Source organism: uncultured Sphingomonas sp. (genome assembly GCF_913062585.1).
In the GTDB taxonomy this organism is placed as follows: domain Bacteria; phylum Pseudomonadota; class Alphaproteobacteria; order Sphingomonadales; family Sphingomonadaceae; genus Sphingomonas.
The window spans coordinates 115,344-167,407 of the sequence record NZ_CAJXWX010000005.1 but is presented as its reverse complement, the minus strand read 5'-3'; the positions used below and the strand labels follow the sequence as shown (position 1 = coordinate 167,407).

Sequence of the window (52,064 nt, the reverse complement as noted above, 5' to 3'; positions counted from 1 at the left end):
GCGCGACGCTGACCAGCACCGGCGGCACCGCGCCGTACCGCTACAGCGCCACGGGCCTGCCCGCCGGCGTCACGCTGGCCGCCAACGGTACCCTGTCGGGTACGCCGACCACCGCCGGCAGCTACACCGTCATCGTCACGGTTACCGACGCGCATGGTGCTACCGGCACCGCAACCTATACGCTGACCGTTAACCCGCCGCCGCCGCCGGTCGTTGCCGATCCGGTGACGACTTCGGTCGCGGCCAATACCAAGACCGAGGCCGGCAAAAGTGTCAGCCTCAACCTGTCGAGCCTGGTCACCGGTCAGTTCGATGATATCCGCATCGTCACCCAGCCCGCGCATGGCACGGTCACGATCACGCGGACGCTTGCGATGCGCGGAATTGGTGGATCGCCGCTGATGGCGATGGCCATCGCCATGTCCTCGGTATCGGTGCCGGGTCAGATCATTGCGGTCTATACACCGGAAGCGGGATACCAGGGGACGGACACCTTCCAATATGTCGCGGTCGGACCGGGCGGCACTTCGGCACCGGCAACCGCCACCATTCAGGTGGTCGGCACGGCACCCACCGCCCAGGCGATCACCGCATCCGCGACCGATGGCCAGTCCATTTCGGTGGATATCACCGCAAACGCTGCGGGTGGTCCGTTCACGGCCGCCACGGTGACCAGCGTATCGCCTGCGGATCAGGCGACCGCGACGATCGTCTCCAACGGCACGGCCGAGGCGCGGACCTTCCGCCTGCAAGTGACGCCCAAGGCTCGCTTCAACGGGACGATCGAGGTCGGGTACACGCTCGCCAACGTGTTCGGTACATCGGCGCCGGCCGTGGTGACGATCAACGTCACGGCACGCCCCGACCCGTCGCAGGATGCCAAGGTACGCGCGATGAGCGATGCGCAGGCGGAGGCGGCACGCCGCTTCTCACGGGCGCAGGTCGCCAACTTCATGAGCCACGCCGAAGCACTGCACGGAGCGGAATGCGGTCGTTCGATCAATGGCCTGCGCCTGGGGTCGACGGACATGCCGGGCAGCTCGCACATGCCGGGGCAGCCGATCGAGCGTAGCTTGTCCGAACGTGACCGTCGTGGCGCACGCACCGGCGATCCGTCGGAGCAGGACGAACGCCGAGATGAAGGTCGGGACGTCGCGCCCGCCGGATGCGGTGGACGGGTCGGGCTGTGGTCCGGCGGTACCATCGACATCGGTACGCGCGATGCGATCACCGGTCGGTCGAAGGTCACTGCCACGACTTCGGGCGTGAGTGCAGGTGTCGATCTCCACATCGCCAAGGGGATTACCCTCGGCATCGGCGGCGGGCTTGGCCATGATCGCAGCACGATTGCTGGTGGCGCCGGTCAGGTTAACAGCGACAGCCAGGTGGTGACCATCTACGGCAGCGCGGCGCCGCTGCAGGGCTGGTTCGTTGACGGCATGGTCGCACATGGTTGGCTTGATTACTCGATGCGACGGCTTGACGAGGGTGCGGGAGCGTTGGCGACCGCGGACCGGTCGGGCCGCTTCACGACCGGTGCGCTGTCGTCGGGGATCGACCGTACCACCGGCGCGCTGCGCTGGTCGGTCTATGGCCGGGCAGAATATCTGAACGGTCGCCTGAACCGCTACATCGAGGAAGGTGCCGGCATCTACAATCTGCGCTTCGATGATCGCGACCTGCAATCCGTAACCGGTGCGCTCGGCGTTCGCCTTGCGTGGCAGCGGCCCGTGCCCTTCGGGGTATTGACCGGACGGTTGCGGACCGAGTGGCTGCACGAGTTCACCGGTGGCACCCGCCAAGGGCTGGACTATGCCGATGTTGCCGGGCCGTCCTATTACAGCCTGCTCGCGTCCGGGTGGTCGCGCGAACAATTCATGTTCGCACCCGGCATCGGCCTGACGCTACCGTCGGGGTGGGATGTCGGGCTGGATGTGGGCGTTCGGGTCGCCAACGGCGAACGCGCCGCAACCACCGGGGTACAAGTTCGGAAGCAGTTCTGATGCGGAAAGGGCGGTCAGTTGTACGTCGAGCATCGACCCGCCTTTTCCGTCCTGGCACTTCGTAAATGCTGTCGATAGTCTCAGTACCGATCCGCCCATCCTGTCGGGCAAAATCGCAGAGCAGCTTTCTTATTGCCTTCCGAATATGGTTTTAGAGCAGATCAACCAAATCTCATTTCTCGATCCCTCTGGGGACGGTCGCAACCAGCGCGCTTCGACTGGCTCAGTCGTTAACGTATAGGCGACCACTACGCCTTCCGGAACGCGGGCTCGCCCGTGTGGAGGACCGGACGCAAATGTGTCCCGCATCCCGCAAAAGGGTGGACTTCCCACCCTTTTGCGCTTTTGCGCCTCCAGCTTTCTCTCTTGTCCTTCTCCTATTCTTGCCCGGGCTCTTTTTGTGCTTTCCTACCCTCCAGCGGCATAGCCGCCGGTTGTTCGTAGCCGCCGTGCGGCCGGGCTATGACCCGCAGATCATCGACCCGCGCAGCCGTGTCGTGACGTCGCGGCGGGTGACGATCAGCGCCGCATCGGTCGTGACCGTTTCGTAGCCCATGGACCTGATGCGCGCGGTATCTACGACCCGGATGGTCAGGTCGCCGGACCGCCAGGCGTCATGGGTGAACGGGAACAAGGGCTTCGCGTCGTGTCGCGGTTTGAGGATGACGATGCGACCGCCAACCTTGGTCATCGCCTTGTCCCCAGCAGCGACGAAGTGGATCGGTCCGCCCCGGCGGGGCGACCAGTAGCAGCCGGTACCGTCAAGGCCAGCCGCCCGCCAATCCGCCCTCGTCGTTGCCTCCAGCACCGCAGGGCGAGGTGCCGCATCCACTGTGGCGATGGACGTCAGCACCGGCACCAGCGCCGCGACGATCCGAAGCGTCAGCGGCCCCCTCATGCATCGAGCTCGATGACGCTGCGCTCGCCCAAAATCCGGTGCGAGCGGGCGACCTGCGCGCCCAGCGCCCGCTGCACCAGCCAGAAGAACCCGGCGGTTGCTGCCTGCGGCCATTCCCCCGCCAGCCAACGGTCGATACGGAACCCGGCAGCAACGAGACCGAGGACGAAAGCGATGCCGGCCCACCACATCGCTAGCCGCGCGGCGAGATAGACGCCGTCGACGATCCATAGCCGGAGGCGCGACGTCGCCGGATGCCAGATTGCCCAGCCGAACAAGGTCAGCGGCGCAGCCACGGCAGCGCCATAGGCCATCGCAGGGTCGAGGTTCGTCGCAACCAGACGATAGGCGAGGAACCCGACCGCGCCCAACAGCAGCGCTGCGCCCGCCGCGCGGAAGAACCCGATCCGCCCGAGCACATCGCCCAGGATCATGCCGATGAGGTAGGGCATATACCGCTCCTGTCAGAAGGATTTGCCGACCGTGCCGAGCCGGGCGCTTACCGCCCGGTCGACCAGTGCGCGCGCGTCGCGGTCTGCAGCGCTACCGGGCAGCAGCATCAGGTGCATGCCGGTCGAGTCGACTTCGAGCGACATGGTCGCGCCGTCCTTGCCTTGCGGAGCGATCAGAACCCCTTGGCGTGGGCCATAGATCGACGGGCCATAGCGGGCGATGACCTCGGCACGGATCTGGGCATAGCTGCGACCAGCTTCCGGCGCGCGGTACCCCACCACGCCGACCCGCCCACCGTCCGGCGTGGGGACGATATTGACCCGGACAGTCTCTTCGCCCTTAACCCCGTTGTAATTGTAAACGCCGGAACGGGCGGACGTCGGCGGTATTTGATTGCGCCGTCTGGCAACCGCTTCCTCCACGACTTCTGCCCAGCTGTTGCCGGGATCAGCAGTCACCGTCCAACCGGTCCTCCGCAAAATCGCCACCGCGTCGGCCGCCTTCATGCCGGGACGGATGCCGGCAATGTCGAGCAGTTTGGTCGGTTTGGGTGCCGTCTTCACCGACTGTGCTTCGCATGGTGCGCTGGCCGTGCCGCTTACCGCCAGCAGCAGCATGGCGGGGATCGTCGTTATCTTGATCATCTTGCGTCTTCCTGTTTCGCGGACACGCGACATCGTTCGCCGGGGAGTCATCCCGGCGTCGCAGTCCTGACTGTCATGGGTGTTCCCGCTGGCTGGCGGCGTCAGCCCGGAGGCGGTGCGCGGGCGGCGAGGTGACGGGTCACCGCAACACCAGCGTGACGAAGCCCGCGATGTCGGTCGCACCCGCGACATGGCCCGCATCGAAGGCTTGGGCGATGCCGACGCGGAGCGATGACATTGGCGACAGTGCCGCCGACCAGCCCAGTTCGACATCAAGTTCACGCGCTTTCGGGACCAGATTGACCACCGCCATCCGCGTTGCCATTGCCCCCGACATCAGGTCGTAGGTGACTGGCAGCACCATGGTGGCCCGCGCACGCTCGACGCGGAGCGGCGAGGACAGGCCAAGCGTCGCGACGCCGCCAAGCAGGCCGCGTGCACCCTCGACCGCGTAAGCGGTGCCGAGCACCGGCTGGTCGAAGCGCATCAGTTCGGACCCACCGCGCACGCGGGTGTTGGCAGCTGTCGCCCGCGCGGACAGCATCAGCCCGGCGACGGTCCGCCGCATCGTCAGCGTCGCCATCGTGGTGGAGGCCCCCTCCAACCCGAGGTCAGGACCGCCGCTCAGCCCCAGCACGCGGCCATGCTCGGCGACGTCGGTTAGCTCCAGCCCGATTCCCAGCGGCGTTGTTATTGCGACGGTGCGCTGTCCGATCCCACGATCAGGCAACGTGCCGGAGGCGAACGACGCCGACCAGCCCGAGCCGCTCCAGCTCGACGTCATTCCGACCGGTGTCGCGCCGATCCCGCGCAACGGCGTTCCGGTAAGGCTAGCACCTCCGTCAATCGCGACGTTCGCGCCCAGCGTGACCGTCTGCCCCCGTGCCGGGGAGAAGGACATAAATGCCGGGCGGTTCGATCGCGCCCCTTGCCAATAACCCGTCGTCGTAGCGGACGAAGCAAAGCCGAAGCGCGTATCAGCGGCGCTTGCCACCATCCATGGCAGATCAAGCGGTGTCAGCATTGCGCTCGCCAGCAGACCTGATCCCCGCGACGAGCTGCCTGCAGCTCGGGTCATGCGGAAGTCGCGGCCATAGCGGTCGACTACGGTCATGCTGCCGATCTTGTCGGCGACGGTCACGGCCCCACCAAAGGGGGCCGACATGGCCAGCGAAGAGAAGCGCGCCAACGCTGTCTGCGCCCCAGCGAACGCGCTGGCAGGTGCCTGCGCTTGCATAGCTTTCTCAACATTGAGCAGGCCAGCACCGAATTTTTCGTCGACACCTGCCGCACCAAGGTCGGTAGCGGTGTCGAGCAGGATGCGGCTGATTACCTTGCCGCCGAGCTGCGGCCAGTACTGCTTGAGCAGGGCTGCCGCGCCGGCGATCGCAGGTGCCGCGAAGCTGTTGCCGGTGACGGTCGTGAGGGTACCGTCCTTGCCCACGACGTCGATGTTCGACGCGATGACCGCGAGAGTACGGTCCGCCAGCGCGCCGGGGGTGCCGTTGCCGCTGGGGGCCTGCAGGTTCCGGTCAACGCGGATGCCGAACAGGAACCAGTCCTTATTCGTCATGTCGGTGCCGACCATGGTCTCGGTGACCTGACCCGAGAAGCTGTCCTGGCCGACGTCGTTCGAGACGGATTGGACGAAAAGACGGTCGCTGGTGCGCACCAGATCCATCGCCTTTCGCTGCTCGACGGCGATCTGGCCGCCCGCGAACCCGTTCAGGCTCATGCTGATGACGAACGCGCCCTTCTCGACCGCGTAGGTGATTGCGGGAGCGATCAGCGCCGAGTTCGGGCCATCGCCTTCGGGCACCGGGCCGGACGTCGGACTGACGTTCGACATGTCCGGGCCTGCAATCTTGAGTGCGAGCAGCGTCGCCTCCGGCGCCACACCTTGAATGCCCTTGGCGTCACGGGCCGCCAGCGCGACCGATGCGGTCCCGCTGCCGTGTCCGTTGTTGTCCTTCAGGTCGTAGCGTACGATCTCCGCGTCGCAAGTACGGCAACGGGCGATCTTCTGGTCGAACGAGGTGCTGTCCGCCGACATTCGGCCTTTGAACTCCGGCTCGTCGACGTTGATCCCGGTGTCGATGACGGCGATGGTGACGCCCTTGCCGGTGATGCCGCGATCATAAGCATAGGCTGCCTTCAATCCGGCCACGGCACCCGACGCCTTGTACTCCGCACTGTCGGCTGCCGTCGGCGGCGGAGTGGGTGTCGGCGACGGTGTTGGACTGGGTGCCGGGATCGACCCGGACGAATTGATCCCACCGCCTCCACCGCATGCGGCAAGAAGCACCGCCACGGAAGCGGCCATCGAATTCTTGATGATGGCAAGCCGTCTATTGCGGCTTCTAATAAGTGCACCCACGCCCGAACCCCCGTCCGCGTGGTGCCGATCGGCTTCCCCAGCCGGCGGCACCGCCCTGTAGAAACGAGGCGGTGCCGGCCCGTGAGCCGGAAGTTGGAAACTCGCTATTAGACGAGCGCGGACGCCTTTAGGCCCGAAAGCCCTGGACATACGCGTCCGCCTCCCGGCCGAAACTGGTTCGGGCCGGGCCACGGCTACTAATAGCGAGGTTTCCACGCCTCGGTCCGCCTGCTGGCGAACGCGTCGACTCTACGCCGGATGAGTTAACAATCTCAAGCGACGATCAGGCGATTTCCGGCATCGCCGATCCCGCCTGCCGCTCGAACAGCCGACGATAATGGCCACGCTCGACTGTCAGCAAATCATCATGCGTACCGTCCTCGACAATCCGCCCCGCCGAGAACACCAGAATGCGATCCAGCGCTCGTACGGTCGAAAGCCGATGCGCGATGACGATGGCGGTGCGGCCGACCATCAGCCGCTCCATCGCCTGCTGGATCGCGGCCTCGCTTTCGGAATCGAGGCTGGACGTCGCCTCGTCGAGGATCAAGATCGGGGCATCCGCGAGGAACGCGCGCGCGATCGCCACGCGTTGGCGCTCGCCGCCCGACAGCTTCACCCCCCGCTCCCCGACCAGCGTACGATAGCCCTTGGACAGCGCAATGATGAAGTCATGGGCGTTGGCAAGCCGCGCGGCCTGTTCGATCTCATCCTGGCTGGCGTCGGGGCGGCCATAGCCGATATTCTCGGCCAGGGTGCGGTGGAACAGCACCGGCTCCTGCGGCACGATCGCGACCTGCTGGCGCAGCGATCGTTGCGTCGTCAGCGCCACGTCCTGCCCGTCGATCGTCACCCGGCCGCCATCGACGTCGTAGAGCCGCTGGATCAGCTTCACGAAGCTGGTCTTGCCCGATCCCGACGGTCCCACCAGACCGACACGCTGCCCCGCCGGGATCGTGACGCTCAGATGCTCGTAGAGCGGGCGATCCTGCCCAGCATAACGGAAGGTCACGTCCTCGAACCGGATCGCACCTGCCTCGATCGCAATCGGACCGGCGTCAGGGCTATCGGCGACGCCCAGTGGCTCGTCGTGAAGCGCAACCAATTCCTCCATCTCGTTCACCGAGCGCTGGAGCTGATGGACATATTGCCCGATGTCGCGAAGATAGCCGTTGAGCACGAGATAGCTGGTGATGACATAGGCCATGTCCCCCGCGCTCGCCTGCCCCCGCGACCACAGCCACAATGCCGCCCCGGTGGCGACGATGCGGATGAGCCACAGCAGGGCGAGCTGGCCGGACCCGGCCCAGGTGAATGCCATCCAGGTCCGGCGCGTACGCCGGTGCCACTTGGCGACGGTCCGGGCGAGCAGCGCTTCTTCCTGCGCTTCGCCGCCGAATGCCTTCACCACCGCGTTCGTGCCGATCGCATCGGCCAGCACGCCGCCCAGCTTCGTGTCCCACTGGTTCGACAGCCGCGCGATCGGGGCGAGCACGCGCGTCGCCAAGCCGACGGTCAGCACGATATAGGCGAGCGCCCCCACCCCCATCACCAGTCCAAGCAACGGCCAGTGTGCGGCAAGCAGGACCACCGTCCCGACCAATACCGTCAGCGACGGCAACAGCGAGAGCAGCAGTACGTCGTTGAGCGTATCGAGCGCCCACATGCCGCGCGTGATCCGCCGCACGGTCGAACCGGAAAAAGCGTTGGCATGCCAGTCGGACGACAGCCGCTGGACGCGCGCGAACGCCTCCTGCGTCACGTCGCGCATCATCCCGAGCGTCAGCGGCGTGATCGCCCACCAGCCGAGATGGCGGAACACCACCATGGCCGCCCCGAGAACAGCGATCACGCCGAACGCCAGCCATGCCGCTCCGGCAGCACCGCCGCCGACAGCGTCGATCATCCGGCCGGCATAGAGGGGCACGAACACCTCGGTCAGCGTCGACAGCAGCATCGCTGCGGCGCAGGCGGCCGCCAGCAGCGGCGTCCGGTGCCACAGGCGGAAGGTGAAGTACAGAACCTTGCGCAGCACGGATGCACGCGGGAACAGGTCTTCGTCGTCGTCGGTCATGAAAAAGTCACCGCACCAGTCGGCGCGGCCCTCATGTCAGCGATGGGGGGAGCGGCTATCGGGGAAAGCCGCGCAGGTCAGTGGCGGAGCAGGCCGCCGATGCGCTGCATCCCACGGACGGGCGTGATCTGATCGGTCATGGTCGCCCTCCTTCCTTGAATCGCTGGACGGCGATGCTGATAGCAGAAGATGCATTCCATCGCCATACCGGCGAGCGCGACATGGATTCGCCGTCAATGCGCCAGCCGGTCGGCGAGGAAGTCGACAAAGGCCCTGACGCGCGCCGGTACGGTCGAGCCGCCCACGAATACCGCATGGATCAGCTCGACGTCGCCGGGATTATAGTCTTCCAAGAGCGGCACGAGCCGCCCCTCTGCGATCGCATCCACCACACTGAACCGGCCGACACGGGTGATGCCGACGCCCGCCGCGGCAAGTTGCCCCAACGTCTCGCCGTTGTTCGCCTCGATATTGCCCTTCACGGTCAGCGACATATCCCGACCGTCGCGGCGGAACGGCCAGCTCGGCTCTGCCCGGCGGAAATTGAAGTTCAGGCAGTTATGGCCGTGTAGATCCTCCGGCACCACCGGCACCCCGTGACAGGCGAGATAGTCGGGTGCGGCGACGATCACCCGCCGGCTCTCACCCAGCTTGCGCGCGGTCAGACTACTGTCCGCCAGCGGCCCGAACCGGATCGCCACATCGGCTTGGCCTCCGGCCACGTCGACGAGCGTGTCGGTCAGCGCGATGTCGATTAGGATATGCGGATAGAGGCGCGCGAAATCCTTGAGCAGCGGCACCACGCACAACCGCCCATGCGACAGCGCCGCGCTGACCCGCAGCCGACCGCGCGGCGCGCCTTGGTCGGCGATCTGCTGCTCGGCATCGTCGAGGTCGGACAGGATCCGCCGCGCGGTTTGCAGATAGGCTTGGCCCTCGGCGGTCAGCGTCAACATGCGGGTCGAGCGCAGCAACAGCCGCACGCCCAACCGCGCCTCGATCCGGTCAATCGCACGCGCGACCGCCGAAGCGGTCAGGCCGACCGCTCGGCCGGCGGCGGAGAAACTTCCCTGCTCCACCACCGCAGTGAACAGCGCCAGTGAACGCGCTCGGTCGGTGCCCCCAATCAGCTTTGCATCCAACGCACAGCTCCTTCGCATTTCCGCCGGGTTATGCGCCGGCAACCGTCCCGCCATCTATGCACCTGATGGAAAACACGGAAGGGCGGCAAATGGAATATCGGCAACTGGGCGCATCGGGACTCCGGGTACCCGCGCTGTCGTTCGGCACCGGCACGTTCGGCGGCACCGGGCAGCTGTTCGGCGCATGGGGACAAAGCGATGCGGCCGAGGCGCGGCGGCTGGTCGACATCTGCCTCGACGCCGGGGTCACGCTATTCGACACTGCCGATGTCTATTCCAACGGTGCGTCGGAGGAGGTGCTGGGCGCGGCGATCAAAGGGCGGCGCGACGCAGTGCTGCTGTCGACCAAGACCGGCTTGCCGATCGGCGACGGGCCGCAGGACTGGGGCGTCTCGCGCGCACGGCTGATCGGGACGGTCGAGGCATCGCTGCGCCGGCTCGGCACCGACCATATCGACCTGCTCCAGCTCCACGCCTTCGACGCCTCCACGCCGACCGAGGAGCTGATGGCCACACTCGACCGGCTGATCGCGTCGGGCAAGGTCCGCTATGCCGGCGTCTCAAACTATCCCGGCTGGCAATTGATGAAGGCGCAGGGCCTGGCGCATCGGCACGGTTGGCCCCGGCTCGTCGCCCATCAGGTCTACTATTCGCTGATCGGTCGCGCCTATGAGGCGGACCTGATGCCGCTCGGCCGTGACCAAGGCGTCGGCGCGCTGGTCTGGAGCCCGCTCGGCTGGGGCCGGTTGACCGGCAGGATCGGGCGCGACCGTCCGATCCCCGCAGGCAGCCGCCTGCACGATACCGAACAGTTCGCGCCGCCGGTCGAGGCCGAGCATCTCTACCGCGTGATCGATGCGCTGGAGGCGGTCGCGGCCGAGGCGGGCAAGAGCGTGCCGCAGATCGCGATCAACTGGTTGTTGCAGCGGCCGACCGTCGCCTCGGTCATCATCGGGGCGCGCAACGAAGCGCAGTTGCGCGAAAATCTCGGCGCGGTCGGCTGGTCGTTGACGGCGGAGCAGATGACCGCGCTGGATGCGGCGAGCGCCGTGCTGCCGCCGTACCCGCACACCCCGTACGTGCAGCAGGAGGACTTCGCCCGCCTGAACCCGCCACTCGTCTGACGAAAGGGAGCCATTCGATGAAACTGAATTTCCCCCTTCTCGCGCTCGCCATGGGCGCGTTCGGCATCGGTGTGACCGAGTTCGCGCCGATGGGCATGCTGCCAGGCATCGCATCCGATCTCGGCGTGTCGATCCCGGCGGCGGGGCTACTGGTCAGCGCCTATGCGATGGGCGTGCTGATCGGCGCGCCGCTGATGACCCTGACGACCGGCCGCGTGAACCGGCGAACACTGCTGATCGGGCTGATGGCCATCTTCACGATCGGCAACGCATTGTCCGCGATCGCCGATGGCTATTGGATGCTGATGGCGGCACGGATCGTCACCTCGTTCAATCACGGCGCCTTTTTCGGCGTCGGCTCGGTGGTCGCCGCCAGCCTCGTGCCGCCCGACCGGCGCGCGGGCGCGGTCGCCGCGATGTTAACCGGGCTGACGGTGGCGACGATCGGCGGCGTGCCGCTCGCGACCTGGGCCGGCGAGGTGCTGGGCTGGCGCACGGCGTTCGCGGGCATTGCCGGCGTCGGTGCCGTGGCGATCGTGGCACTGCGCTTTGCCCTGCCCTCGCTCCCGGCATCGACGGAGGGCGACATGGCGGCGGAACTCCGCGTCCTGACCCGCGGACCGGTGCTGGCGGCACTGGCGCTGACCGTGGTCGGTGCCAGCGCGATGTTCACCGTCTTCACCTACATCGTCCCGATCCTGCGCGAGGAAACCCACGCCTCGACCGGGTTCGTGACGGCGATGCTGGTGCTGTACGGGATCGGGCTGACGATCGGGAACACGCTCGGCGGTCGCCTTGCCGACCGGTCGATCGAGCGGACGCTGATCGGCAGCTTCGCCTTCCTCGCGGCGGTGCTGATCGTGTTCGCGGGCGTCATGCAATGGCCATGGGCCGCCGCCGCCGCTATCCTCATCTGGGGCATCGCCAGCTTCGCCATCGTACCGCCGTTGCAAATGCGGGTAATGGTGGCGGCAGCCGATGCGCCGAACCTTGCCTCGGCGATGAACATCGGCGCCTTCAACCTTGGCAATGCGATCGGCGCGGCGCTCGGCGGAGGGGTGATCGGTGCGAATCTGGGCCTGCCCGCCGTCGCGGTCGCCGGTGCAGGCATGGCGGCCATGGCGCTGGTGATCCTGCTGCTCGTTCAACGCCGGCAAACTGCAGCGATATGCCCGGCCTGACGCATCGCCATTCCGTTCCCCACGTGATGGGCTAACAGACGGGTGTCAGGCGCCTGTTTCCTCCCTGTCGCGATCCTTGCCCCGCGTCGGCCTTGGCTGACGCAATCCCACCGGCAAGAGGTTGATCTTGCTCTGATCCGGGAGATGCCCCGTGACCACGGGGATCTTCTCGACCACCGACTTCAGCTTCTGGAGCGAGGCCGCTGCGGGATAGCGCGTCTCGCCCTCGCCGCCCTTGCCACGGTGCCCGAGATGATCGTTGCGGAATTCGAGGAAGACTTCCTGATCCTTCAGTTCGTCCGACACCATGTGCCGCGCCGAATGCATCGCCTGTCCACGCTTCAGGTCGGGCACCATCGGCGCGATGTACATCCACCACAGTTTGTAGAAGACATCGCCGAGCTTCCGCTTGGTAGTGCCGCCGGGCACCAGTTCCGGGAACAGCAGGCGTTCGCCGGCCGCTCGCATCGCCTCGACGTAGCGCAGAAAGCCGAGGCGGACGAGTTCGTCCGCAATGACGACGACCCGGCGGGCCGACTTGTTCTTGACGCGCCCCGTCTCAGTCGCACGGATCAGCAGATAGTGGATGCCGTGCCGATGCTCGACATCGTCCAGCATCAGCTTGCACAGTTCCTCCCGGCGGGCACCGGTATACCAGACCAGCAGCAGCACGAAAAACAGACCATCGTGGATGACGGTCTTGCCCGCCTCCAGCCGCTCGCCGGTCCCCTCGCATCCGGTCCAGGGTGGCAGCTTGAACAACGCTTCGCCCTGTTCCCGCGTGTAGCGCTTTCGGGCTTCGCGTTCGTCCGCGTCAATCGCAACGGTGAACAGCGCGAAGTCGATGACCGGCGCCGCATCGACATGGGTGCGCATAAAGGCATGGATTTGCGCCAGCTTGTTGAAGTGCTTGTTGGTCGTGCCAGTGGAAAACCCGATATCGTCCATGTTCAGCTTGCCGTCGGCGACATCCTCCGCCGCCAGCGCGACGGCTTCGTCGAGCGTCTGCTCCAATACGCGATCGCGTGGCGACTTGCCGTAGTGGATCGGCAGATTGTCGAAATGGCCGTCCAACGCAAGAATGTCCGCCTTGGTCACCTTCCAGAGCGGCGTCCCCGCTGGCAGTGATTTCTGCAGCAGGGTCGCCGCCCAGCGGATCTGCCGAAGCGTCTGCTCGCCGACGCTATCCTTCGCGCGCTTGCCGTCGCGCCGATGCTCGAGAAGCCTTGGCGTTTCCGCAATCATCCGCTCCGCCGCCTCGACAGGGCCGCAGTGCATCCAGTCGTCCGGAATACCGGAAACGCCGGCTGACACCTGTGGCGATATGTCGTCGGCCGGCGCATGGACAGATTGTGGTGGTGGCCGAGACGCCGTCGCGACGACGGGCTGCACTAATGTCCGCAATTGCTGTTCGGCATCGGCATAGACGTCGCGATAGGTCGGATAGAGGGCGAGCTCGACCAGCCACCGCAGCCGGTCGTCGATCGCGAAGCCCGCAGCCGCAAGGTGCCGGTCGATTTCGTCCCGGCGGATCGGACTGACGCCCTTGTTCTCCCGTAAGGCGATGATCGTTTGCAGATCGGCGATGCGCTGCGCATCCCAACCCTCCGCCTCCAGCTTGCGCTGTTCGTCGGGCAGGAACGACATATGCCCGCCCTGCAGCGTCAGGCGCCGGAAATAGTCGACGAAGGCGCGGTTCGTAGTTGAATGATGCTCGGCGTCATAGGGCGTGGCGCGCTGCTCGGTACAGACCTCGGCAAGGCGTTCCTCATACATCGCCTTGGCGATCGCCTGAAGTTCGCGCTCGGTCAGCTCGCGATTAGCGCGAACATGTTCGTTCAGCATGGTCACCACCCGATCATAGGACGCGGTCAACACCGCGCCCCGGTTCCGCGCCTGCAGCCGGTCGGGGGTCCCGAGCGACAGGCGAACGTCAATGGGTGCATTATGGAACGAAGAATGAACCCTGCGCCACCAGAAAATGTGGCCGCGGCGATAGACATGCTGGAGCGAGGCCAAGGACGTTGATCTCCCCGCAAACCCCATTGGCACAGTCGACTGTACATACTGGGGCATCCGGACCGGGGTTAGCCAGTTCGATCAATCACTTAGCTGTAAATTGGCTGGGGCGGCAGGATTCGAACCTGCGTATGACGGTACCAAAAACCGTTGCCTTACCGCTTGGCGACGCCCCAGTGGAGAGGCGCGCCTTATAACCGGCGCGCCGCTGTTGAAAAGCCCTTATCGGCGCGAAATCATCCGCCCAGGCGGCGCATCCAGCCATGCGGGTCGGGGGCCTGGCCGCGCTGGATCGCGACCAGCTGTTCACGAAGCCGCGTGGTCAGCTGGCCGGGGCCGCCGCTACCGATGGTGAAGCGGCCAGCCGGCTCCGCCACGCTGCCGATCGGGGTGACGACCGCGGCGGTACCGCAGGCAAAGGCCTCGACCAGGCGACCGCTGGCGGCGTCGGCGCGCCATTGATCGATGGCATAGGGCTCCTCGCGCACGGTCAGACCTTGCGCGCGGGCGATGGTCAGGATCGAATCGCGGGTGATGCCGGGCAGGATGGTGCCGGTCAGCGGCGGCGTCACCAGGCTGCCGTCGTCGAACACGAAGAAGACGTTCATGCCGCCCAGCTCCTCGACCCAGCGGCGCTCGACCGCGTCGAGGAAGACCACCTGGTCGCAACCATTGGCGATCGCTTCCTTCTGCGCCAGCAGGCTGGCGGCATAATTGCCACCGCACTTGGCGGCGCCCGTGCCGCCCGGCGCGGCGCGGGTATAGCCCTGGCTCACCCAGATCGAGACGGCGGGCGCGCCGCCCTTGAAATAGGCGCCGACCGAGGACGCGATCACCATGTAGAGATATTCGGCCGAGGGCTTCACGCCCAGGAACACCTCGCTGGCGAACATGAAGGGACGCAGATAGAGTGCGCCGCCATCCTGCTCGGGAATCCAGTCGCGCTCGATCTCGACCAGTCGCTCGACGGATTCGAGGAACATATGCTCAGGCAGCTCCGGCATCGCCATGCGGCGCGCCGAGTCCTGGAAACGCCGCGCATTGGCTTCGGGCCGGAACAGCGCGGTGCCGCCATCGGCCAAGCGGTACGCCTTCATCCCTTCGAAGATTTCCTGCGCATAATGCAGGACCGACGCGGCCGGATCGACCTGAAGCGGCACGCGCGCGGTGATCTGCGCATCGTGCCAGCCCTTGTCGTCGCTATAGCGGATCAGGGCCATGTGATCGGTGAAAACGCGCCCGAAGCCGGGATCGACCAGACGCGCGGACCGCTCGCTCGCCGCGACCGGGGCCTGGCAAAGATCGAACCGAAACGTAAGGGATTGATGCGCTTCCATGACCATCTCTCTGTTTTGGGTTGCCGTGGCCTAGGACGTGTGAGTAGACGGGTCAACATGGCTGCCTCGAACCAGTCCGCATCGGCACAGTTTCTCCGCGAACCGGAACTCCGTAGGGGGATGGAATTGCTGTATTTCGGCAATAGCCACCTCGTGCGCTCGATTGATCGCGGCCTCGCCGCGCAAGGGTTGGGCCGCGCCCATCACCGCGCGCTCTATTTCATGGCGCGCAAGCCCGACATGACGGTCAGCGAGCTGCTGTCCCTGCTGGCGATCACCAAACAGTCGCTGGGCCGCGTGCTCAACGAGCTGGCGGTGCGCGACCTGGTCGAGACGCGACCGGGCGACCGCGACCGGCGGCAGCGGCTGTTGCGGCTGACGCCTGCCGGAGCGGCGATGGAAGCGGAGTTGTTCGACGCGTTGCGCGAAAAACTGTCCAAGGCCTATGCGCGAGCGGGGCAGCAGGCTGTTACCGGCTTCTGGACGGTGCTCGAGGGTTTCATTCCCGAAAGCGAGCGGGCGCGGATCGAGGATTTGCGGTCGAACGACGGCTGACCTTTCTTCGCGCGGAGGCGCGGAGAACGCGGAGGTGTCTCGCGTGGCGCTCCGCCAGGCCTTCCACCGCAAGTGGATGAAAGAGTGAGATTGCCATAAGCAATCCACCTTCGCGGCTTCGCCTGAACCAAAAGTCAGCCCCGCGCGGCAGCCGCCATTTCACGATTGCGCCGTTCCGACGCCGCCAGCGTGTCGGCCATCAGCCGCTTGAGCGCATCCCCGGCATCCAGCACATTGAGCCCTTCGCGGGTCGAACCACCGGGGCTGGCCACCCGGTCGGCAAGGACGGCGGGTGACGCATCCGCGCCGATCGCCATGGCCCCTGCCCCGTCGACGGTCGCCAGCGCGAGCTGCCGGGCCAGTTCGGGATCGAGCCCCAGCGCTACACCCGCCTGCGCAACGGCGTCGATGAAGCGAAAGACGAAGGCCGGGCCGCATCCGGCAAGCGCGGTGACCGCGTCGAACTGCGCCTCGTCCTCGATCCATGGCGCAAGTCCCAGCGGCCGGGCCAGCGCCTCGGCCGCTTCACGGACCGCTTGGTCGGTCGAGCGCGTATAGAGCGCGGTCACCCCCTGCCCGATCGCGACGGGCAGGTTGGGCATCATTCGCACCACCGCGCCGGCCGGGATCCGGCTGGCCAGCGCCGCTGCCTCGACACCTGCCAGGATCGACAACAGGATCGCGGGGTTCAGATGCACCAGGGTGGGCGCGATAGCGTCGAGTTGTTGCGGCTTGAACCCCAGCATCAGCACTGCCGGGCTTTCGTCGACCGGCAAGGCGGTCAGCGACCGAACACCCTCGGGCGCGCGAGTGCCGCTGCGGGTGATGACGGTGACCTGGGCTGGGTCGAGCCCCTCGGCCAGCCAGCGATGCAGCATCGCGCCGGCCATGTTGCCGCATCCGACCAGCCAGATGGGTCCGACCGGAAAGCCGCCATCCGCCATGTCAGGCCTCGCCCTGGGTCTCGATCAGCGCGGCGGCCAGCGCCTCGCGGGGCGTCTTTCCGCCCCATAGCACGAACTGGAACACCGGATAGAAGCGCTCGCACTCCTCGATCGCCGATTCAACGAGCAGCTCGGTGGCGGACAGGGAGATGGTGCCCTCCTCGCCGCCATCGACCATCGTGGCATGGCGATACAGCAGGATGCCGCTGTTCGACCAGAGTTCGAAATGACCGATCCACAGCTGCTCGTTGACCAACGCCAGTGTCTCATAGATACCGGCGCGGCGATCCTCGGTCACCTTGATGTCGGGGAAAGCCAGGAATTGCAGGACGCTATCATCGTCGCGCCACAGGGCGCGAAGCTCATAGGTCGCCCAGCTGCCCTTGACGGTCGCGACGATCTCTTCGTCGTGACGCTCATGCTCCCACCCATGGGCGGCGAAATACGCCTCCAGCATGTCGATGGGGGCCGATTCATCGGCTTCATGATCGGTCGATTCAAGCATCACTGGCCCTTGCGAACAAACCCAGACCGACGCAGGTTGCACCGCTCAGGGGTCCGCTGCAAGCGGCCGATGACCGATTTCTGTGGATAGCTGTCGGCCGCGATCGGCCGGTCCGCCATCCCTGGCCCGGGATTTCGGTCAGGATTCGGCCCCGGTCGTCGCACCAGCGAGCCGGGCTTCCAGTGCGTCCAGGCGCGCCTTCAGCGCATCGGCTTCGTCACGCGCGGCGACCGCCATCGCCTTGGCAACCTCGAACTCCTCGCGGCTGACGAAGTCCAGCCCGCCGATCCACTCGCGCGCGCGCGAACGGGCGCTCGCCTCGGCCTCGCGCCCCATGCCCGCCACGGTCCCGGCCAGGCCGTTCATCACCTTGGCGAAATCGTCGAACAGCTTGTTGTCGGCCTGCATGTCAAATTCCCAAAAATCGTTTCAAAGCATTTGGGAGGTCTGGGCCCCCGGCACAAGCCTTTCCGCACCCGGATTCAGCTGGTCGATCCGCCAGTTGAGGACACCCGCAAAGGACAGCCACACCAGATAGGGGACCATCAACCAGGCCGCGCCCTTGCGGATGCGCGCGAAAGCGGCGGTGGTCGCAATCGACAGCAGCAGGATGGCGATGATGACGAACAGCGCCGTTCCGACCTTGTGCGCGCCGAAGAAAAGCGGCGTCCAGGACAGGTTGAGCAGGAACTGGATCACGAACAGCCCGATCGCAACGCCCCGCCCCTTTGCACCGCGCGCATGAACGATCATCGACAAGGCCAGGCCGATCAGGATGTAGAGCGTCGTCCACATGATCGGAAACACCCAGCCCGGTGGGTTCAGCTCGGACTTGGTCAGCGCGACATACCAGCTATTCTCGCTGCCCGAGGGCACCACGCGGCCCGACGCGAAGCCCAGCAGCAGGATCAGTGGCACGATGACGATCGCCCAGCGCAGGAACGACATCCGCAACTGCCCTTTTGATGCGATCGTACCCACTCGTCTCTCTTTCGCCATGATAGCCGCCGATCTGCCCCAGCGACCGGGTGCCGTAAATGGATAAGGTGAACGTAATAGACCCCGTCCCGTTCAATTTCGGGATGCGGCCACCAAAAACTCGATATTGCCCTCTGGACCGGTGATCGGGCTCTGTACGACTCCTGCCACCGCCCAGCCGATGTCCGTCAGCCAGGCGACGACCTGATCGCAGACCCGCTGATGGACCGCCGGGTCGCGGACCACGCCGCCCTTGCCCACTTCTTCGCGCCCCGCCTCGAATTGCGGCTTGATCAGCGCCAGCAGCCGTGCGCCGGGTCTGGCGAAGCCCAAAGGCCGTTCGAGCACCTTCGCCAGGCCGATAAAGCTGGCGTCGCACACGATCATGTCGACGGGCTCGGGAATATGCGCCTCGGTCAGGATGCGCGCGCTCGTCTGTTCATGGACGATCACGCGCGGGTCCTGGCGGAGCGACCAGGCGAGCTGGTTGGTCCCGCTGTCGACCGCATAGACACGCGCGGCGCCCTTTTGCAGCAGCACGTCGGTAAAGCCGCCGGTCGAGCTGCCGACGTCGATCGCAACCGCTCCGGTCACGTCCCAGCCGAAATGCTCCAGTCCATGGGCCAGCTTGATGCCGCCGCGCGAGACCCAGGGATGGTCGCGCCCGCGCACCTCCAGGCCCGCATCCTCGGCCAGTTGCTGGCCGGGCTTGGCGATCTTCGTTTCGCCCGAAAAGACGAGGCCCGCCATCACCAGCGCCTGCGCGCGCGAACGGGACTCCACGAGTCCGCGGTCCACGAGCATCTGGTCGACACGCAGCTTGGCCATGCCCGCCCCTACCGCCGGGCTCGGTCCGTCGCAAGCCGTCATCCACTGGGCGCGATGCCTATTGCCTATCTTTTTAGTGGGAATATCTTCCCTCACAGGATCGGGAGTCGTCCCGGCCCTATCGAGGAGATGCCATATGGGTTCGTTCGCATCCTATGAGGCCCGCAAACCAACGGTCCTCACCGTACCGGGACTTGGCGGCTCGGGCCGCTCGCACTGGCAAAGCCTGTGGGAAGAGGCGCGACCCGACACAATCCGGGTCGAACTGGGCATGTGGTCGACGCCGCACCGCAATGCCTGGGTCACGCGGCTGGACCAGGCGATCCGGCAGGCGCAGGCGCCCGTGATCCTGGCAGCCCATTCGCTGGGCTGCCTGGCGGTCGCCTGGTGGGCGGAGCTGTCGCCGCAACCCTATGGCTGGCCCGTCGCGGGCGCCTTGCTGGTCGCGCCCGCCGATGTCGATCGGGCCGATGCGCCGGAGGCGTTGAAGGGCTTCGCGCCCAGCCCCCGCACGCCGCTCCCCTTCCCCTCGATTCTGGTCGCGAGCCAGGACGATCCCTGGATCTCGATCGAACGCGCGCACAGCCTGGCGGTCGATTGGGGCAGCCACTTCGTCGATGCCGGGCATCAGGGGCATATCAATGCCGCGAGTGGGCTCGGCTGGTGGCAGGAGGGGCAGGAATTGCTCGGCCGGGTGATCGCGGCCAGCGGAATGGACAGGCCGACGCCCTCCGGCCCGTTATCGCCCAGCGAGGCGCGTGCGGTTCTGGCGGTGAACGCGACCGATGCGGCGCAGGCGCATTATCTGGGGCGGTGAATCGGTGCCGAAGCCGGATTCTCGGCGGATGTCGGGGCCTGCGCTTCGACTTCGCTCAGCGCGAACGGTGGTCGAGGAGCACCCAAACACCGTTCAGCCTGAGCGGAGTCGAAGGCCAAGGGCGAGCCCCACCACTTCGCGTTCCCCGGCGGAGGCCGGGGCCCAGTTTCTGTGAGGCCGAGAGGGGTAGAGACGGCGAGTGGGAGGCCATGGCGATCGGTGGCAGTCGCCTCCCACGCAGGTTCACCGCGCCATCTCATCCGGGCAGCAACTGGGCCCCGGCCTTCGCCGGGGAACGCCGAGTGGTGAGGGTTTCCATTGGCCTTCGACTTCGCTCAGGCTGAACGGAGGTCGGAACTGCCGTCGTTTTCGCGCTCTTCCCGCGCCGCCTCGGCCTTTGCCGCGGCCGTGGTGGCCTTCATCCGCCGCCACATGCGGACATTCACCCCGACCATCATGACCACCGCCAGCGTCGTGAAGACGATGACGGCGGTCCAGCCCCGGATCATGCGCGGGCGCCCTCGGGCACGTTCGCGCTATTATGGCGCAGCGCCTTCAACACCGTCTCGACGATCGCATCGGCGTCGAGACCGGCCTGGGCGTACTGCACCTCGGGCTTGTCCTGATCCTGGAAGATGTCGGGCAGGCGCATCGTGCGCAGCTTCAGCCCACCGTCGATCAGCCCTTCGTCCGACGCCATAGTCAGGACATGCGCGCCGAAGCCCCCGATCGCATTCTCCTCGATCGTCACCGCCACCTCATGCGTGGTCAGCATCCGGCGGATCAGCGCCTCGTCGAGCGGCTTGGCGAAGCGCAGGTCGGCGACCGAGGTCGACAGCCCCTTGGCCTCCAGCGTGTCGGCGGCGCGGAGCGCCTCGGCCAGGCGGGTGCCGAGCGACAGGATCGCGACCTTCTTGCCCTCGCGCACGACCCGGCCCTTGCCGATCTCCAGCAGCTGCGGCGTCTCGGGCAGCGCGACGCCGACGCCGTTCCCGCGCGGATAGCGGACCGCGATCGGGCTGCTATCGTGGTTGACGCAGGTATGGACCATATGGACCAGCTCCGCCTCGTCGGCGGCGGCCATCACCACCATATTGGGCAGGCTGGCCAGATAGGTGACGTCGAACGAGCCCGCATGGGTCGCACCGTCCGCACCGACCAGCCCCGCACGGTCGATCGCGAAGCGGACCGGCAGGTTCTGGATCGCCACGTCATGGACCACCTGGTCATAGGCGCGCTGCAGGAAGGTCGAATAGATGGCGCAGAAGGGCCGCATTCCCTGCGCCGCCAGACCCGCCGCGAAGGTTACGGCATGTTGCTCGGCGATACCGACGTCGAAGAAGCGATCGGGATGCGCGTTGGCGAACCTGTCGAGGCCGGTGCCCGAGGGCATCGCCGCCGTGATCGCACAGATGCGCGGATCGCTCTCCGCTTCCTTCGCCAGCGTCTCGCCAAAGACGTTCTGGTAGGCCGGCGGGCCCGGCGGCGCCTTGGCCTGGGCGCCGGTGATGACGTCGAACTTCTGGACGCCGTGATATTTGTCCGCCGCCGCCTCGGCCGGGGCATAGCCCTTGCCCTTCTTGGTGACGACATGGATCAGGATCGGCCCCTGCTCGGCGTCGCGGACATTCTCCAGCACTGGGATCAGATGGTCGAGATTGTGACCGTCGATCGGGCCGACATAATAAAAACCCAGCTCCTCGAACAGCGTGCCGCCCATGGTCATGCCGCGCGCGAACTCGTCGGTCTTCTGCGCCGCCTTCTGGATCGGACGCGGGAAACGCCTGGCGAGCTTCTTGAGCACGTCGCGCACGCCAAGGAATTCGCGGCTCGACACCATGCGCGACAGGTACGCTGACAGGCCCCCGACCGGCGGAGCGATCGACATGTCGTTGTCGTTCAGGATGACGACCAGGCGATTGCCCGCCTGTTCGGCATTGTTCATCGCCTCATAGGCCATGCCCGCCGACATCGCGCCGTCGCCGATCACCGCGATGCCCTTGCCGGGCGTCCCCGCGAGCTTGTTGGCCACCGCAAAGCCGAGCGCGGCCGAGATCGAGGTCGAGCTGTGCGCCGCGCCGAACGGGTCGTATTCGCTTTCCGATCGCTTGGTGAAGCCCGACAGGCCGCCGCCCTGGCGGATGGTGCGGATACGGTCGCGCCGTCCGGTCAGGATCTTGTGCGGATAGCATTGATGGCCGACGTCCCAGATCAGCCGGTCGTCGGGGGTATTGAAGACATAGTGGAGCGCGACCGTCAGCTCGACGACACCCAGCCCGGAGCCGAGATGGCCGCCGGTGGTGCCCACCGCCGAGATCGTCTCGGTCCGCAATTCGTCGGCGAGTTGCCGCAGCTGTTCGGGGGCCAGCCGACGCAGGTCGTCGGGAGTGTGGACCGTGTCGAGCAGCGGGGTTTGAGGAATGTCTGCCATCTGACCGGCTTATCCCAGCTTGTGACTGGTGTCGATTGTCACCGTTCACCATATCTTCATTGACGGATCGGGAAATTTGTCCCGAACAAGAGACATGTTTTCCTTTCGCTGGGCCGAGACCTCCGACATTCCCGCCATCGCAGCGCTGATGGAACGCGCCATCGCCGTGCTTCAGCAAGACTTTCTCACGCCCGCCCAAATCACCGCCAGCCGGTCTGTCATGGGACTGGATACACAATTGATCGCCGACGGTACCTATCTGCTTGCCGAGAAGAATGGGCGGCTGGCAGCCTGCGGCGGCTGGAGCGCGCGGGCGACGCTTTATGGCGGCGATCATAGCCAGAAGCTGCGCGACGCGACCATGCTCGATCCCGCCCGCGACCCGGCGCGCATCCGGGCGATGTATGTCGATCCCGATTTCGCGCGACGGGGCCTGGGCCGCGCGATCCTGGCGCGGTGCGAGGCGGCCGCACAGGATGCGGGCTTCCACTCGGCCGAGATGATGGCCACGCTGGCGGGCGAGCCGCTCTACCGCGCCTGTGGCTATGAAACGATCGAGCCCGTCCTGTCCGCTCCGGTCGACGGAGTCCGCGTGCCGCTGATCCGCATGGGCAAGCGCCTTTAGGCCGAAGGCTGCGCGCGGAGCATCGGGAAGACGTCCTCGATCGGCTTGGTATCCGGCAGGACATAGACATAGCCGCCCTTCTTGCGGAAGGTCGGTCGCAGCTGCTTGGCATAGAAGGCCTGCGGCACGTTGATGCAGCCGAAGGTGATCCGATTGTCGTCCGGCGTGGGCGACAGCATCCGCTCGCGCCGCTTTTCCCTGGCGCCCGCATCCTTGGGGATCGGATGCAGCGCGACCGAGGTCGCATAATCGACCCACAGGACGCGCTCGCCCGCCACCGGCAGGCCGAACTTGGCCAGATACCGCCCGGCAGGCGTCGTCTTTTCGGCCGGGCCGAGCGAGGCCAGCGTCTTGGTGCCGACGCCGGGGTTGGCATCGTCGCCCGGCATGATGCCGATCAGGACCGGCACCGCGGCCATCCGCGTACCGTCGGGCGCGAACAGGAACAGGGTCGCATTGACCTTGTCGACCACCGCCCAGGGCAATCCGCGATTATCCTTCGCGCGGCCGACCCATGCGATCACGCGCTGGGCCTCCGGTGACGGGGTGAGCATGGGAGCCGGCTCGGCCGGAGCCTTGGGGCGCGTCTGGCGCGCGGCCACCTTGGGCGGCTCGACCCGGCGCGCGTCGCCGATCGCCGGAAGGAACAGGGCCAGCCCGGCCAGCGGCACCATCAGGAATTTCATCGGGGCAGAGGACTCACGCAAAAGGCCGGTCCTTCCCCGGTTCAAAGGGGAAGGACCGGCACGTCATGGGGTCAAGCTGTCGCTTGGACCGAAAGGATCAATGGCGCGGGCGACGCGCGGGCTTCTGTTCCTGCGCGGTCATGCGCTGGTCGAGGCCGTCGACACGGCCGCCCAGCTGGTCCAGCCGCTGGCCATTGGCCTGGGCCTGGCCCGACGCGGCCTGCGCCTCGGCCAGCGCCGCCTTGGCGGTGCCGTCGGTCTGCTGGAGCCGCTGTTCGAGCGAGTCGACGCGTTGGCTGACGGGCGCGATCTGTTCCCGAACGAAGGATTTGGTGGCGCACCCGCCGAGGCTGACGGCACCCGCCAACGACACCAGCGCGATCAGGGATTTGGACGCATAAGCAGACATAAGCTGTTCTTCCACTCGTTAAGCAACCGCAACAACGAAGCTGAGCGGAAAAAGTTCGACAATCCCCATTCTGTTCAGCCGTGCCAGTTCCCCGACCAATGGTTATCTGTTAAAAGCTCACGACCACGCTGATCTATGTAATCTTATTAATCCTGCGTTCAGCTATTGTCACTTTCGACGCGACTTCTTCGAAAATGGGTCGCGCGGGATACCGTCAAGCGCAGCGTCATCACGCGAAGCCTTGGCGGGAGCGGCGGTTTGCGCCGTGACGCAATCGCGCAACGCCGCGATCGCCGCGCCGCTGCCGTCCAGCATCAGGCGCTCGACCGGCACATCGCCGCGCGCAATGTCCAGCCGCTGCGACTTGGCGAAATAGGTTGGAAAGGCGCTCTCGAAACTGGTCACGAAGCCCCGCTTTCCGTCCAAGGCCAGGCCGACCGCGAAATGCTTCGGATAGCCGCCGCTGGTCAGCCGGAAGTCGAGCGACAGGCGCTCCTTGGGCTTGATCGACCAATTGTCGTTAAGCACGGTCAGGTGGTTCGACCCGTCGCGGTCCAGCCCCAGGAGCAAGGTCGTGCCCCCTAGCCGCTTATAGACGCGGGTGAGGAAACACCCCTGCCCGTCCTCGCTGGGCGCCAGCGTCCAGTCGCCCAGATCGCGCGGCGCGGCATCGACGGCACGCGCCATAGTGCCGCCAAAGGACAAGGCGGCGAGCAACAACGACGAAAGGGCGAGACGGCGGCGTGGCATGGTCATGATCGTAATCCTCCGCCACCGTTCCTATCCGCCCGTGCAGCCTTTGGCCAAGCTTTGGGACGGGTCGATATTCTGTAAGCCTTTCCGCCCCTCGCCCCTTAAAAAGATGCGAGGGATTTAAGAAAACGCCATGCATCCCAGAGCCGATCGGCATTCAGTTCGCGCATTCTTTCCCTCTCCCCTGGACAGGGGAGAGGGTTAGCGGAGCTAGCCAGCGTGCTGGCTAGCGCAGTTTGGGTGAGGGGTTGAGCGAGCCTTCGGCTCGCGCGCTTCGCGCGCCCACCCCTCACCCAGCTCCGACTAAGTCTTTGCTATGCAAAGACCAAGTCTGCGCAACCCTCTCCCCTCAGAGAGGGGCTAGGGAAGGACGCTACGTCGGAAGTCGCCCCGCTCTAAACCATCCGTTCGCGCACCACCCGCTCCAGCACGTCGAGCGGCATCGCGCCCAGCGTCAGGACATGGTGGAAGACCTTGGGATCCCAGCGCGCCCCTGCCTTCGCTTTCGCCTCGTCGCGCAACCGCGTCCAGACGGTATGCCCGATCTTGTAGCTGCACGCCTGGCCCGGCCAGACGGTGTAGCGGTCGATCTCGCCCTGGCTGCGTCCGCGCGCGATGCCGGTGGTGGCGATCAGATAGTTGGTCGCCTTCTCGCGGCTCCAGCGCTTGGCGTGCATCCCCGAATCCACGACCAGCCGGGTCGCGCGGAACAGCAGGGATTGCAGATAGCCGACCTGGCCGAGCGGATTGCCTTCATACATCCCCATCTCGTCGGCCAGCTGTTCGGAATAGAGTGCCCATCCTTCCGAATAGCCCGAATAGAAACCGCGACGGCGGATCAGCGGAATGTCCTGGCTCTCCAGCGCCGACATGACCTGCAGGTGATGGCCCGGCACCGCCTCGTGATAGGTGAGCGTCGCCAACCCGAATTTGGGCCGGTCGAACGTATCGCGCAGGTTGATGAAATAGATGGCGGGCCGTGTCCCGTCGAGCGAGGCGGACTGGTAATAGCCACCCGGCGCCCCCGCCTGGATCGCCTCCGGCACGCGGCGGATCTCGACCGGCGCCTTGGGCAGGACCGCAAATTGTTCGGGCAGACGGCGGGTCATCGCCGCCAGCTGCGACCGCAATTGTTCGAGCAGCGCCTCGCACCCCGGATCGGTGTTCGGATAGAGCTGGTCCGGCCGCTTGTTGAGCGCGACCAGCCGTTCGCCGACGCTGCCCTGGCGCAACCCTTGCGCCTTCAGGATGGTGTCGATCCGGCCGCCGATCTCGGCCACCTGGGCTAGGCCGAGCCGGTGGATCTCGTCGCCCGACATCTCGGTGGTGGTCGCCGCCGCCACCGCGGCGCTATAATAGGCCGCGCCATCGGGCAGCCGCCAGACGCCCGCATCATGCACCGCCCGGCCGCGCAATTCGGTGACGAGCGCCCGTTGCCGGTCAAGCGCGGGGAAGACCCGCTCGGCCATCACCTTCGCCACCATCCCGGCCCGGTCGGGCGGCAGATTGGCGGCCTTCAGCTTGGCGGCGAGGTCCATAGCCGGGCCGGTCGCCTCGGGCGCCTTGTCGCGGACCGCCCCCAGCTGTTTGAGCGTCGTGTCGAGGATATAGTCCGGTGCGAACACGCCCCTGGCCGCGTCCTCCCGCTGTCTCGCAGTTTCCGCGTCGATCGCGCCTGCCAGCGCCTCCACGCGCGCGACATAGGCGTCGGCATCGGCGGCGTTCGTCACCCGGTGCTGGCCCGACAGGAAATCGGGCACGTCGCGATAGGCGCCCGACAACTGGCTCAGCACATAAGGCGCATAGCGGCCCGCGCTCGCCCCGTAGCCGAAGCGCTCGCCCGCAACGACCCGGTCCAGGCCATAGCCGACAATGTCATAGTCCAGCCGTGCCGCCTCCCCCAGCGCGTCACGGGGAATGCTCCGCAGTTGCGCCAGCTCCTGCCGGGCGCGGGCGAACTGCCGCGCCTCGCCAGCGCGCGAGACATCGTCGAGCTTGGCCTTCAGATAAGCGCGCGGCCCGGTGTCGAGCCCCAGCGAGGTCGCCTGTTCGGGACTGTCCTCCAGCCGCGCATAGAAAAAGCGATCGAGCATCGCCCGCAGCTCCGCATCCCGCGCCCCCCCGGCCGCCTGCGCAAGGCGCGGCAAGGCGGCGGTGACGGCGGCAAGACTGGCGGAGGCGAGGAACTGGCGACGCTGCATGAAGATATCCCGGTCATTCGTGCGGAAGGCCAAGGCTAAGCCCTTGGGACTGGGCTGCAAAGCCCTTTATCGCCGCGTCCGGCGAAGCGCCCTCTGCACCGTTTCTGCACATGATCCACACAGGATGAACGACGCGCCGACCGGCCGCCCTCCATATCCCGGGCGGCATAACTGGTCCCGACAAGGGAGTTCGGCATGACCGTCATCACATCCAGACGCTTCACCTTCGGGATCAAACTGATCGGCGCGGCTGCGCTGGTCGGGCTGGCGCATCTGTTCTTCTATGGCGAGGAGCCCGGCTGGACGCTGGGCGGCTTCGCATTGGCTTGGACCGTCCTGTTGCTGCTCCTGCGCCCCGATGTCCGCGCCAGCCGGTTGGCGCGGGTCGCGGTCGCGATGGCGACGCTGTTCGGGGTGATGCTGGTCGACAATCCGGGGCCGCTCAAATGGCTGTTGTTCGGCGTGTCGATCGGCATGGCGACGCTGCTGCCGTTGCGCCAGTTCGACGACGCGATGCACTGGGCGGGACGGTTGTTCGCCCATGGCCTAGGCAGCTTGGTCGCACCCTTTCGTGACGCCGCGCGGATCGCCCGCGCGCGCCGCCGTCGGCCGGGGCGCCGAGCGATCGCGGTAGCGGCAATGCTGGTCGTGCCGGTGCTGGGCAGCGCGTTGTTCCTGACCCTGTTCGCCCAGGCCAATCCGCTGATCGAACAGGCCTTCGCCTCGGTGCGCCTTCCCGGCCTGTCCGATCTGACGGCGCGCATATTGTTCTCGCTTCTCTTCCTGGTGATGATCTGGTCGAGCCTGCGCCCGCGCCGGACGCTGCTGCCGCAGGGATTCATCGCCCGGCCCGGCCCGGCGTCGCTGCCGCCGATCGGGCGTGCGACGCTGATCCTGTCGCTGGCGACGTTCAACCTGATCTTCGCCGTGCAGAACGCGCTCGACCTCGCCTTTCTGTGGAGCGGTGCCCCCCTGCCCCATGGCGTCACGCTCGCCGATTATGCGCATCGCGGTGCCTATCCGCTGATCGTGACCGCCTTGCTGGCGGGCGGGTTCGTGCTGGTCGCCGGGCGGTCGCGGGACCGGCTGGTCCGCCGCCTGATCGTGCTGTGGGTCGCGCAGAACATTCTCCTGGTCGCCTCCAGCATCCTGCGGACGGTCGATTATATCGCGGCCTTCGGGCTCAGCGGATGGCGGATCGCGGCGCTCGCCTGGATGGGGCTGGTCGCGCTGGGGCTGGCGCTGATCGTCTGGCGGATGCTGCGCGGGCGCTCGGCGCGGTGGCTGGTCAACGCCAATGCGCTGGCCGCCGGGGTCGTGCTGACCGCCGGATGCGCCAGCGACCTGGGCGCGATCGCCGCCAGCTGGAACGTGGCGCATGCCCGCAGCGCAGCGGATATCGACCTATGCTATCTGGACGGCCTGGGGCCATCGGCGCTTCTGCCCCTGATCGCTCTGGAGCGGCGCGCGGCAGGACCGATCCTGCGCGACCGCACCCGCATTTTGATCGCCAGCACGCTCGCACAGCTCGAAAGCGAACAAGCCGACTGGCATAGCTGGACCTGGCGCAATGCGCGGCGGCTATCGGCCGCAAGGACACTGGTGGGACGACGCCCCAAGCCCCCCGGTCTCCAGTCCTGTGGCCAGTTGGTGCCGGTCCCGGAGGATGTATTGACGGAGCCGCACCAGTCATGATCCTGTGCCCCATGCCCCGCACGATCCTGGTCGCCGACGACGATCCCAATATCCGCCAGTTGCTGGTCTTCGCACTCGGCAAGGCGGGACTCGACACAATCGAGGCGGCGGACGGCGAGGCGGCGCTGGCCGAGGTGGCGCAGCATCGGCCGGACCTGGTCGTCCTGGACATCAACATGCCGCGCATGGACGGGCTGGAGGTCTGTCGGCGGCTGCGGAGCGGCGGCGAGACGCCGATCCTGTTCCTGTCGTCGCGCGACGACGAGATCGACCGCGTGCTGGGGATCGAGCTGGGCGCGGACGATTATGTCGTCAAACCCTTTTCCCCGCGCGAGGTGGTGGCGCGGGTCATGGCGATCCTGCGCCGCACCCATGCGCATCCGCCGCAGGTGGAGACGGCGGGCACAGTCATCGGCCATGGCCGCCTGACCCTGGACATCGAGGGGTGGCAGGCACGCTGGGCGGGGGTGGAAGTGCCGCTGACCGTCACCGAATTCTCGATCCTGCGCACGCTCGCCGTCATGCCCGCCAAGGTGTTCAGCCGGGAGGCGATCATTGACCGGCTCCACGGGCCGGGCTTCGCCGTCACCGACCGGACGATCGACAGCCATATCCGCAACCTGCGCGCCAAATTCGCCGAGCGGGGCGGCACCGACCTGATCGAGACGCGCGCCGGGATCGGATACCGGCTGGGAGCGTGCGGCGGCGCGACGGCGTGATCTCCCACGCCAAGAATTGGGCGAAGCGCCACTGGCCGCGCCTGTCCCTGCGCACCTATCTGTTCGCCAGCTTCTTCCTGGTAGCCGCCCTGCCCGGTGTCGGTGCGGTCGCCCTGCGCGTCTATGAAAATACGCTGGTCCGCCAGACCGAGGCCGAACTGGAGGCGCAAGGGGCCGTGCTCGCCGCCAGTGCCGCGATTCTCTGGCCCGATGCGCCGCCGGGGCGCCCCGTCACCCGCTTCGCCCCCAGGACGATCGGTCCTTATGGCGGCGCGGTCGATACGGCCGTCGATCTCAGCGCGACACCGATCCTGCCCGAGCGCCCCAAGCCCCGGCCGAGCGGCGCGCCCAGCCCGGACGCCCGATCGGCCGCCGAGCGCCTGCTGCCGGTACTGGCGGCGACGCGGAACGCCACGCTCGCCTCGATCATCCTGCTCGACCGGGATGGGCGGATCGTCACCGGCTCACCGGATCGCGGCAGCTATGCCGATCTGCCCGAGGTCGCCGCCGCGCTGGCCGGAGCACCGCGCACCGTGCTGCGGCGCAATTCGGACTATCGGGCGGTCTTCCGCTTCGACTGGCTGTCACGCGCCGCCGCCACACGGGTCCATTATGCGCGGCCGATCCTGGTCGGCGACCGGGTCGTCGGGGTGGTGCTGGTCTCCCGATCCGCGCGTTCGCTTTTCGTCGGCCTGTATCAGGACTGGGGCAAGATCGTCATCGGTATCGCCGCGATCCTCGCCGCCCTGATCCTGCTGTCGGGCCTGCTCTCACGCGGTATCGCCCGGCCGATCGAGGAATTGCAGGATGCCGCGCGCGACGTGGCGGCGGGGCGCGGCACGGTGCCCGCCATTCCGGCGACCGCTGCGACCGAGATCCAGGACCTATATCGCGACTTCACCGTCATGGCGGAGGCGATCGAGGCGCGATCGCTCTATCTGCGCAACTTCGCCCATGCGGTCAGCCATGAGTTCAAAACGCCGCTGACCGGCATTCGCGGGGCGATCGAACTGCTGCAGGATCACGGCGCCACCATGTCCGATGCCGAGCGCAGGCGTTTCCTGGCCAATGCCGATGCCGATGCGGGGCGGCTCACCCTGCTCGTCTCGCGCCTGCTCGACCTGGCGCGCGCGGACATGACCAGCGCGGCGGACGGCGAGAGCGATGTCGTCGGCGTCGCCCTGAAGCTGGCCGATGCGCATCGCAGGAACGGGATCTCGATCGCGGTCGAGGCTGACGCCCCCCAGGTCCGGGTCGTCATCGCCCCGGAACCGCTGGAGGCGGTCCTCACCACCCTGATCGAAAATGGCCTTCAGGCCGGGGCGGACCGGATCACGATCCGGGTCGAAGCCACTGCCCCCGTGGTCGTCCATGTCATCGACAATGGCGCCGGCATCCCGCCCGGCGACCGGGATCGCATCTTCGAGCCCTTCTTCACCTCACGCCGGACAAGCGGCGGCACCGGGCTGGGCCTGTCGATCGCGCGGGCGCTGCTCGCCGGGTCGGGCGGCACACTCGACCTTGCCGAGGCCGAGCGCGGCACGACCATGCGCCTCACCCTGCCCGCGCGTCAGCGATAGCGACCCATCACGACCTTCAGCACCACCGGCCGGTCGATAATATTGATGCCGTAATCGGTCTGGTCGCCATTCCAGATGCGATCCATCACCCAATGCCCTTCGGCGAAATGCCCCTCCTCGACCCGGACGATCATCGCCCTGGGGTCCGGCGTCGCGGGCTCGAAGCGGGCTCGGACATGGTCGCCCACCATCAGGAATTCGTCGCGCGACAGCTGGACCACCGCCATGCCGCCGACCGGCTCGGCCTTCCAAGGCGCGGGCTCGGATTTCAGCCAGGTCCAGCTCTTCTCGCCGAACTGCCACTGGCCGAATTCCGCCCGGATGCGCCAGTCGCCCAGCACCGTCTCTCGGTCGCCGCCGTCATCGGGTCTGGCCGCGCCCCAGCTCGGATGCGCGAACGCCGCCTGCGCCCAGTCGCGCATCACCCCCGCCACCGCGCCATAAGGCCCGGCAAAGGCGTCGAGCGTCGCGGTATCCAGGGCCTTGGCGCCCAGCGGATAGTTGAAGAAGCCGGTATCATCCATGCCGAACGGCGCAAAGCCGATCGCCCCGCGCCCCAGCGCTTCGTAGACATAGCGGGCAAATGCCCGGTCATTGCCGATCTCGGGCACCAGCAGCGGATTATCGGGCCGTGCATAGGCGTCGAGATAGAGACCGACATTGCGGCTGTCCCGGTCATAAATGTCGGGCGCCTCGGCGTCGATCGCGGGGGCGGCGACCTTCCAGATGTCGAGCACGTCCTGCTGCGGCCCGCCGCTCGCTACGCCGTCCGGATCGGGCACGTTGGACGGCCCCGCCAGCGCGGCGTTGACGTACATGGGCAGCGGCTTCACCGCCTTTCCCGCCTCGACGATCGCGTTGATGTAGCGCGCGGTATACCAGCTGTTGAACGCCCGGTCGGCCTGGGCCCCGAACACCGCCGCCCAATTCCCGCGCGGCTTGCCCAGCCTGCGGCTCAGCGCCTCGGGCACCGGCTGTTCGAACAGGCGCTGCGCCGTGGCCGAATAATCGCGCGGATTGCGATAGCTGCCCACTTCGTTCTCGGGCTGGACCATGATGACCGTGTTCTGCGGATCATGGTCCTTCAGATAGGTCATCAACCGGACAAAGGCGCGCTTGTCCGCCTCCAGCGTGGTGCGCGCCATCGGGGTCAGCGCGTAATGATCCTGCCCTCCGCGCGTCTTCATCCGGGGGAAGCGGCGATTGTCGAGCTTGACCCAATCGGGCGTATAGCCGGGCGAGGTATTCTTCCACGTCGCGAACCAGAGGAGCACGACGCGCTTGTCATGCGCGCGCGCCTGGTCGAGCAGCGTCTGGACGAAGCGGAAGTCGAACTGTCCCTCGACGGGCTCGATCTGCTGCCAGGCGACGGGGATCTCGACCGTATTGGCGTGGATCCGGTCGAGGACCGGCCAGACCTTGGGCAGCGCAGCGGCATAGTTGCTGGAATTGTTGACCTGCGCGCCCAGCATCAGGAAGGGGCGGCCATCGACCAGCAGCGCATGGCGCCCCGCCTTGGTGACGATGCGCGGAACCTCAGTCTGTTGCGCGGCCAGCGGCGTCGCCAGGCCCAGCGCCATCATCGCCCCAATCATTGCCCCGCGCATCGCATCCCCTCGCCCTTTTTCAGCCTGTGTGCACGGGAAGGCGGCGAGCGGCAACGGCTTCAACGGTTCGTCGCCACGATCGTTGGCCCCGGTTTGTCGTTATCCTCGCTGATCGGGAGCGAGAATGGCCGGCGCTAGACGGTGCCCCCGGTGTCCTGCCCCGGCGTCGCGTCATGGACGGCCCGCGCATCCCGGGCCGCTTCGGTACGCTTGGATCGCTGGGCCATGGCGGACCATGCCGCCCCGGAACGAAGGCATCGTTCGCGGACATTGGCCAGGTCGGTCGCCGCCGCCTGATCGCGGCATTCGGTGGCGCGCTGCTCGAACAGTTCGGAGTCTCGCATGATCATGCCTTTCGCGAGAGAGAAACGGGATCAGGCCGCCAGGTCACATCCGGCGATGCCCGATGGACAATCCAACAGACCATCCGACAGGCAGGGCGCCGCGTGGCGATATTCGGTGGCGATGCGCAGGATGTCGGCAATGGTAAAGCCACCGCCGCCCCTATCGTCGGCCGCATCCGCCTCCCGCCAATGGTCGATCTCCGCCATCCGGACCGGGCGCATCGCGACGATGCCGACCCAATGGGCGAGCAGGACATCGAGTTCGCGAAAGCCATTGGCGGTCACGCGCGCCCGAACGGTCCGCCGCCGGTTCGACAACGCGTTTTCAGGCGTCGACCAGAGCGGGGCTATCCGCTCCTCCATGACCCGGATACCGTCCATCAGGGCGCGATAGGCCCGCGCACGTTCGGCGGGTGTGACGAATATCTTCGTCATGGGCGACGCACCGCCCGGCGGCCAGGTTCGGCATGGATCAAGATGGGGAAGCTCCGGCGCGACAAGCGGGAGCACAAGGTCTCTCAGTCACCAGCGCTTGCGAAACCAAACCGGCGATGACCGACGCTACCAGTTCGCCTCGTCTTCGTCGCGCGGAATCGGTCTCGTCGGCCTTTTTATCTTGGGATATTTTCTCACGCGACCAAAAGACATTACGCGCGTTTCATGAAACGTCACCGCCGATGCGGCCCATCTCACGCGAGCGGGCCCGCTTGCGAAGGCGGGTGCCATGACGGATGATGCATTCAGGAAGGGAACCGGACCATTGGCCGATCGCAGCGAATTTTCCGTGTCGCGCCGCGGGGTGATCGTCGGTGGTGCCGCGACCGCCATGGCCGCCTCCGCCCCCGTCGAGGCCCAGAGCAGAAAGACCACCATGCCGCCCGATCCCGCCGCCATGCCCGTCACGCTGAAGGTGAACGGCCAGACGCGCAAAGTCTCGCTCGACCCGCGCACGACGCTGCTCGACACGCTTCGCGAGCATCTGCACCTGACCGGCACCAAGAAGGGCTGCGATCACGGCCAGTGCGGCGCCTGCACGGTGATGGTGAACGGACAGCGGATCAACAGCTGCCTGTCGCTCGCACTCCAGCATGACGGCGACAGCATCACCACCATCGAGGGGCTGGGCACGCCGGAAAAGCTGCATCCGATGCAGGCGGCATTCGTGCGGCACGACGGTTATCAGTGCGGCTATTGCACGCCGGGCCAGATCTGCTCGGCGGTGGCGGTTCTCGACGAGATCAAGCGCGGCGTGCCCAGCCATGTCCAGGCCGACCTGACCGCCAAGCCCGAGCCCACCAACATGGAAATGCGCGAACGGATGAGCGGCAATATCTGCCGCTGCGGCGCCTATTCCAACATCGCCGAGGCGATGGCCGAGGTCGCAGGAGCCAAGGCATGAAGCCCTTCACCTATGAGCGTGCGAAGGATGCGGTCGCCGCCGCCCGCGCAGCCACCAAGCCCGGCGCCAAGTTTCTCGCGGGCGGCACCAACCTGCTCGACCTGATGAAAATCGAGGTCGAGACGCCGACCCATCTGATCGACGTGCAGGATCTGGGTCTCGACCGGATCGAGAAGACCAGCGAAGGCGGTCTGCGTATCGGCGCCTTTGTCAGCAACACGGCGCTCGCCGCCGACGAGCGGGTGCGGCGCGATTACGGCGTGCTGTCGCGCGCGATCATCGCAGGGGCGAGCGGACAGCTTCGCAACAAGGCGACGACGGCGGGCAATCTGCTCCAGCGGACCCGCTGCCCCTATTTCTACGACACCAACATGGCCTGCAACAAGCGAAGGCCGGGTTCGGGATGCAGCGCCATCGGCGGCTATTCGCGCCAGCTCGCGGTGGTCGGGGCGAGCAGCGACTGTATCGCGACCAACCCCAGCGACATGAACATCGCCATGCGGGTGCTGGACGCGGTAGTGGAGACGGTGAACTCGGACGGCCGCACCCGCGCCATCCCCATCGCCGACTTCCACCGCCTGCCCGGCAACACGCCACATATCGAGACGGCGCTCCAGCCGGGCGAGCTGATCACCGCGGTCTCCCTGCCCCGTCCGGTCGGCGGCACGCACATCTATGAAAAGGTGCGCGACCGCGCCTCCTACGCCTTCGCGCTCGTCTCGGTCGCGGCCGTCGTCCAGAAGGACGGCACCGGCCGTGTCGCGGTGGGCGGGGTCGCGCCCAAGCCCTGGCGGATCGAAGCCGCCGAGGCCGCGATGCCGCAAGGGGCCAAGGCGGTGACGGCGACCTTGTTCGCCGATGCCCGCCCCACCAGGGACAATGAATATAAGGTGCCGCTCGTCGAACGGACGCTGGCGGCCGCGATCAACCAGGCGAGGACCGCATGAAGTTCACCGAGCCTGCGGGCACCAACCCCATCGACCGCATGACCGTCGTCGGCCGTGCGCAGGACCGGATCGACGGCCCGCGCAAGACGTCCGGCACCGCGCCTTATGCCTATGAACATCATAAGGAGGCCCCCAACGCCGCCTATGGCTGGATCATCGGCGCGGCCATCGCCAAGGGGCGCATCCGGTCGATGAACCTCGACGATGCACGCGGCGCGCCCGGCGTGCTGGGCATCGTGACCGCGCAGGAGGCGGGCAAGCTCGCCAAGGGCAATTTCAACACGGCCAAGCTGCTCGGCGGCCCCGATATCGACCATTATCACCAAGCGATCGCCATCGTTGTCGCCGAGACGTTCGAACAGGCGCGCGCCGCCGCCGGTCTGGTCCGCATCGACTATGAGCGCGCCAAGGGACAGTTCGATCTCGACGACGCGCTGAAGTCCGCCCCGCTGGCCGGCGCCGAAGAGGGCAAGCCCGGCAAGGAAGACCGGACCGGCAGCTTCGAAAGCGCCTTTGCCACCGCCCCCGTCCAGCTCGACGCGACCTACACCACCCCCGACCACAGCCATGCGATGATGGAGCCCTTCGCCTCCATCGCGTCGTGGGACGGCGACCATCTGACCGTCTGGACCTCCAACCAGATGATCGCCTGGGGCCGCGGCGACCTTGCCAAGACGCTGGGCCTGCCAAAGGAGAAGGTGCGGTTGATCTCGCCTTATGTCGGCGGCGGCTTCGGCGGGAAGCTGTTCCTGCGCGCCGATGCCGTCATGGCGGCGCTGGGTGCGAAGGCGATCGGCCGGCCGGTCAAGGTCGCCATGCAGCGGCCGCTGATGGCGAACAACTCCACCCATCGCCCGGCAACCGTGCAGCGTATCCGCATCGGCGCGGCCAAGGACGGCGCGATCCAGGCGATCGCCCATGAAAGCGGATCGGGCGACCTGCCCGGCGGCGGACCGGAAACGGCGGTCAACCAGACGAAACTACTTTATGCCGGGCCCAATCGCCTGACGTCGATGCGTCTCGCCGTCCTGAACCTGCCCGAGGGCAATGCGATGCGCGCACCGGGCGAGGCGCCGGGCATGATGGCGCTGGAAATCGCCATGGACGAAATGGCCGAGAAACTGGGCATGGACCCGGTCGCCTTCCGCGTGAAGAACGACACCCAGGTCGATCCCGAAAAGCCCGAACGCCGCTTCTCGCAGCGCCAGCTCGTCCGCTGCCTGGAAGAGGGCGCACAGCGTTTCGGCTGGTCGCAGCGGAACGCCAAGCCCGCCCAGGTGCGCGACGGACGCTGGCTGGTCGGGATGGGCGTGGCCTCGGCTTTCCGCAATCACATCAACATGAAGTCTGGCGCGCGGGTCACGCTGGGCAAGGACGGCCGGGTCGCGGTCGAAACCGATATGACCGATATCGGCACCGGCAGCTATACGATCATCGCCCAGACCGCTGCCGAGATGATGGGCGTGCCGATGGAGACGGTAGATGTCCGGCTGGGCGACAGCGACTATCCGGTATCGGCGGGATCGGGCGGCCAGTTCGGTGCGGCCAACGCGACGGCGGGCGTCTATGCCGCCTGCGTCAAGCTGCGCGAGGCGGTGGCGCAACGGCTGGGGTTCAATTCGGCCGACCTGACCTTCGCGAACGGCCAGGTGACGAGCGGCAACCGATCGGTGAGTTTGCGCGACGCGGCATCGTCCGGCCCACTGACCGCCGAGGACCGAATCGAGTTCGGCGATCTGGGCAAGACCTATCAGCTATCGACCTTCGGCGCGCATTTCGTCGAGGTCGGGGTGGATGCCTATACCGGCGTCACTCGGCTGCGGCGGATGCTGGCGGTGTGTGCGGCCGGGCGTATCCTCAATCCCAAGGCGGCGCGCAGCCAGGTGATCGGCGCGATGACCATGGGTGTGGGCTCGGCGCTGATGGAAGAACTGGCGGTCGACAAACGCTTCGGCTTCTTCGTCAATCATGACCTGGCCGGCTATGAGGTGCCCGTCCATGCCGACATCCCGCACCAGGAGGTCGTCTTCCTGGAAGAGGCGGACGACAAGGCCAACCCGATGAAGGCCAAAGGCGTGGGCGAACTCGGCCTATGCGGGGTCGGCGCGGCGGTTGCGAACGCCGTCTATAATGCGACGGGCGTACGGATCCGCGACTATCCGCTGACGCTGGAGAAGCATCTGGATCGGCTGCCCGCCATCGCTTGACGATCTGTCCTGCCGGCCCGGCATCGGCTGATGCTCGGAAGGCATGAGGCGATCGAGAGTCTTGAGGGCTTTTTCTGTCCCTCTCTCCTGGACAGGGGAGAGGGTTAGCGAAGCTGGCTAGCGCAGCTTGGTTGAGGGGTTGAGCGAGCCCTGCGGGCTCGCGCGCTCGGTCCCCGAGCGCCGACCCCTCACCCGGCTCCGACTAAGCCTTTGCTACGCAAAGACCAAGTCTGCGCAACCCTCTCCCCTCAAAGAGGGGCGAGGGACAGAAGAAGGCCACTTGTCCCCCCAAGCTGCAGGATTTCCTGCTTGTGACCGCGTCCCCTATCCACCGGGCGGGCGGGCTCCCTTCCATCGGCATTTTATGGCATCACGCGCGCCGACAGGGGAGGATCATCATTCGATGAACGACGCGATGGAGAGTTTCTGGAAGACGGCGGGCGGGATCCTCTCGCCCCACGGGCCCGCGACCGCCGGTGCGGCAGCCAGCTATGTGCCTGGCGACTACAGCATTCATTTCTTCCTGCAGCTGGCGGTGATCCTGTTTGCGTGCCGCATCGTCAGCTGGGCCGGCCAGCGCTTCCTGGCGCAACCGCCGGTCGTCGGGGAGATGATCGCGGGCGTCGTGCTCGGCCCATCCCTGCTCGGCCTGTTCTTCCCCGAATTGCAGGGCGCGATCTTTCCCAAGGAGACGCGCAATGTCCTTTATGCCGGGTCGCAGCTGGGCGTAGCGCTCTACATGTTCCTGGTGGGACTGACGCTGCGCCTCGACCATTTCCAGTCCAAGGCGAAGAGTGCGATGGCGGTCTCGGCCTCGGGCGTCCTTGCCCCCTTCCTGATCGCGGTTGCGATCACGCCGTTGCTCTTGACCGTACCCGGCCTGTTCGCACCCGGCATCAGTCAGGCCAATGCGACGCTGTTCATGGGGGCGTGCATCGCGCTGACCGCTTTCCCGATGCTCGCCCGGATCATCAACGAGCGCGGGCTGGGGAACAGTCCGCTCGGCACGCTGTCGCTGGCGGCGGGCGCGTTCGACGATGCCGCGTCCTGGTGCGTGCTGGCGATCGTGCTGGCGACCTTTGGCGGCGGTCCGGGCGTTGCGATCCTGGCGATCGGCGGCGCCGCGCTTTATGTCGGCTTCCTGATCCTGTTCGGTCGCCGCCTGCTCGCACCGCTCGGCCGCGCGGTCGAGGCCAGGGGCGAGATGTCGACGACCATCCTCGCGCTCACGCTGATGGCCTTTTGTCTGTCCGCCTTCATCATGGACGCCATCGGGGTGCATGGCATCTTCGGCGGCTTCATCCTGGGCGTCTTCATGCCGCGCGGCGCCTTCGCCACCGAATTGAAGAAGAAGGTGGAGCCGCTGGCAGTCGTGCTGCTGCTGCCGATGTTCTTCACCTATTCGGGGCTGAACACCCGGATGGACATGGTCAATTCGACCTCGCTGCTGCTGATCGCGCTCGGCATTCTCGCCGCCTCGATCGCCGCCAAGTTCGGCGCCTGCTATCTGGCCGCGCGCGCCTGTGGCGAGGACAATCGCACCGCGATGGGCATCGGCGCCCTGATGAACTCACGTGGGCTGATGGAACTCATCATCATCAATATCGGGCTGCAAAAGGGCATTATCGGCCCGACGCTGTTCTCGATGCTGGTGCTGATGGCGATCGTGACCACGATGATGGCCAGCCCGCTGTTCGAATATGTCTATGGCCGCAAGGCACGCGTCCTGGGCGAGATGGAGACGCTGAGCAAAGCAGCCATGTGAATGATCTGAAAGCGCCGGCTCCCCGACGGGCGGCGGACACAAAAAAGGGTGGCCGGAGCCACCCTTTTTCATGCCCTGGACCGATCGTTTCCGACCGGTCCGGCAAGCCGCGCGCTATCAGGCGGCCTTCTTGCGGCGGCGACGCGAAGCGGCGACCAGGCCACCGATGCCCGCACCGAACAGGGTCAGCGTGGCGGGTTCCGGCACCGAGGTCGGCGCAGTGTTGAAGAACGAGACATTGTCCAGCTCGAACGCGGTGTCACCCGAAAAGAACTTCACGCTTCCGATCTTCTGGCCGGTCAGGCTGTCGAGCGTGTAGGTGACATACTGGTTGTACTTGGCGGCGCCCGACTGGCCCCACGAATTGTCGGCACCCGGCGCTGCGAAGTCCAGACCGGTGATCGTACGGATCAGCTGGCCCGCGGTGTCGAAAATCGACAGGCTGTTGTACGAATCTGCCGAACCCCAATAGAGGCTGACACCGTCAAAGCCCTTGCCGCCGGTGCTCAGCGTCGCGCTTTTGCCGCCATCGACCATCAGATACTGGGTCGTGTCGCCGGCCGGGGCGCTATAGCCATTGGCACTGCCCGTGACCAGCAGACCGTTGCCGGTCAGCGAAAAGCCGTTCGGAAGGTTGGTCTGGCCGGGCGTGCCGTTGCTGTTGAAATCCACGGTGGTCGAACCGGCCCGCGGCGTCTGGTCGCCCGCGACGCTGGTCAGCGTGCCCGGGGTCAACGTGCCGGCGCCCGCCGCCGTCGACATCAGCGCACCGGCGAGGAGCCCCGCCACCATCTTTGCCATTCCGGCCATCATCTTCCTCCCTGACTCGCCCAAACCAATCTTGCTGAGGCTGTGATGGCGCATGTGACGCGCCATCACCACGTTCGATCCTGGCCGGTGAGTCCCGATACGGATCAGAACCACTGAAATCCGGGCAGAATGTCCCGATACGGCGCAGATCCGCCTCAGTTGACGAAGATCAGGCGGCCCGCCGACGACGCCGGGCCATCCCCATCAGCCCCGCCAGACCCGCACCGAACAGCGCGATGGACGCCGGTTCGGGCACCGAGGTCGGAGTCGCGCCGAAGAAGGAGATGTCGTCCACTTCGAAGGCGTAGCCCGACGAATTGGGCGAGGAGAAGCGCAGGCCGCCGATCTGCTGCCCCGTAGCCGGGTCGAGCGTATAGGTCACGTAGCGGTTGTTGCTCGCCAACAGGCCACCCGAGACGTCGGCGCCGGTCAGCGTGGCGATCACCTGGCCCAGCATGTCGAGGATATCGAGCGTGTTGGCGCTGTCGATCGACCCCCAGTTCAGGGCGATGCCGCGATAGCCATAATTCGGATCGGCGGTCAGCGTCGTCGTGCGGTTCGGCATCGTCACCAGGAAATTGGTGTTGTCACCCGCAGGCGCCAGATAGTTCCAGCTGAACCCGCCCCAGGACGAGGACGAAGCGATCTGGCCACCCTGCAGCGAAAAGCCGTTGGGCAGGCCGTTGTTGAAATCGACCACCGTCGATCCCGTCGGCGGGGTCAACTGCTTGGTATAGCCGTCATTGGCGACTGAGGTCAGCGTTCCCGGTGCCGCCTCAGCCGGCGTCGCGCCGACCAACGCCGCCGCAACGGCCAGCAGGACGCCCGCAACCGGCCGATTCTTAAAGCGCAAATGCCCGCGCATCATATTTTCTGCCCTCTGAGTCACCCAATCTGATAGCCGTACATATCGCATCCATCGGTATATCAAACAATTCCTCTACGGGTCGTTATACCGACCGAATTCTGCTTCAAGATAAGACAGGGTGTCGGCAGCCGCCGGGCTTTTACCCTATCTCAACGATCTTCAGGTGATAGGCACCGCCTACCCATCAGCAGGGACGATCCATGAAACGCCGCAAGAAGCTCTTCGTCATAGCGGGCGTCGTGCTCGCCCTCATCATCCTCGCTTTTACCGCCCGCGCCCTGCTGCGCCATCCGACTAGCAAGCCGGCACCGACGCCGGTCTTCGTCGAACGACCGACCCCGGCCGCCGACCCCAATGTGGCGAAGGCCGCCGCCGCCAAGGCGCCGGGCGATGCCGCCGCGCAGAAGGAACTGGGCGACGCGCTGCTCGCCAAGCGCCGCTTCGACGAAGCCGCCGTCGCCTATCGGGCGTCGCTGGCCATCAACCCCAACCAGCCACTGGCCTGGTCCGCCCTGGGCGAGACGCTGATGCAGACCAGCAAGGCCGAAGGCGTGGGCCTGCCCACCGGCGCGGCCGAGGCATTCCGAAAGGCGCTGGCGCTCGACCCGCGCGATCCGCGCGCCCGTTTCTATTTCGCGATGGAAAAGGACTTCAAGGGCCAGCATGACGAAGCCATTGGCGAATGGCTGCAATTGCTGCGCGAGGTGCCCGCCGGATCGGACGCGGACGAGGCGATCCGCACCACCCTCGCCGCCTCGATCAAGCGCAACGTCCAGCTGATCCGCCAGGCCGCCGACGAAGCCGGTCGGGTGCAGCCGCGCTACAAGGCCCAGAAATAATCCCGACCCTGTTGGGGGCCGAACGAACGGCGCGGACGGCATGACGCTGTCCGCGCCGTTCTTGCTTTGGCGGGGCATGGGAACCTCATGGACGGACGGATCGAGGTCGGAGCCCAAGCCATACCGTCGATGAAATTCATGTTATAAACGCAACGAGAATTGACTGCTCAGGCAATCATTGCCATGGCAGCGATATGACGCAGCACTGCCCTGACCCTTTCGATCCCGAGCGTGCGGTCGGATATCTGACCAAGCGCGTGTTCCAGCTTGCCCGGATCGGCGTGGAACCCGTCTTCGCCGATGAGGAAGTCACCCATGTCCAGTGGAGCGCGCTGATGGCGCTGCAATATGGCGTCGGGGGTACGGCGGCGGAACTGGCGCGACATCTTTGCCACGACACCGGCGCGACGACCCGGATCGTCGACACGCTGGAGGAGCGCGGCTTGATCCAGCGCTGCCGCTGCACCGAGGATCGCCGCGTGGTCCGCCTTTCGCTGACCGATGCCGGGAATGTCGTTTCCGATCGGTGCAAGGCCAAGGTCGTCGCGCAATGGAATGACTGGCTGGCCGACTGGTCGCACGAAGAGATCGAACGCTTCGTCGGCGACCTGCAGCGCCTGCGCAACAAGCTGGAGACGGTGGCATGAAGCGGTTCGCATTTTCGATCGGATTGCTGCTGGCGGGCTGTTCGGTACCGCAGGCGCATCCCGCCATCACGGCCACCCCGCCCGAGACGCTGGGCCTGGGCAATGCGCAAGCGCCGCTGGTCGCCGCCGACTGGTGGCGCGGGCTGGGCGATGCGCAACTCGACCGGATCGTCGGTGACGCGCTGGCCGGCAATCCCTCGCTCGACATCGCGCTCGCCCGCCTGCGCCAGGCCGAGTCGGTGCTGGCCACCCGCCGCGCCGATGACGGGCCGTCGGTCACGCTCGATGCGCAGGAGCAGTATAACCGGCTGTCCGGCCGCTACATCATCCCGCCCCCCTATGGCGGCACGCTGCAATGGCTGGGCCAGGCGCAGGCCAATCTGAACTGGACGATCGACCTGTTCGGACGGCAGGCGGCGGCGATCGAGGCGGCGCGCGCCTCGACCCGCGCGGCGGCGCTCGACGTGACGGCGGCGCGGCTGGCGCTCGCGGGGTCGGTGGCGCAGACCTATGTCGAACTGGCCCGCGCCGAGCGGCAGGCGGCGATCGCGCGCCAGACGATCACGACGCGCACCCGCTCGCTGGGGCTGGTCCAGGCGCGGATCCGGCATCAGCTCGCCAGCCAGATCGACGCCTCGAGCGCGCAGACGCTGCTCGCCCAGGCACAGGTCGCGCTGGCCCGGTCCGAGGCGCAGGCGGCACTGTCGCGCAACGCCCTGGCGGCGCTGACCGGCCATGGCCTCGACTATGCCGCCACCATCGCGCCGACAAAGCTGGCCTTCGACGCCGCCCTCCCCATCCCGGCCACCATCCCGGCCGACCTTCTGTCGCGACGCCCGGACATCGCCGCCGCGCTCGCCCGGATCGACGCCGCCGAAAAGGGACAGGAGGTCGCGCGCAAGGCGTTCCTGCCCAATATCAACCTGGCCGCGCTGGCGGGTTTCCAGGCGGTGGGGCTGGGCAATCTGTTCACCGCTGATGCGGGTGCGCTGGCGGCGGGGCCGGCCATCCATCTGCCGATCTTCGACAGCGGACGGCTGCGCGCCGGGCTGGCCGGGGCGACCGCCGCGCTGGATCTGGCCACGGCCGACTATAACAACCGCATCGTCGGCGCGGTGCGCGAGGCGGCCGATGCCGTGACGCGGAGCCGGAGCATCGCCACCGAGCGCGCCCGCCAGGCCGAGGTCACGCGCGGCCTGTCCGAGACACGCCGCCTGAACGCGATCCGCGTGTCGAGCGGGCTGCAATCGCAACTGGGGCTGATCGACCCCGACATCCGCCAACTCGAATCCGATCAGGCCGACGCCAATCTCGCCGCCGACGCGGTCCAGGCGCGCATCGCGCTGGCCGTCGCCCTTGGGGGCGGTTTCTCCTCTTCTTCGCAGGGTATCACACAATGAGCGACACCGAAGCCGCCGCCCCCTCCTCCCCCACGACCCAGTCGCCGACCGGCGGCAAGCCGAGGGCGCGCAAGACCGGCCTGACCATCCTCGCCATTATCGTGGTGATCGCCGCGATCGTATGGGCGGTGTTCCACTTCCTGCTCGCCAAGCCGGAAGAGGAAACCGACGACGCCTATGTCGCGGGCGATGTCGTGGCGATCACCGCGCGCGATCCGGGTCAGGTGCTGGCCATCCATGCCGACAATACCCAGACGGTGAAGGCAGGCGAGCCGCTGATCGACCTGGACCCGGCCACCGCCGATGTGGGTCTTGCCTCCGCCGCCGCCGAGCTGGCGCGTGCGGTCCGCGCCACCCGCGCCGACTTCACCAAGGTTAATCAGAGCGGCGCCGCCATCGTCCAGGCCCAGGCCGAGCTGACCCGCGCGCGCGCCGACTATGCCCGCCGCCAGGGCGCCGCCGCCGAGGGTGCGGTGTCGGGTGAGGAACTGTCCCACGCCGCCGACGCGGTGAAGGTCGCGACCGCCAATCTGGCGCTCGCCCGTGCCCAGGCCGCCCAGGCCCGGACCACCGTGCAGGGAACGGATGTGAACACCAACCCGGCCGTCCTCGCCGCCATCGCCGCCTATCGCCGCGCCGCCATCGCGCGCAGCCATATGCATGTCGTCGCGCCCATCGACGGCGTCGTCGCCCAGCGGACGGTACAGGTCGGGCAGCAGGTCGCGGCCGGAACCCCGCTGATGGCGGTGGTGCCGCTCGACCGCCTCTGGGTCGATGCCAATTTCCGCGAGACCCAGCTGCGCGACATCCGCATCGGCCAGCCCGCGACGATCACCGCCGACATGTATGGCGGCAAGATCGTCTATCACGGCAAGGTCGTCGGCCTGGGCGCCGGCAGCGGCAATGCCTTCGCGCTGCTGCCGCCGCAGAACGCCAGCGGCAACTGGATCAAGATCGTCCAGCGCGTGCCGGTGCGCATTGCCCTGAACGCCAACGAGCTGCGCCAGAACCCGCTTCGCGTCGGCCTGTCGGCGACCGTGACCGTCGATACCGCCGATCAGAACGGTCCGCGCATCGGGTCCGCCGCGACCCCGGTGGCCAGCACCCGGGCAACCGACGGCAATGATCCGGCGATCGAGGCCCGGATCACGCAGATCATCGCGGCCAATCGCTGATGGCCGGCTCCCCCGCTCAGGCGGGTGCGGGGGACGGCCCCGCACCGCTGAAAGGCGCCTCGCTGGCGCTGATCGCCTTCGCCCTCGCGCTCGGCACCTTCATGCAGGTGCTCGATTCGACCATCGCCAACGTCTCGCTACCCACCATCGCGGGCAATCTGGGCGTCAGTTCGGACAATTCGACCTGGGTCGTCACCGCCTTCGCCGTCGCCAACGGCGTGGCGGTGCCGCTGACCGGCTGGCTGATGGGCAAGTTCGGGGTGGTGCGCACCTTCTGCGTCTCGGTCTTCCTGTTCACCATCGCCTCCTTCCTGTGCGGCATCGCGTGGGACCTGTCCTCGCTGATCGGTTTCCGCGTGCTGCAGGGCGCGGTGTCGGGGCCGATGATCCCGGGCAGCCAGGCGCTGCTGATCTCGATCTTCCCGCCGCAAAAGCGGTCGACCGCACTCGGCATCTGGTCGATGACGACGCTCGTCGCACCGATCATGGGGCCGATCCTGGGCGGATATATCTCCGACAATTATCATTGGAGCTGGATCTTCCTGATCAACGTGCCGGTCGGCCTGTTCTGCGCGGGCGTATGCTGGCGCGGCCTGTCGAGCCGCGAGACGCCGACCCGCAACCTGCCGATCGACAAGGTTGGCCTGATCATGCTGGTCGTCTGGGTCGGCGCTCTCCAGATGATGCTCGACCTGGGCAAGAATGACGACTGGTTCCATTCGACCCGGATCGTGGTGATGACCGTGATCGCCATCGTCGGTTTTGTCGCCTGGCTGATCTGGGAGTTGACCGACGCCAATCCGGCGGTCGACCTGTCGCTGTTCAAGGGTCGGAATTTCAGCATCGGGACGCTGTCCTTCTGCCTGGGCTATGCGGTGTTCTTCGCCAACACGCTGCTGCTGCCGCTCTGGCTCCAGACGCAGCTCGGCTATACCGCGACCTGGGCCGGCCTGGTCGCCGCGCCCAGCGGGGCGGTGGCGGTGGTCCTCACCCCCATCGTCGCGCGCCTGTCGGGCAAGGTCGATGCGCGGATCATGGCGACCATCGCCTTTGCCGCCTTCGGCCTGTCCTATTGGATGCGATCGGGGCTCAACACCTCGGCCAGCTTCAGCGATTTCGTCCTGCCGCTGATGGTGCAGGGGATCGCGATGAGCACCTTCTTCCTGGCGATGCTGACCATTGCGCTGGACGGCGTGCCGCAGGCCCGCATCCCCTCGGCCACCGGCATCTCGAACTTCGCGCGTATCACGGCGGGCAGCTTCGCCGCGTCGCTGACCACGACCATGTGGGACCGGCGCGAGGCGATGCACCAGGCGCATCTGTCCGACGCGATCGGGCAGAATCCGGTGTGGCAGATGGCGCGGACCGGACTCAACCATCTGGGCCTGACCGATACCCAGGCCGCCGCCGCCGTCACGCGTCAGATGGTCGGCCAGGCCTATCTGCTGGCCTCGACCGACATCTTCTATGTCTCGGCCTGGCTCTGCATCGTGCTGGCGGCGCTGACCTGGTTCACCCGGCGCCCCAAGCCGCATGACGGCCCGATCGCGGCGGACTAAGCCAATTCCTCCCCTGTAAGGGGAGGGGGACCAGCGAAGCTGGTGGAGGGGTGTCCCCGCTGATGGTGACACCCCTCCGTCAGTCCTGCGGACTGCCACCTCCCCTTGCAGGGGAGGAATGAATTGCCCTTCGCCTTCAGCTTGCTACGCTCCCCCAAAAGGGAGATGGATGATGCTGAAAACACTGGTGATGATCGCATTGATCGCGGTGGCGCAGGCGCCATCGGACCCGCATCTGCCGGGCCGCACCGTCGACACCGTCGCCCCTACCCTGCCCGCCGGGCTGAAACGCGGCGTCCTTATCGTTTCCAAGACCAATGGCTGGCGGCACTTCGAGCATATCCCGCATTCCAACGCGGTGCTGGCCGACATCGCAAAGCGGCTCGGTCGTCCGAGCTTCACCACCGAGAATGCGGCCGTCTTCAACGACGACCAGCTTTCCCATTTCTCCGTCGTGGTGCTGAACAGTGCGAGCGGCGACTTTCTGACGCCCGAGCAACAAGCCGCCTTCGCTCGCTTCGTCGCGCGCGGCGGGGGCGTGGTCGCGCTCCATGCGGCGGGCGACGACAGCCACACCGCGCCCTGGTATGTCGACACCATCATCGGCACGACCTTCACCGGCCATCCGGGCGGCGCCGACCATATCCAGCCCGCCCGGGTCGAGATCGTCCAGACACGCCATCCGATCATGGCCGGAGTCAGGACGCCCTGGGCGCCACGCGACGAATGGTACAGCTTTACGAACAATCCCGCCGCCAAAGGCATGACGATCCTCGCGCAGATCGACGAGGCCAGCTACCGCCCTGGCGACCGGCTGCGCATGGGCACGCATCCGATCATGTGGATCAACCCGCGCACAAAGGGCCGGGTCTTTTATTCGGCCATGGGGCATGAGCCCGAACTTTATGACGACCCCGATTACCGCCACATCCTGACCAACGCGGTGCGCTGGGCGGCGGCGCGGTGATCAGCACTCGACGACGTTGACCGCCAGGCCGCCCAGGCTGGTTTCCTTATATTGCGACTTCATGTCCTCGCCGGTCTGGCGCATCGTCTCGATCACCTGATCCAAGCTGACGATATGCTTGCCGTCGCCGTGCAGCGCCAGATAGGCGGCGTTGATCGCCTTGATCGCCCCCATCGTGTTGCGCTCGATACACGGGATCTGGACGAGCCCGCCGATCGGGTCGCAGGTCAGGCCCAGATTATGCTCCATGCCGACCTCGGCGGCATTCTCAACCTGCGCAGGGCTGCCGCCCAACGCCGCCGCCAGCCCCGCCGCCGCCATCGAGCAGGCCACCCCGACCTCGCCCTGGCATCCCATTTCTGCCGCCGAGATGGACGCCCGCTTCTTATAGAGCATGCCCACCGCCGCCGCCGTCAGCAGCAGGGTGCGAACCCCGTCGCGGGTCGCGCCATGGACGAAGGTCTCGTAATAGCGCAGCACCGCCGGGATCACCCCCGCCGCGCCATTGGTCGGTGCGGTGACGACCCGGCCGCCCGCCGCATTCTCCTCATTGACCGCCAGCGCCCAGAGGCTGACCCATTCGAACACCAGGCTGGGGTCGGTGCGCGGGCCCCGGTCGAGCAGCTTCTGCCGGATCGCCTGGGCTCGCCGCTGGACCTTCAACCCGCCCGGCAGGATGCCCGACGCCGCACAGCCGCGTTCGATCGCGCCGCACATTGCGTCGCGCACCCGGTCCAGGAATGCGTCGGTCTCCCCGTCCTCGCGCCATGCCGCCTCGTTCGCACGGACGATCTGCGCGATCGACAGCCCGGTTTCCGCGGTCCGCTCCAGCAACTCCGCGCCCGAGGCGAAGGGATGTGCGAGGCGCCGGTTCGTCCGCATCGACTCGGCGCCCTCCATGCGGATCGCCCCGCCGCCGATCGAATAGAAGCGGCGGACGACCGCGCTGCCATCGGGCAGGAAGGCGGTGAAGACCATGCCGTTCGGATGGGCGGGCAGGAAGCCGGGGCGGAACAACAGGTCGGCCTCATAATCGAACGGCATCGGGTGCCGTCCGTCGAGCGTGATCTGCCCCGTCTCGGCGATCGCCGCCAGCATGGCTTCGATCGCATCGGGATCGACCGTCTCGGGCGTCTCGCCCGCCAGGCCCAGCAGGACCGCGCGATCGCTATGGTGCCCGCGCCCGGTCAGCGACAGCGATCCGAACAGTTCCGCCTGCACCCGCTCCGGCACCAGGCCGGTGTCGAGCATCTCCATCGCAAAGGCCTTGGCCGCCCGCATCGGTCCGACCGTGTGCGAGCTGGATGGGCCGATGCCGATGGTGAACAGCTCGGTCACGCTGACCGCGGCGACGCTGTCTTCGCCGCGCGGGAGCGCGGTCGCGGGGGTGACGGGCAGGGTCAAGATCGTTCCATTTGTTACGGCTTTCGACGTTGCGTAGCGCAACTGCCGGGAACTGACCAGCCCGCCCGCCCGATCAGGTCATCGGTGCGAGGATCTCGAAGGCCTCGGGCGCCAGCGGCGTCTGGAACTGGCAACCAGCCGCGAAATCGGTCGCCCAGACGACCCTGGCGGTGACTTCCCCCACCTGCGGCAGGCGCAACCAGATGTCGGAGCCACGACGCAGCGCGGTATAGGTCTGGAGCTTGGCGCCGTGGATCGAAATGTCGAGCACCCGGCACAGCGCGCGGGCCAGGCCGCCACGATCCATGTCCGTGTCCAACGCCGTCGGCTTCCGCGGAGACCGGCGGCGATCGGGAAATTCAGCGGGTTCGAATTCAGCGGCGAACATGCGGATGATGGTACGCGCCGCTGGTTAACGGACTGCAAACCGCATTTATAAAATTTCCGCCACGGACGACTGGCGGCGCCCGAAACGCAAAAGGCCCGGCCCTCCGCGAACGGAGAACCGGGCCCATGTCGGTCGCCCAAGGGGCGAGACGATTACTTGCGGAGCGTGAGACCGCCGCCGAAACGCTTGTTGAAGCGCGCGACCTGACCGCCGGTGTCCAGCAGCGAGCCACGGCCGCCGGTCCAGGCCGGATGTGCCAGCGGATCGATGTCCAGCTGCATCGTGTCGCCTTCCTTGCCCCAGGTCGAGCGGGTTTCGAACACGGTGCCGTCGGTCATCTGCACCTTGATCATGTGATAGTCGGGGTGCGTATCGGTCTTCATGATATTGCTCCGGAAAATGGCTGGTTCCGACCAGCCTGGAAACGGGAAGCGCGGCCCATAGCGGACCGCGCTTCGTTAGTCAAAACCGCGTATCGCGCCGGTCACGCCGTCTTGGGCGGGTCGGCGATCATCGCGGTGAAATTCGCCTCTGCGACGGTCACGCCGTCGATCTTGGCGACGCCCGCGAACTTGCAGACGCTCGACCGCTTCTGGACGAATTCGACCTCCAGATGGAGGAGCACGCCGGGTTCCACGGGCTTGCGGAACTTGGCGCCGTCGATCGCCATGAAATAGACGAGCTTGCCCGATCCCGCGAGGCCCAGGCTTTCCACCGCGAGCACACCGGCGGCCTGCGCCAGCGCCTCGACGATCAGCACGCCCGGCATGATCGGACGACCCGGGAAATGGCCCTGGAAGAAGCCCTCGTTGATCGTCACCGCCTTCACCGCGCGGATCGACGTGTCGAGGACCAGTTCCTCGACACGATCGACCAGCAGCATCGGATAGCGGTGCGGCAGGGCCGCCATGACCCGCCCGATGTCGAGCGGACCCATGGTCGTCTTTTCCGTCTCGCTCACGAGCCGTTTACCGGCCGCTGTTCTGGCGACGCGCGGGCGCCGGAGCAGTCGTGGCGGGGGCGGCAGGCGATGCGGCGGGGGCCGCACCCTGCTGCCCCTGCTGGCCCGGCTGCCAGTTGGCGGGCGGGGTCGTGCTGACCGACGGGACGAGCTTGTCCAGCTCGGCGGTCACCGCCGAGGTGATGTCGGCGGTCGGCTGCATGAACAGCACGGCCTGCGGGCTGACCAACAGGCTGACATTCTTGGCGCGAACGGCGTTCTGCACCGCTTCGCCCAGGCGCGCCTGGATCTGCTCGACGGCATAGGCCTGGGCGCGCTGCGCCGGGGCCGCCAGACGGCCGATTTCCTGCTCGCCGGCCTGCTGCTTGGCCTGGATCTGCTCGGCCTGGGTGCGCAGCGCGGCCTGGTTGGCGTTGGGCGCCGCACGAGCGGTCTGGAACGCCTGGACCAGCGTATCCAGCTCGCGGCTGATCGCGGCGCGGCGCGCCTCGACCTGGTCGAGCTGGGTCTTGTAGGTCGTCTCGATCTGCTGGCGGGCGGCGGTCCAGGCGCGCGAACCGGCGATCGCACCCTGCGGATCGGCGACGGCGATGCCGTTCACCTGGGCCTGGGCGCTGGTGGCGACCGTGGCGGCCGGCGCGACGAGAGCCGCCGCGAGGAGGAGCTTGGAAATGGTCTTCATCAGAACTGCGTCCCTACGTTGAAAGTGATGAGCTTGGGGTCGTCGCCCGGCTGCGTGACCAATGCCTTGGCAAGGTCGATGCGAAGCGGTCCGAAAGGTGAATTCCAGTTCACACCGATGCCGACCGACACGCGCGGCCGCCACGTGCCGCCATAGAATTCCTCGACCGCATAGCTCGTATTCTGCAGCGCGACGTTGGTCGTCGTGCCCGTGCAGGCGCCACCCGCCGTCGACGAATAGCCGATGGCGCAGGTCGTCTGCAGGTTGGCGATGGTGGCATCGGCGGTGCTGGGCACCTGATAGATCTGGCGGCCCTGGCCGTCGACCAAAGGCGCTGGAGCCAGCGTGGGCGAGCCGTCCTTGTTGTACAGCAGCTTCCCGCTGGCATCGCGCGCCTGCGGGAAGTTGAGCGACGGCAGCGGCCGGGTGATGCCCCACAGGCTGCCCGCCTGGACATAGATGCTGGGACGCAGGCCCATTTCACGCGCGCCCGACCCCAGCGGCAGTTCCAGCTCGGCGCGGGCCAGGTAATAGGCCCGGCCGCCCAGCGCGTCGTCGACGATCTGGTTGCGGTCGGTCTGCTTGGTCTGGCTGCCATCGGTCCCGATGACATAGGGAATGCGAAGCACGCGCGGACCCACGCCGCGAATGTCGAAGCCGCGGAACTGCGGCTCGCCCAGATAGAAGCGGTCGACGATACGGACCGGGTCGATACCCGGACCACGGCTGCCTTCCAGCGAGTGGATATAACCACCCTCGCCCAGCACCGAGAAGACGAAGCCCTTGCCCAGGCCCATGAACTTCGCGCCTTCCGCACGGGTACGGATATATTTCACGTCACCGCCCAGACCGGCAAAGTCCTGGCTGAACGAGAAACGCTGGCCCGCCGTCGGACGCAGGCGGCTGTTCAGGCTGTCATAGATCAGCGAATAGCCGACCGACGAGGTCCAGCGGTTGCCGATCGAGTCGCAGAGATAGCGGCCCGCCGACTGATAGTTACAGGTACCGTCGGCGTTGAAGAAGGACGACGCCAGGCCGACCTCATCATAGGTCAGGCCATAGCGGCCCGACAGCGACCAATATTCGGTCAACGGCACGCCCGCGCGAACCTGGAAAC

At 66.8% G+C, this 52,064-nt stretch carries 49 protein-coding genes and 1 tRNA gene (1 of these 50 only partly in view); 19 read left to right on the top strand and 31 right to left on the bottom strand.

Features of this window, described 5'->3' with window-relative positions; translation table 11 throughout:
- A partial coding sequence (locus QZ546_RS06005; protein ID WP_294235676.1) for an autotransporter domain-containing protein occupies positions 1-2,003 on the top strand: 2,003 nt, incomplete at its 5' end.
- A gap of 460 nt (positions 2,004-2,463) precedes the next feature.
- Here QZ546_RS06005 and QZ546_RS06000 read toward each other — a convergent pair.
- The 6 genes from QZ546_RS06000 to QZ546_RS05975 all read right to left on the bottom strand — a co-directional run bounded on the left by QZ546_RS06000 (position 2,464) and on the right by QZ546_RS05975 (position 9,591).
- The gene (locus QZ546_RS06000) at positions 2,464-2,901 is read right to left on the bottom strand and encodes a hypothetical protein (protein WP_294235675.1); all 438 of its coding nucleotides are present in this window, start codon (positions 2,899-2,901) and stop codon (positions 2,464-2,466) included.
- A complete protein-coding gene (locus tag QZ546_RS05995; protein WP_294235674.1) occupies positions 2,898-3,353 on the bottom strand; it encodes a hypothetical protein in 456 nt (151 codons plus the stop codon). Before QZ546_RS05995 ends, QZ546_RS06000 begins: the two co-directional genes overlap by 4 nt.
- A 12-nt stretch (positions 3,354-3,365) precedes the next feature.
- The gene (locus tag QZ546_RS05990; RefSeq protein WP_294235673.1) at positions 3,366-3,998 is read right to left on the bottom strand and encodes a hypothetical protein; all 633 of its coding nucleotides are present in this window, start codon (positions 3,996-3,998) and stop codon (positions 3,366-3,368) included.
- Positions 3,999-4,137: 139 nt separating this feature from the next.
- A complete protein-coding gene (locus QZ546_RS05985) occupies positions 4,138-6,165 on the bottom strand; it encodes a S8 family serine peptidase (RefSeq protein ID WP_294235672.1) in 2,028 nt (675 codons plus the stop codon).
- A gap of 493 nt (positions 6,166-6,658) precedes the next feature.
- Entirely contained in the window at positions 6,659-8,449 is a 1,791-nt protein-coding gene (locus QZ546_RS05980) for an ABC transporter ATP-binding protein (RefSeq protein ID WP_294235671.1), read from the bottom strand.
- 233 nt (positions 8,450-8,682) lie between these two features.
- On the bottom strand, positions 8,683-9,591 hold the full coding sequence (locus QZ546_RS05975; RefSeq protein ID WP_294235670.1) for a LysR family transcriptional regulator: 909 nt from the start codon (positions 9,589-9,591) through the stop codon (positions 8,683-8,685).
- An 89-nt stretch (positions 9,592-9,680) separates the two neighbouring features.
- Here QZ546_RS05975 and QZ546_RS05970 point away from each other — a divergent pair, with 89 nt between their 5' ends.
- Positions 9,681-10,715 carry an aldo/keto reductase gene (locus QZ546_RS05970; protein ID WP_076718053.1) on the top strand — a complete coding sequence of 345 codons (1,035 nt, stop codon included), beginning with the start codon at positions 9,681-9,683 and terminating at the stop codon, positions 10,713-10,715.
- Between the two features lie 17 nt (positions 10,716-10,732).
- Positions 10,733-11,896, top strand: a complete 1,164-nt coding sequence (locus tag QZ546_RS05965; protein ID WP_294235669.1) for an MFS transporter — start codon at positions 10,733-10,735, stop codon at positions 11,894-11,896.
- Positions 11,897-11,941: 45 nt separating this feature from the next.
- Here the strand turns inward: QZ546_RS05965 and QZ546_RS05960 are convergent, their stop codons facing one another.
- From QZ546_RS05960 to QZ546_RS05950, 3 genes are all read right to left on the bottom strand, one after another.
- The gene (locus tag QZ546_RS05960) at positions 11,942-13,774 is read right to left on the bottom strand and encodes a hypothetical protein (RefSeq protein WP_294235668.1); all 1,833 of its coding nucleotides are present in this window, start codon (positions 13,772-13,774) and stop codon (positions 11,942-11,944) included.
- Positions 13,775-14,016: 242 nt separating this feature from the next.
- Positions 14,017-14,091 (bottom strand) — tRNA-Gln (locus QZ546_RS05955).
- A gap of 60 nt (positions 14,092-14,151) precedes the next feature.
- Positions 14,152-15,252, bottom strand: a complete 1,101-nt coding sequence (locus QZ546_RS05950) for a branched-chain amino acid aminotransferase (RefSeq protein WP_294235667.1) — start codon at positions 15,250-15,252, stop codon at positions 14,152-14,154.
- A gap of 57 nt (positions 15,253-15,309) precedes the next feature.
- On the opposite strand from QZ546_RS05950, the gene QZ546_RS05945 reads away from it, so the two are divergent.
- A complete protein-coding gene (locus QZ546_RS05945; RefSeq protein WP_294235666.1) occupies positions 15,310-15,807 on the top strand; it encodes a helix-turn-helix domain-containing protein in 498 nt (165 codons plus the stop codon).
- Positions 15,808-15,941: 134 nt separating this feature from the next.
- Here QZ546_RS05945 and proC read toward each other — a convergent pair whose 3' ends face one another.
- The 5 genes from proC to QZ546_RS05920 form a co-directional block, all read right to left on the bottom strand.
- Entirely contained in the window at positions 15,942-16,751 is an 810-nt protein-coding gene (gene proC / locus QZ546_RS05940; protein ID WP_294235665.1) for a pyrroline-5-carboxylate reductase, read from the bottom strand.
- Between the two features lies 1 nt (position 16,752).
- On the bottom strand, positions 16,753-17,256 hold the full coding sequence (locus tag QZ546_RS05935) for a YbjN domain-containing protein (RefSeq protein WP_294235664.1): 504 nt from the start codon (positions 17,254-17,256) through the stop codon (positions 16,753-16,755).
- 138 nt (positions 17,257-17,394) lie between these two features.
- Positions 17,395-17,664 carry an accessory factor UbiK family protein gene (locus tag QZ546_RS05930; protein ID WP_294235663.1) on the bottom strand — a complete coding sequence of 90 codons (270 nt, stop codon included), beginning with the start codon at positions 17,662-17,664 and terminating at the stop codon, positions 17,395-17,397.
- Between the two features lie 21 nt (positions 17,665-17,685).
- Positions 17,686-18,237 (bottom strand): TspO/MBR family protein, encoded by a 552-nt coding sequence (locus QZ546_RS05925; protein ID WP_294235662.1) that lies wholly within the window; start codon positions 18,235-18,237, stop codon positions 17,686-17,688.
- Between the two features lie 90 nt (positions 18,238-18,327).
- A complete protein-coding gene (locus QZ546_RS05920; RefSeq protein WP_294235661.1) occupies positions 18,328-19,062 on the bottom strand; it encodes a TlyA family RNA methyltransferase in 735 nt (244 codons plus the stop codon).
- Between the two features lie 136 nt (positions 19,063-19,198).
- Between QZ546_RS05920 and QZ546_RS05915 the strand changes: the two genes are divergently transcribed.
- Complete coding sequence (locus QZ546_RS05915; RefSeq protein WP_294235660.1) at positions 19,199-19,879, top strand: alpha/beta hydrolase; 681 nt, start codon at positions 19,199-19,201, stop codon at positions 19,877-19,879.
- A 335-nt stretch (positions 19,880-20,214) separates the two neighbouring features.
- On the opposite strand, the gene QZ546_RS05910 is transcribed toward QZ546_RS05915, so the two are convergent.
- Entirely contained in the window at positions 20,215-20,388 is a 174-nt protein-coding gene (locus QZ546_RS05910) for a hypothetical protein (RefSeq protein ID WP_294235659.1), read from the bottom strand.
- Positions 20,385-22,310: a 1-deoxy-D-xylulose-5-phosphate synthase gene (gene dxs, locus QZ546_RS05905; protein ID WP_294235658.1), complete on the bottom strand. Its 1,926-nt coding sequence runs from the start codon at positions 22,308-22,310 to the stop codon at positions 20,385-20,387. The genes QZ546_RS05910 and dxs overlap by 4 nt, the downstream gene beginning before the upstream one ends.
- 94 nt (positions 22,311-22,404) lie before the next feature.
- Between dxs and QZ546_RS05900 the strand changes: the two genes are divergently transcribed.
- Positions 22,405-22,935, top strand: a complete 531-nt coding sequence (locus QZ546_RS05900) for a GNAT family N-acetyltransferase (RefSeq protein ID WP_294235657.1) — start codon at positions 22,405-22,407, stop codon at positions 22,933-22,935.
- On the opposite strand, the gene QZ546_RS05895 is transcribed toward QZ546_RS05900, so the two are convergent.
- From QZ546_RS05895 to QZ546_RS05880, 4 genes are all read right to left on the bottom strand, one after another.
- The gene (locus QZ546_RS05895) at positions 22,932-23,621 is read right to left on the bottom strand and encodes a hypothetical protein (RefSeq protein WP_294235684.1); all 690 of its coding nucleotides are present in this window, start codon (positions 23,619-23,621) and stop codon (positions 22,932-22,934) included. The two genes, QZ546_RS05900 and QZ546_RS05895, sit on opposite strands and share 4 nt — an antisense overlap.
- 97 nt (positions 23,622-23,718) lie before the next feature.
- Complete coding sequence (locus tag QZ546_RS05890) at positions 23,719-24,030, bottom strand: hypothetical protein (protein WP_294235656.1); 312 nt, start codon at positions 24,028-24,030, stop codon at positions 23,719-23,721.
- 168 nt (positions 24,031-24,198) lie between these two features.
- On the bottom strand, positions 24,199-24,786 hold the full coding sequence (locus QZ546_RS05885) for a hypothetical protein (protein WP_294235655.1): 588 nt from the start codon (positions 24,784-24,786) through the stop codon (positions 24,199-24,201).
- A gap of 392 nt (positions 24,787-25,178) precedes the next feature.
- The gene (locus QZ546_RS05880; RefSeq protein WP_294235683.1) at positions 25,179-26,984 is read right to left on the bottom strand and encodes a DUF885 family protein; all 1,806 of its coding nucleotides are present in this window, start codon (positions 26,982-26,984) and stop codon (positions 25,179-25,181) included.
- Positions 26,985-27,179: 195 nt separating this feature from the next.
- On the opposite strand from QZ546_RS05880, the gene QZ546_RS05875 reads away from it, so the two are divergent.
- From QZ546_RS05875 to QZ546_RS05865, 3 genes are read left to right on the top strand one after another with little or no spacing between them, the layout of a single operon-like run.
- Complete coding sequence (locus QZ546_RS05875) at positions 27,180-28,679, top strand: DUF4173 domain-containing protein (RefSeq protein ID WP_294235654.1); 1,500 nt, start codon at positions 27,180-27,182, stop codon at positions 28,677-28,679.
- Positions 28,680-28,690: 11 nt separating this feature from the next.
- Positions 28,691-29,398 (top strand): response regulator transcription factor, encoded by a 708-nt coding sequence (locus QZ546_RS05870; RefSeq protein WP_294235653.1) that lies wholly within the window; start codon positions 28,691-28,693, stop codon positions 29,396-29,398.
- The gene (locus QZ546_RS05865) at positions 29,377-30,978 is read left to right on the top strand and encodes a HAMP domain-containing sensor histidine kinase (protein WP_294235652.1); all 1,602 of its coding nucleotides are present in this window, start codon (positions 29,377-29,379) and stop codon (positions 30,976-30,978) included. Before QZ546_RS05870 ends, QZ546_RS05865 begins: the two co-directional genes overlap by 22 nt.
- Here QZ546_RS05865 and QZ546_RS05860 read toward each other — a convergent pair.
- The 3 genes from QZ546_RS05860 to QZ546_RS05850 form a co-directional block, all read right to left on the bottom strand.
- Positions 30,969-32,585, bottom strand: a complete 1,617-nt coding sequence (locus QZ546_RS05860) for a DUF5597 domain-containing protein (RefSeq protein WP_294235651.1) — start codon at positions 32,583-32,585, stop codon at positions 30,969-30,971. The two genes, QZ546_RS05865 and QZ546_RS05860, sit on opposite strands and share 10 nt — an antisense overlap.
- A 134-nt stretch (positions 32,586-32,719) precedes the next feature.
- Positions 32,720-32,929: a hypothetical protein gene (locus QZ546_RS05855; protein WP_294235650.1), complete on the bottom strand. Its 210-nt coding sequence runs from the start codon at positions 32,927-32,929 to the stop codon at positions 32,720-32,722.
- A gap of 30 nt (positions 32,930-32,959) precedes the next feature.
- Positions 32,960-33,364 (bottom strand): hypothetical protein, encoded by a 405-nt coding sequence (locus tag QZ546_RS05850; protein ID WP_294235649.1) that lies wholly within the window; start codon positions 33,362-33,364, stop codon positions 32,960-32,962.
- 325 nt (positions 33,365-33,689) lie between these two features.
- On the opposite strand from QZ546_RS05850, the gene paoA reads away from it, so the two are divergent.
- From paoA to QZ546_RS05830, 4 genes are all read left to right on the top strand, one after another.
- Positions 33,690-34,328 (top strand): aldehyde dehydrogenase iron-sulfur subunit PaoA, encoded by a 639-nt coding sequence (gene paoA, locus QZ546_RS05845; protein WP_294235648.1) that lies wholly within the window; start codon positions 33,690-33,692, stop codon positions 34,326-34,328.
- Positions 34,325-35,275, top strand: coding sequence for a xanthine dehydrogenase family protein subunit M (locus tag QZ546_RS05840; RefSeq protein ID WP_294235647.1), 951 nt, complete (start codon positions 34,325-34,327; stop codon positions 35,273-35,275). Before paoA ends, QZ546_RS05840 begins: the two co-directional genes overlap by 4 nt.
- A complete protein-coding gene (paoC, locus tag QZ546_RS05835) occupies positions 35,272-37,482 on the top strand; it encodes an aldehyde oxidoreductase molybdenum-binding subunit PaoC (RefSeq protein WP_294235646.1) in 2,211 nt (736 codons plus the stop codon). The genes QZ546_RS05840 and paoC overlap by 4 nt, the downstream gene beginning before the upstream one ends.
- A gap of 403 nt (positions 37,483-37,885) precedes the next feature.
- Positions 37,886-39,247 carry a cation:proton antiporter gene (locus QZ546_RS05830; protein ID WP_294235645.1) on the top strand — a complete coding sequence of 454 codons (1,362 nt, stop codon included), beginning with the start codon at positions 37,886-37,888 and terminating at the stop codon, positions 39,245-39,247.
- Positions 39,248-39,364: 117 nt separating this feature from the next.
- Here QZ546_RS05830 and QZ546_RS05825 read toward each other — a convergent pair whose 3' ends face one another.
- Positions 39,365-40,048 (bottom strand): PEP-CTERM sorting domain-containing protein, encoded by a 684-nt coding sequence (locus QZ546_RS05825; protein WP_294235644.1) that lies wholly within the window; start codon positions 40,046-40,048, stop codon positions 39,365-39,367.
- A gap of 178 nt (positions 40,049-40,226) precedes the next feature.
- Positions 40,227-40,925, bottom strand: coding sequence for a PEP-CTERM sorting domain-containing protein (locus tag QZ546_RS05820; protein WP_294235643.1), 699 nt, complete (start codon positions 40,923-40,925; stop codon positions 40,227-40,229).
- Between the two features lie 200 nt (positions 40,926-41,125).
- Here QZ546_RS05820 and QZ546_RS05815 point away from each other — a divergent pair, with 200 nt between their 5' ends.
- From QZ546_RS05815 to QZ546_RS05790, 6 genes are all read left to right on the top strand, one after another.
- The gene (locus tag QZ546_RS05815) at positions 41,126-41,764 is read left to right on the top strand and encodes a tetratricopeptide repeat protein (protein ID WP_294235642.1); all 639 of its coding nucleotides are present in this window, start codon (positions 41,126-41,128) and stop codon (positions 41,762-41,764) included.
- Positions 41,765-41,958: 194 nt separating this feature from the next.
- A complete protein-coding gene (locus tag QZ546_RS05810) occupies positions 41,959-42,411 on the top strand; it encodes a MarR family winged helix-turn-helix transcriptional regulator (protein WP_294235641.1) in 453 nt (150 codons plus the stop codon).
- Positions 42,408-43,811: an efflux transporter outer membrane subunit gene (locus QZ546_RS05805; protein ID WP_294235640.1), complete on the top strand. Its 1,404-nt coding sequence runs from the start codon at positions 42,408-42,410 to the stop codon at positions 43,809-43,811. Before QZ546_RS05810 ends, QZ546_RS05805 begins: the two co-directional genes overlap by 4 nt.
- Positions 43,808-44,986: an efflux RND transporter periplasmic adaptor subunit gene (locus QZ546_RS05800; RefSeq protein WP_294235639.1), complete on the top strand. Its 1,179-nt coding sequence runs from the start codon at positions 43,808-43,810 to the stop codon at positions 44,984-44,986. The genes QZ546_RS05805 and QZ546_RS05800 overlap by 4 nt, the downstream gene beginning before the upstream one ends.
- Positions 44,986-46,545 (top strand): DHA2 family efflux MFS transporter permease subunit, encoded by a 1,560-nt coding sequence (locus tag QZ546_RS05795; protein ID WP_294235638.1) that lies wholly within the window; start codon positions 44,986-44,988, stop codon positions 46,543-46,545. The genes QZ546_RS05800 and QZ546_RS05795 overlap by 1 nt, the downstream gene beginning before the upstream one ends.
- A 169-nt stretch (positions 46,546-46,714) precedes the next feature.
- Entirely contained in the window at positions 46,715-47,512 is a 798-nt protein-coding gene (locus QZ546_RS05790; RefSeq protein ID WP_294235637.1) for a ThuA domain-containing protein, read from the top strand.
- Here the strand turns inward: QZ546_RS05790 and QZ546_RS05785 are convergent, their stop codons facing one another.
- The 6 genes from QZ546_RS05785 to bamA all read right to left on the bottom strand — a co-directional run.
- Complete coding sequence (locus QZ546_RS05785; RefSeq protein ID WP_294235636.1) at positions 47,513-48,916, bottom strand: L-serine ammonia-lyase; 1,404 nt, start codon at positions 48,914-48,916, stop codon at positions 47,513-47,515.
- A gap of 73 nt (positions 48,917-48,989) precedes the next feature.
- Positions 48,990-49,304, bottom strand: coding sequence for a PilZ domain-containing protein (locus tag QZ546_RS05780; RefSeq protein ID WP_294235635.1), 315 nt, complete (start codon positions 49,302-49,304; stop codon positions 48,990-48,992).
- Between the two features lie 152 nt (positions 49,305-49,456).
- The gene (gene rpmE / locus QZ546_RS05775) at positions 49,457-49,687 is read right to left on the bottom strand and encodes a 50S ribosomal protein L31 (RefSeq protein WP_058717894.1); all 231 of its coding nucleotides are present in this window, start codon (positions 49,685-49,687) and stop codon (positions 49,457-49,459) included.
- A 101-nt stretch (positions 49,688-49,788) separates the two neighbouring features.
- Positions 49,789-50,241 carry a 3-hydroxyacyl-ACP dehydratase FabZ gene (gene fabZ, locus QZ546_RS05770; RefSeq protein ID WP_294235634.1) on the bottom strand — a complete coding sequence of 151 codons (453 nt, stop codon included), beginning with the start codon at positions 50,239-50,241 and terminating at the stop codon, positions 49,789-49,791.
- A 31-nt stretch (positions 50,242-50,272) separates the two neighbouring features.
- The gene (locus QZ546_RS05765) at positions 50,273-50,947 is read right to left on the bottom strand and encodes an OmpH family outer membrane protein (protein ID WP_294235633.1); all 675 of its coding nucleotides are present in this window, start codon (positions 50,945-50,947) and stop codon (positions 50,273-50,275) included.
- A protein-coding gene (gene bamA, locus QZ546_RS05760; protein ID WP_294235632.1) for an outer membrane protein assembly factor BamA crosses the window boundary here: on the bottom strand, positions 50,947-52,064 show its 3' end. The gene runs 1,603 nt beyond the window's last position; only the last 1,118 of its 2,721 coding nucleotides appear in the window; its start codon lies beyond the right edge, outside the window — the gene reads right to left on this strand; it ends in the stop codon at positions 50,947-50,949. Before bamA ends, QZ546_RS05765 begins: the two co-directional genes overlap by 1 nt.

Excerpts from the sequence above, each read along its gene's own strand:
- QZ546_RS06000 (WP_294235675.1), bottom strand. The coding sequence starts at position 2,901 with ATGAGGGGGCCGCTGACGCTTCGGATCGTCGCGGCGCTGGTGCCGGTG.
- QZ546_RS05995 (WP_294235674.1), bottom strand. The coding sequence starts at position 3,353 with ATGCCCTACCTCATCGGCATGATCCTGGGCGATGTGCTCGGGCGGATC.
- QZ546_RS05990 (WP_294235673.1), bottom strand. The coding sequence starts at position 3,998 with ATGATCAAGATAACGACGATCCCCGCCATGCTGCTGCTGGCGGTAAGC.
- QZ546_RS05980 (WP_294235671.1), bottom strand. The coding sequence starts at position 8,449 with ATGACCGACGACGACGAAGACCTGTTCCCGCGTGCATCCGTGCTGCGC.
- QZ546_RS05970 (WP_076718053.1), top strand. The coding sequence starts at position 9,681 with ATGGAATATCGGCAACTGGGCGCATCGGGACTCCGGGTACCCGCGCTG.
- QZ546_RS05965 (WP_294235669.1), top strand. The coding sequence starts at position 10,733 with ATGAAACTGAATTTCCCCCTTCTCGCGCTCGCCATGGGCGCGTTCGGC.
- QZ546_RS05950 (WP_294235667.1), bottom strand. The coding sequence starts at position 15,252 with ATGGAAGCGCATCAATCCCTTACGTTTCGGTTCGATCTTTGCCAGGCC.
- QZ546_RS05945 (WP_294235666.1), top strand. The coding sequence starts at position 15,310 with ATGGCTGCCTCGAACCAGTCCGCATCGGCACAGTTTCTCCGCGAACCG.
- proC (WP_294235665.1), bottom strand. The coding sequence starts at position 16,751 with ATGGCGGATGGCGGCTTTCCGGTCGGACCCATCTGGCTGGTCGGATGC.
- QZ546_RS05935 (WP_294235664.1), bottom strand. The coding sequence starts at position 17,256 with ATGCTTGAATCGACCGATCATGAAGCCGATGAATCGGCCCCCATCGAC.
- QZ546_RS05930 (WP_294235663.1), bottom strand. The coding sequence starts at position 17,664 with ATGCAGGCCGACAACAAGCTGTTCGACGATTTCGCCAAGGTGATGAAC.
- QZ546_RS05920 (WP_294235661.1), bottom strand. The coding sequence starts at position 19,062 with ATGGCCAAGCTGCGTGTCGACCAGATGCTCGTGGACCGCGGACTCGTG.
- QZ546_RS05915 (WP_294235660.1), top strand. The coding sequence starts at position 19,199 with ATGGGTTCGTTCGCATCCTATGAGGCCCGCAAACCAACGGTCCTCACC.
- QZ546_RS05910 (WP_294235659.1), bottom strand. The coding sequence starts at position 20,388 with ATGATCCGGGGCTGGACCGCCGTCATCGTCTTCACGACGCTGGCGGTG.
- dxs (WP_294235658.1), bottom strand. The coding sequence starts at position 22,310 with ATGGCAGACATTCCTCAAACCCCGCTGCTCGACACGGTCCACACTCCC.
- QZ546_RS05900 (WP_294235657.1), top strand. The coding sequence starts at position 22,405 with ATGTTTTCCTTTCGCTGGGCCGAGACCTCCGACATTCCCGCCATCGCA.
- QZ546_RS05895 (WP_294235684.1), bottom strand. The coding sequence starts at position 23,621 with ATGAAATTCCTGATGGTGCCGCTGGCCGGGCTGGCCCTGTTCCTTCCG.
- QZ546_RS05890 (WP_294235656.1), bottom strand. The coding sequence starts at position 24,030 with ATGTCTGCTTATGCGTCCAAATCCCTGATCGCGCTGGTGTCGTTGGCG.
- QZ546_RS05885 (WP_294235655.1), bottom strand. The coding sequence starts at position 24,786 with ATGACCATGCCACGCCGCCGTCTCGCCCTTTCGTCGTTGTTGCTCGCC.
- QZ546_RS05880 (WP_294235683.1), bottom strand. The coding sequence starts at position 26,984 with ATGCAGCGTCGCCAGTTCCTCGCCTCCGCCAGTCTTGCCGCCGTCACC.
- QZ546_RS05875 (WP_294235654.1), top strand. The coding sequence starts at position 27,180 with ATGACCGTCATCACATCCAGACGCTTCACCTTCGGGATCAAACTGATC.
- QZ546_RS05870 (WP_294235653.1), top strand. The coding sequence starts at position 28,691 with ATGCCCCGCACGATCCTGGTCGCCGACGACGATCCCAATATCCGCCAG.
- QZ546_RS05860 (WP_294235651.1), bottom strand. The coding sequence starts at position 32,585 with ATGCGCGGGGCAATGATTGGGGCGATGATGGCGCTGGGCCTGGCGACG.
- QZ546_RS05855 (WP_294235650.1), bottom strand. The coding sequence starts at position 32,929 with ATGCGAGACTCCGAACTGTTCGAGCAGCGCGCCACCGAATGCCGCGAT.
- QZ546_RS05850 (WP_294235649.1), bottom strand. The coding sequence starts at position 33,364 with ATGACGAAGATATTCGTCACACCCGCCGAACGTGCGCGGGCCTATCGC.
- QZ546_RS05840 (WP_294235647.1), top strand. The coding sequence starts at position 34,325 with ATGAAGCCCTTCACCTATGAGCGTGCGAAGGATGCGGTCGCCGCCGCC.
- paoC (WP_294235646.1), top strand. The coding sequence starts at position 35,272 with ATGAAGTTCACCGAGCCTGCGGGCACCAACCCCATCGACCGCATGACC.
- QZ546_RS05830 (WP_294235645.1), top strand. The coding sequence starts at position 37,886 with ATGAACGACGCGATGGAGAGTTTCTGGAAGACGGCGGGCGGGATCCTC.
- QZ546_RS05825 (WP_294235644.1), bottom strand. The coding sequence starts at position 40,048 with ATGGCAAAGATGGTGGCGGGGCTCCTCGCCGGTGCGCTGATGTCGACG.
- QZ546_RS05820 (WP_294235643.1), bottom strand. The coding sequence starts at position 40,925 with ATGATGCGCGGGCATTTGCGCTTTAAGAATCGGCCGGTTGCGGGCGTC.
- QZ546_RS05815 (WP_294235642.1), top strand. The coding sequence starts at position 41,126 with ATGAAACGCCGCAAGAAGCTCTTCGTCATAGCGGGCGTCGTGCTCGCC.
- QZ546_RS05810 (WP_294235641.1), top strand. The coding sequence starts at position 41,959 with ATGACGCAGCACTGCCCTGACCCTTTCGATCCCGAGCGTGCGGTCGGA.
- QZ546_RS05805 (WP_294235640.1), top strand. The coding sequence starts at position 42,408 with ATGAAGCGGTTCGCATTTTCGATCGGATTGCTGCTGGCGGGCTGTTCG.
- QZ546_RS05800 (WP_294235639.1), top strand. The coding sequence starts at position 43,808 with ATGAGCGACACCGAAGCCGCCGCCCCCTCCTCCCCCACGACCCAGTCG.
- QZ546_RS05795 (WP_294235638.1), top strand. The coding sequence starts at position 44,986 with ATGGCCGGCTCCCCCGCTCAGGCGGGTGCGGGGGACGGCCCCGCACCG.
- QZ546_RS05790 (WP_294235637.1), top strand. The coding sequence starts at position 46,715 with ATGATGCTGAAAACACTGGTGATGATCGCATTGATCGCGGTGGCGCAG.
- QZ546_RS05780 (WP_294235635.1), bottom strand. The coding sequence starts at position 49,304 with ATGTTCGCCGCTGAATTCGAACCCGCTGAATTTCCCGATCGCCGCCGG.
- rpmE (WP_058717894.1), bottom strand. The coding sequence starts at position 49,687 with ATGAAGACCGATACGCACCCCGACTATCACATGATCAAGGTGCAGATG.
- fabZ (WP_294235634.1), bottom strand. The coding sequence starts at position 50,241 with ATGGGTCCGCTCGACATCGGGCGGGTCATGGCGGCCCTGCCGCACCGC.
- QZ546_RS05765 (WP_294235633.1), bottom strand. The coding sequence starts at position 50,947 with ATGAAGACCATTTCCAAGCTCCTCCTCGCGGCGGCTCTCGTCGCGCCG.